We start from the raw sequence: 56,700 nt of genomic DNA, 5'->3' as shown, positions 1-56,700 counted from the left end.
TGATGAGCGAACCGTCGGACTCACCCTGAGTGACGTTGTCGTGGAGCGACAGCAGGTCCTCGATGGAACGGGAGTAGGTGTCGATGGCCGGCTGGGGCTGCAGCTGCGTGTCGACGACGGCGGCGCGCAGCGCCGAGATCTCCTTGATCCGGTCGGCGACGCGCTGGAACTCCTCGGCGGTGATCTGGTCGAGGTGGCCGCGGGTCAGCTCCAGGTTCGTCGTGGCCTCGGAGGAGGCCTTGTCGACCACGCCGTGCTGCTTGCGCAGGAGGGCGAGTCCTTCGCTGCTGCGCCCGCCCGCGATGAACCTCGCCGAGAGGTCGCGCTCGTAGGAGAGCTCGTGGGCCAGCGTGGCGAGGCGGCCGACCAGCATCGCCGCGTCGTTGAGCTGCCCGTAGTGGTCGGCACGCTGGAGGGAGGACATCACACTCCCCGCACCCAGCACGAGGCCGACGAGGGTGGGAATGAGGACCAGCGCGATCAGACGCGTTCGCACACGCCAGTTCTTCAGCGCCAGTCGGCGGCCGGCCTTGGGCGACTCGCCTTGATCGCCGGAATCCGCGGGCACAGCAGTGGCCTCGCGGTCATCCCGGGCTAATTCAGTGGTCACCGGCTTGGGCTACCTCTCACCGGACTCTGGGGGGCGTCACGCATGGGCTTGAGGCGCCATGTGTCGGCGCCTGTCAAGCGTGACCTATTTGAGCATAGCGATACCGATGTTGCGAATAAGACGAAAGTGACAAGCCATGCCAATCAAAAAGTGGCGAAAGGGGATGAATCATCACAAAGCTTCCTTTTTGTTCATACCGATCTATACGGTATGCAGGCCGCGTCTCTGGGCCTGCGATCACCCATCCGCTAGGCTGACGCGCCGTCATGCCGCACTCTCCGCACGCATGGGGCCTAACGCGAACGAGGTGCGGCTCCCCCCACCTAAGGAGACTCCATGAGGACCGGACGCACTGTCCGCAACACCCTCATCGGCCTTGTCGCGGCTCTCGCACTGGCCGCCTGCGGCAGCTCCGGCACCGACGCCGCCAAGTCCGGAAACGCGGCCGGCCTGGAGAAGACCGAGCTCAACATCGGTATCGTTCCCGTGCCCTCGACCGCCCCGCTCTTCATCGCGCAAGAGAGAGGCTTCTTCAAGGCCGAAGGTCTGACCATCAAGACCGAGACCATCCAGGCGCCGCAGGCCGTGATGCCGAAGATCATCAACGGCGGCATCGACGCGTTCCTGACCAGCTACATCTCGCTGATCACGATCAGCGACTCCGGTGCGACCAAGCTCAAGATGCTCGCGGAGTCGCAGCAGGGCGCCCCGGGCATCAGCGGGGTGATCGTCGTCAAGGACTCTCCGATCAAGGACCCGAAGGACCTCAAGGGTAAGACGATCGCGGTGAACGCGCTCAAGGGTCTCGGCGAGGTCACCCTCAGCGCCCAGCTAAAGGTCCACGGCCTGGCCCCGACCGACGTCAAGCTCGTGCCGGTGCCGTTCGCCGAGCAGCTCGCCCAGCTCAAGGCCGGCACCGTCGACGCGGCGTGGCTCACCGAGCCCTACATCTCCGCCGCGCAGAAGGACCTCGGCGGGCGCCTGCTCGTCGACACCCTGTCCGGTCCGACCGAGGGACTCCCCCTGGACGGCTGGGCGACCACCGCCGACTGGCTCACCAAGTATCCGAAGACCGCCGCCGCCTTCCAGCGCGCGATCGCCAAGGCCCAGCAGATCGCCGCGACCGACCGGCAGGCGCTCAACAAGGCCATCACCACCTACATCAAGATTCCCGCCGAGGTGGCCTCGACGATGGCGATGGGCACCTTCTCCACCTCTCTGAACCCGACCCGTATCCAGCGTGTCGCCGACCTGCTGAACGAGTTCCAGGTCGTCAAGAACAAGGTCGACGCCACCACTCTCGTGGCGGCTCCCCCGCAATGATCAATGGAAAGGCACTCCGCGGCGCCCTGGGCGTCGCGGGGTTTCTTCTCGTCATGGAGGTCCTGGGCAGGACGGGCGTCGTCGACCCCTACACGTTTCCGCTCGCCTCCTCCATCCTCACCAGCCTGGCCGGTCTTCTCACGGACGGGGAGTTCCTCTCCAGAGTCGGGGCGACCCTCTCCGCCTGGGCGATCGGGCTGCTGCTGGCCATCGTGGTAGCCGTGCCGTCGGGGCTGGTGATGGGCACCCTGCCCAAGGTCGAACGCGCCGTGCGGCCGCTGGTGGAGTTCCTGCGGCCGATCCCCTCGGTGGCCCTGCTTCCCCTGGCCATGTTCCTTTTCACGGCGAGCGAGCACGGGAAGATCGCGCTCATCGTCTACACATCCTGCTGGCCGCTGATCATCAACACGCTGTACGGCCTGCGTGACGTCGACCCGCTCGCCAAGGAGACGCTGCGAAGCTTCGGCTTCGGCCCCGTCGACGTCGTGCGTCTCGTGTCGCTGCCGAGCGCGGCGCCGTTCATCACCACGGGCGTGCGGATCGCGGCCTCGGTCGCGCTCATCGTCGCGGTGAGCGTGGAGCTCGTGGCCGGTGGCGAGGGCATCGGGACCTTCGTGACCGACGCCGCGGCCGGCAACCAGCGGGATCTGATGATCGCCGCCATGGTCTGGACCGGGATCATCGGCCTGCTGATCAACTCACTGCTGGCCGGGGCGGAGCGGCGGATCTTCCGCTGGCACCATGCCCAGGCCGGAGAGGAAACGGCATGAGAGGGGCCATCTCGCGGATCGCCCGGCTGTGGATCGTGCCCGTCGCCTTCCTCGCGTGGGAGCTGACCACGAGGCTGGCCGAGGCCGTCTACTTCCCGCCCCCCTCGACGATCCTGCTGCGCCTGTACGAGCTGTGGTTCTCCGGGCCGCTCATCCGGGCGTTCCTCACCGACGACGCGATCGATCACCTGCTGCCCAGCCTGGGCCGCCTGCTCCTGGGCTGGGCCGTCTCCTGCACGATCGCCATCGCCGTGGGAGTGGCGCTGGGCCGCTCGAAGACGTTGTCCGACTTCGTCAACCCGCTGATCCACTTCTTCCGTTCGGTTCCACCGCCGCTCCTCATCCCGATCTTCATGACCATGACCGGGGTGGGCACGCCGCTCCAGCTGGTGGCCATCGTCTTCGGCGTCTTATGGCCCGTCCTCATCAACTCACTGGACGGCGCCCGCTATGTGAACCCTCAGTACCTGGAGACGTGCAAGGTGTTCGGCGTGTCCAGAACGGAACAGCTGACCAGGGTGATCCTTCCCGCCGCGGCCCCCAAGATCTTCGCCGGACTGCGGCTCAGCGTCGCGCTGGCCCTGATCATGATGATCATCTCGGAGTACATCGGCAGCACCGAAGGGGTCGGCTACCGGATGCTGGTCGCCCAGAGCCAGGTGGACATCCCGTCCATGTGGACCGCCATCGTGCTTCTCGGGATCCTGGGGCTCATGCTCAACGCCGCGTTCCTCCGTGTCGAGCGGCACGTGCTCACCTGGCACCGCGGCGCCCGCAAGATCGACTGATGACAACGAAGAGGTAACCCAGAAATGCTGGAGATCAGCGACCTCACCCACTCCTACGGGGAGTACCGGGCGCTCGGCGGGGTGAACCTCACCGTCGCAGACGGCGAGTTGGTCTGCGTCGTGGGGCCTTCCGGATGCGGTAAGTCGACGCTCCTGCGGTCGATCGGCGGCCTGCTGCGCCCCACCGGAGGCCGCGTCCTCATCCAGGGACAGCCGGTCGAGTCGACCCCGGACGATCTGGCGATCGTCTTCCAGGACTACAGCCGCTCGCTGTTCCCCTGGATGACCGTGGTCGACAACGTGTCGCTCCCGCTGCGCCGCAAGGTCACGAATCGGAGCCGACGCACCGAGGCCGCGATGGAGGCGCTCGAACAGGTCGGGCTTCCCGGCGCGGCCAAGAAATATCCGTGGGAGCTGTCCGGGGGCATGCAGCAGCGCGTGGCCATCGCCCGCGCCCTTGCCTACAAGCCCTCTCTCATGCTGATGGACGAGCCCTTCGGCTCCGTCGACGCGCAGACCAGGGAGGATTTGGAGGATCTCGTGCTCCAGGTCCGCCAGTCCCACGGGATGACCATCATGTTGATCACCCACGACATCGACGAGAGCGTTTATGTGGGTGACCGCGTCGTGGTCCTGTCGAAGTCTCCCGCCACGGTCGTCGGCGATCTGCGGGTCGAACTTCCCGCTCCCCGCGATCAGATCGCCACCCGCGAGCACCCCGACTTCGTGCACCTGCGCGCCGAGGTCGGCCGTCTGGTCCGCGGCATGCAAAACCAGCCGACCGCCGCGTCGTAGCGAGCCCGGTGGCGGGCGGGATCGTGCGGCTCCTCGCCCGTGGAAAGGCGTGGAGCGCGAAGGCCGCGGTGTGGGGCTCACCAGTCGAGGGTGAGCCCCACACCTGTTTCAGACCCGGAGAGTGAGGACGTGCTCGACCAAGGTGATCAAGGTCGACTTCACGGCATCGCGAGACCGGGCGTCGGTCCGGACGATCGGAATGGTCGGGGAGATCGTCAGAGCTTCCCGCACCTCCTCCTCGCCGTGGATATGCGTGCCGCCGAAACCGTTCAGGGCCACGACGAAGGGCAGTCCGGCCTCCTCGAAGTAGTCGATCGCCGGGAAGCTGTCGGCCAGCCGCCGGGTGTCGACCAGCACGATCGCACCGATCGCGCCCTTCACGAGGTCGTCCCACATGAACCAGAACCGGTGCTGACCCGGCGTACCGAACAGGTACAGGATCAGGTCCCGGTCCAGCGAAACCCGGCCGAAGTCCATGGCCACCGTGGTGGTCCGCTTCGTCGGGATGTGCGAGAGGTCGTCGACCTCCGCACTGGCCTCTGTCATCACCGCTTCCGTGGTCAGCGGCATGATCTCGGAGACCGCGCCGACGAAGGTCGTCTTGCCTACACCGAATCCTCCGGCGACAACGATCTTCGTCGACGTCATTCCGGCGTCAGAGCCTGCGAAGCCCACTGAGCACCCTTTCAAGCAAGTTGAGATCCGGCTTTCCGGCATCCAGCGATGGCTGGTGGATCTGCACCAGGCCCTCGGCCGCCATGTCCGCGATCAGGACCCGGGTCACACCCAACGGCATGCGCAGTAGAGCCGAGAGCTCTGCCACCGAGCGCACCTGCTGGGACAGCGAGATGATCGCCTGATACTCCGTGGAGAGCGTGCTCGAATCCACGCTCACGAACGTCGCCGAGGAAACCAACGCCTCGAGTGCAAGCTGCATCCGAGGAGCGGTTCTTCCTCCGGTCACAGCGTACGGGCGAATCAGCCGGTTCCGCCCGCTCTTGGCCTGAGACGTGGGAGGAGATTCCTCTCCTGGTCCACGCCATCCTGGTGCGTCCATATCACCCCCCTATCGCTGAGCTGACTGCAGCTCGGCCCGAAGTGCAGGCGTGAGTGCCTGCCCGGCACGCTCCGCCAGCAGTGTCATCTGGTAGGCCACCAGACCCATGTCACAGTCCGGCGAAGCCAGTACGGCCAACGCGGAACCATCGCTGATCGCCATGGTGAGCAGGAGGCCGCGTTGCATCTCGATCACGGTCTGGACGACCGGACCACCCTCGAAGACCCGGGAGGCCCCCTGGGTCAGGCTGACCAGACCGGCTGTGATCGCGGCGAGCTGATCGGCGCGGTCCTTCGGAAAGCCCTGTGAGTAGGCCAGTGGAAGACCGTCCGCGGAGACGATCACCGCGTGAGCCACCCCAGGCATCTCTTTGACGAACTCGGTGATCAGCCAATTGAAGCCACGGGCGGCCTGACTGAGTTGGTTGTTCACTGGTTGTCTCCCTCGGCAGTGTTCAAGCGCTCGCTCATCTCAGCGCGGCCCTGCCGTATGCCTTGCTGGAAACTGGACAGACGACTGCGTACCCGCTCCGCCGAAAGAGGAGGAGCGGCTGAAGCCGGCGGCGGCGTCGTCGGCGCCGCGGGGGCGGATCCGGGAACGAGGTTCGCCTTGGGCACTCGCCTGGGCAGACCCGATCCGGTCAGGCCACCTTCGGCGGGCTTCTTGGCCGCCTCGGCGGCGGCCCACCCCTGGTCCGAAGGCGTGCTCCACGGCTGCCTCTCGACCTGCGGCGAAGCCTGCCGGGTCTCGTGAGCCTCCTGGAGCCTCTGCTCCATCGCCTCGGGCGTGTTCCCGGCCTCGGGCGCGGACTCGACGGAGGCGCTGCTGCGGAACCAGTCGGAACCCACCGCGGAGAAGATCGGCAGGAACTCCTCCGGCCGCGACTCCGTCACCGGCGTCTCGACCGCGGGCATGGCCTGGGTGTTCTCCACCACCTCCGGCTCCTGCGGAGCCCACGGGTCAAGCGGCGGGTTCTCCAACCATGACGGCGGGAACGGCGGCTCCGAGCCCGGAGACGACGGCTGCGAGGTCGGGAACGACGGGTGCGGATCCCGAAAGGGGGAACGCGGATCCGGGAAGGACGGCGGTGCGGTCGGCGTGAGAGGCGACGACCACAGGTCCTCCACCGCGGAGGCGGACACCATCGGCGTCGACCACAGGTCGGCCGTCGTCGGGGCGGGAGGCTGCGAGGCCGGTGTCCCCGACGCCGGGGGCTTCCGGGAGGGGAGTCTTCCCCCGGCCGTGCCGAACGGGTCCTGGCCAGGCCCGGCCCCGAACGGATCCTGGCCTGGCCCGGCACCGAACGAGTCGTGGCCCGGCCCGGCCCCGAACGGATCCTGGCTCAACCCGGCACCGAACGGGTCCGGCTTCGAAAGCCCGCCGAACATGTCCGAGCTCGACATGCTGCCGAACGACGTCTGGGACGGGCCCTGCCCGGCCATGGCCATCGCGGACTGGGCCACCACCTGCACGGGAAGCAGGACGACGGCGCTCAGGCCGCCCGCCTCCGGCCGGCGGAGCTGGACCCGGATGCCGTGGCGCATGGCCAGGCGGCCGACCACGAACAGACCCATCCGGCGAGAGACCGACAGGTCCACCGCGGGGGGCTCGGCCAGCCTCCGGTTCGCCTCGGCGATTTCCTCGTCGCTCATGCCGATGCCCAAGTCGGTGACCGCCAGGATGATGGCGCCCGTCTCGTTGCTGTTGCTGCTCACCGTGATCTTGGTGTCCTGCGGCGAGAAGAAGATGGCGTTCTCGACCAGCTCGGCGATCAGGTGGACGATGTCGTTGACGGCCGAACCGAGGATCAGGGTGCCCGCCTCGATCCGGAGGCTCACCCGCTCGTAGTTCTCGACCTCCGACAACGAGGCACGGACGACGTCGCTCAACGGAACCGGCTCACTCCACCGGCGGCTCTGCTCCTGGCCCGCGAGAACCAGCAGGTTCTCGGAGTTGCGGCGCATGCGGGTGGCCAGGTGGTCCAGCTTGAAGAGGCTGCCCAGCCGGGTCTCGTCCTGCTCGCCCTGCTCCAGGTCGTCGATGAGGTCGATCTGACGCTCCACGAGCGACTGGGTGCGCCGGGAGAGGTTGACGAACATCGCGTTGACGTTGTTCCGCAGCTTGGCCTCGTCGCCCGCCAGCCGGATGGCCTCGCGGTGGACCTCGTCGAAGGCTCGGGCCACTTCCCCGATCTCGTCGCGAGAGGCCACCCCGATGGAGGGCACCTCGACGTCCGGAGAGAGATCGGTGGACTCCCGCAGCACGCGAACGGTCTCGGGCAGCCGGGTGTCGGCCACTTCGAGCGCCTCGCTCCGCAGCTTGCGCAGCGGCCGGACCAGCGTGCCGGCCACCCAGGCGGTGATCAGCAGGATCAAGACCAGCAGAACCAGGATCGCGGCACCGGAGATCATGGCGCTGCGCCGTTCGGCGTCCTCCAGCTCCTGGCTGTGCTTCTCCACCGAGGCGGATATCTCGCGTTCGAGAGTTCGCATGCCGTTCACGATCGCGGTGGAAGAGTCGAACCAGGTGCGGACGCCGAAGTTGCCCAGGGGCCGGTTCTCGCGCACGCGGGACACGATCAGAGCGCGGATCGCGTCGGCGCGGTCCACCTTCGGGCCGCTGACCAGTTCCCGGAATCGCTTGACCTCGGCGGCGCTGGCGGACTGCCGGAAGGCGGCCTCCTCGCCCAGCTGGATCTTCCACGCGCCGAGAAGCTCGGCGTGGTCGTCGAAGTCGAAGCCGCGCTCGAGACCGGGGATGAGCAGGATGCCTCGCTGTTTGGCGATTTGTTCCTTCGCCCTGCTCAGCGCGCCCAGCGCCAACCCGTCGCTGACGAGGTGCTCGTCGCCGCTACCACGGCTCAGGTCGTCGTGGAGGGTGAGGAAGCTGGCGATCATCGGCGAGTACATGCCGAGGGCGGCACGGGGAAGCACGCCGGGGTCGGTGACTCGCCTGCGGAGGCCGGGGAGGCTGTCCAGCCAGCGGCGCGCCTGGGCGGTCTCGGCCTGGACGCTGGCCTCGTGCTCATTGGTGATGGCCTTGGCCGCGGCCAGGACGTCGGTGACGGCCTGGTCGACCGCCCCACGTTGCCGCTTGACGTTGGCGAGCCGCGCGGGACGGCGGTGGTCGGCGATGTACCAGGCGGTAAGATCGCGTTCTTCGGCCAGCTCGTGGGAGAGCGTGGCAAGCCGCCCGACGAGCGAGGCGACCTGGGACGTCCGGTGATACTCGTTCGCGGTGGACAGCGCGGTGGTGAGCTGAAGACCGCTCAGCAACACGGCCGCTGCGGTCGGAAGCAGAATCAGCGCGACCAGACGGGGGCGCACACGCCAGTTCGACGGCAGGAGTCGGCTGCCTACCCCTGACGCGCGGTGGCTCCGGCGGTCTTGTGTCTTCACTGGCCTACGTAACCCCTCGCCCGGCTCGGAATCGGGTAAGCAATTTGAGCACATCCTTTATGTCACATCGAATGGAGTAAGTGTCGACAAATCCCAGCAAATGGGACGTTTTGTTACATAGTTTCAAGCAGGCCGGAAGGACTCTTTCGTCTCCGGAGCCTGATGTTTGATCATCAGATGGCGGGTCACCGAGTACTCCTGGACCGCCTCCTGGCTCATATCCTTGCCGAAGCCGCTCCCCTTGACCCCGCCGTGCGGCGCCTCGGAGGCGATCGGCAGATGGTCGTTGACCCAGGTCACGCCCACATCGAGCCGATGCGACACGCGCAGCGCCCTGGCCACGTCCGAGGACCAGACCGAGGAGGCCAGGCCGTAGGGGGTGTCGTTGGCGAGCCGTACCGCCTCGTCCTCGCCGTCGAACGGCAGAGCCACCAGCACCGGCCCGAAGAGTTCACCCTGAACAATCTCGCTGTCCTGGCGGGCGTCGGTGATCAGCGTCGGCGGGTAGTAGAAGCCGGGGCCGTCGAGCGGGGCACCACCGCAGAGCACCGACGCGCCCGACCGCTCGACGAAGCCGTGCACGCGGGCCCGGTGCCCGGCGGAGATCAGCGGGCCGATATCAGTGGCAGGGTCCCAGGGGTCACCCACCTTGATCTGCGCCAACGTCGCGTGAAGCGCCTCGACGGCCTCGCCGTACACCTCGCGGGAGATGTAGACGCGGGTGGCGGCCGTGCAATCCTGCCCGGTGTTGTAGGTCGCGCCCATCGCCACGCCCCTGGCCATCTCGGCCAGGTCCGCGTCGCCGAAGACCAGAGCCGGGGCCTTGCCGCCGAGCTCCAGATGGACCCGCTTCAGTGAACCCGCGGCCCCCCGCATGACGGCGCGGCCGGTCTCGGTGGAGCCGGTGACGCTCACCATGTCCACGCCCGGGTCGGTGACCAGGGCCTCGCCCACCTCGGCGTCACCGAGGACGACCTGGAGCAGGCCCTCGGGAGCCCCGGCCCGCGCGAACAGCTCGGCCAGCCGGAGCGTGGTGCCGGGCGTCTGCGGCGCGGGCTTGATGACCACCGCGTTGCCCGCGGCGAGGGCGGGGCCGAGCTTCCAGATCGCCATCACGAGCGGAAAGTTCCACGGCGCGATCGACCCGACGACCCCGACCGGGCGCCGGACCAGCACCGAGGTGTATCCGGAGCTGAGCACTCCCGCCCCGGTGCCGTCCAGCGAGCGGGCGGCCCCGGCGAAGAACCGGAGGTTGTCGACCGCGAACGGCAGCTCGCCGTCACGGAACACCGCCGCCGGCTTGCCCGTCTCGGCGACCTCCAGCCGGGTGAGCTCCTCCGCGTCGGCCTCGACGAGGTCGGCGAAGCGCAGCATCACCTTGGCGCGCTCGGCCGGAGTGGCCCTGCTCCACTCCTCGAACGCCGCCCTGGCCCGCCGTACGGCGTTCGCCACCTCGCCAACCGGGGTGTCGGACACCTCCGACAGAAACTCGCCACTTGCCGGGTTGATCAACTTGCCCATGAAACTTTCCTCGTCGTGGTCGTGCGTCGAGCTCTCAGGCGCCGGCCTGCTCGATCAGGTCGGCGGCCTTGCGAAGGCCGTCGCGGCGGCGGATCTCCTCGCCGGCGGCGGCCAGGCGCTCACGGAGCTCGATGTCGCCGAGCAGCCTGTCCAGCGCGCCGGTCAGCTCCTCGTCGGCGAACGTGTAGGTGGACAGACGCACGCCGTAGCCGAGCTCGTGCATCCGCTGGGCGTTGTCGTACTGGTCCCAGAACAGGGGCAGCAGGATCATCGGCTTGCCGAAGTGCAGCGCCTCGGTGGTGGTGTTGTTGCCGCCGTGGGTGATCACCAGGTCCACCAGCGGAATGATCTTAGTCTGCGGAACGAACTCGGCGCCCCACATGTTGTCGGCGAGCTTGATCTCCTCGTGCAGCGGCCCCTTGGAGACGATGAAGCGGTACGGGGTGGTGCCCAGCACGTCGATGACCCGCTGCATCAGCGCGACGTCCGCCGAGCCCAGCGAGCCGAGCGAGAAGTAGACCAGCGCGCCGTCCCGGTCGGCCAGCGACGCGGGCAACTCGAAGCCGCCGTCGGTCTCACGGACCGAGGAGTCCAGGCGGTGCCAGGAGTCGCCCAGCGGCCGGGCGTCGGTGTAGTCCGCGATCTCCGGGAAGACGTAGAGGTTCAGGTCGCCCTCATGGACGAAGTTCAGGTCCGGCAGCGGCTCGGCACCCTGGGCGACGACCCACTCGTTGAAGGCGGTCCAGACCTCGCGGTGGGTCCGGTCGTACTCGGCGCGGAAGGCGTCCCACTCCGACCGGTCATCGGCGGGAAGACCCGAGAAGACCGGAGCGACACCCTCGCCGCGCACCTCCAGCGGGTTGCAGGAAACGATGCGGACGAACGGCTTGCCCGCCGTGAGCAACGCCGGGAAGGCGATGACATTGTCCTCGACGATTACGTCCGGCTGAACGCGCTCGATAATCGCCTTGAGCTGCGGCTCGCAGTACTTCGCGCCGTCGATGAGCGCATCCCAGATCGGCTTGACCACCGTCTCCAGCTGCGCCAGAGTCGGCTTTCGATATTCCGGCGCGGTGTCCCGGATGAAATCCTTCCAGAACTGTCCCGGGTCCTGCTCCTCTTCCGCCGGCGGCGCGAGATCGACCAGGTCCTCTTCGAATCCGAGAGCCTCCAATTTCCCCTTCCAGGAGGCCTCAGCTGCGAAAACGACCCGGTGACCACGCTTGCGGAGAATGTCACCGACACCGATGCAGTTGTTCGTCGGCCCGTAGGCGCTCTCCGGCATGAACAGGATCGTGAGAGACATCACGCCTCCATCTGTCTGGGGGTTTGTTGCTTTTGAATAATGCTTCAATTCATGAGCTGGCTAAAACGCCAAAAAGCGGCCACTATGGACCCCGGCGCAAAGCATGGCTTTCAATAACGAGCAGGGGATTATGACGCGTAAGAAACGGGCGGACCGACGTCTGGATCTCATCGCAGCCGCACACCGGGCGATCATCCGGCACGGCACCGAGGGGGTCCACCTCAACCACGTCGCCGAGGAGGCCGGCCTCACCTCCGGCGCCGTGCTCTACCACTACCCCGACCTCGGCGAGTTGCTGGTCGAGGCCCACCACGCCGGGATGGAGCGCTTCTACGAGCAGCGGCTCAAGCGGATCAGCGGCATGCGCGACCCCGCCGAGAAGCTCGTCGTGACCATCCGCTCGGGGCTGCCCCACGGGCCGGACGACCCGGACGTGCGACTGCTCAACGAGCTCGGCGGAGCCGCTCCCCGCAACAGGATGTACGCCCTGCTGCTCACCACGCTCTACGACCGCCAGGTGTCGATGTACCAGAGCATCCTGGAGACCGGGGCCGCCCTGGGGACCTTCACGCTGTCCGACGACTCCCTGGTCGTCGCGCGCAACCTCGTCGCGCTCGAAGATGCGTACGGTTATCGCATAACGGCCCGCCACCCGGTGATCGGCCCGGAGGAGGCGGCGGAACTGCTCCTGGCCTACGCCAGGAACGCCACGAACAACCCGCTCAAGACGCCTCATTGAGGAATCAGCACTCCGTCCTCGGCCTCCCATGAGAGAGCGACCGAGGACCCCACCTGGACCTGGGTGGCCCCTTGGGTGGCCACCAGGACGGGTATCGAGCGGCCGGTCACGAGGACCGAGACGTGCGAGACGCCGCCGTAGAAGCTGACATCGGCGACCTCGCCCCGCAACACCCCGGCGCCGTCACCCGCCGCACGTTCCGTGCCGTGCTCGGCCTCCGCCTCGTCCTCAGACTCCCCGGCCTCCTCAGACCCGGCGCCGCCTTCAGACTCTTCACCGGCCTCAGACTCAGCGTCGTCCTCAGAGTCCTCAGACTCGGCGTCCTCAGACTCCTCAGCGTCCTCGGACTCCCCTGCGTCCTCAGACCCGGCGTCCTCAGACTCCTCAGCGGCCTCAGCCTCGGCGTCGCCTTCAGGCTCCTCACCGGTCTCGCCGTCCTCGGCCTCCGTGCCGTCCTCAGGCTCCTCGGCCTCCGTGCCGTCCTCAGGCTCCTCGGCTTCGGGGTTCTCCCAGGCCACCATCCTGATCCGCTCGGGCCGTACGGCGAGCAGGGCGGAAGTCCCCTCCTCCAGATCGGACACGCCGGGCAGAACGCCGAGCTCGTCGCCGGACAGGCCGTCGGCGCACGCCTTCCCCTCGAAGAGGTTGTTGGCTCCCACGAAGCCGGCGACGAACGGCGTACGCGGCCGCTCGTACAGCGCCACCGGCGCGTCCACCTGTTCCACCTTGCCCGCGCTGAAGACCGCGATCCGGTCGGCCAGCGACATGGCCTCCTCCTGGTCGTGGGTGACCACGACGAAGGTGATGCCGACCTCGTTCTGGAGCCGCTTGAGCTCCAGCTGCATCTCGGCGCGCACCTTCTTGTCCAGGGCGGACAGCGGCTCGTCCAGCAGCAGCAGGCGCGGCCGCTTGACGATCGCACGGGCCAGCGCGACCCGCTGCCGCTGGCCGCCGGAGAGCTGCTGCGGCTTGCGCTTGGCCATCGCGGCCAGGCCGATCTTCTCCAGGACCTCCTCGACCCGCTCACGGATCTCGGCCTTGGGCAGCTTCTCCCGCTCCAGGCCGTAGGCGATGTTCTTGGCCACGGTCATGTGGGGAAACAGCGCGTAGGACTGGAACATGAGGTTGACCGGGCGGCGGTGCGCGGGCCGGCCGAGCAGATCCTCGCCGTCGAGCGTGACCGTGCCCGAGTCGGGAGACTCGAAGCCCGCCAGGATTCGCAGGAGGGTGGTCTTGCCGCAGCCGCTGGGGCCGAGCAGCGCGAAGAACTCGCCCTGCCGGATGTCCAGGGAGACCTCCGAGAGCGCCATGACGTCGCCGAACCGGCGGCTGACACCTGTGATCTGCAGCATTAGGACAGCGACTCCGTCAGTCGGGTCATCCGCTGGGCCACGATCACCACGGTGAAGCTCACCGCCAGCAACAGTGTCGCCAGCGCGTTGATCTCCGGGGTGACTCCGAAGCGGACCATTGAGTAAATGACGATGGGCAGGGTCGGCGAGGTCGGTGCCGCGGTGAAGAACGCGATGACGAACTCGTCGATGGAGAGCGTGAACGCCAGCAGGGCGCCCGCCGCGATGCCCGGCGCGAGCTGGGGCAGCGTGACGCGGACGAACGTGGTGAGCGGCGTCGCCCCCAGGTCCCTGGACGCCTCCTCCAGAGAGGTGTCGGTGTGAGTGAGCCGGGTGCGAACCACCGCGGTCACGAACGCCATGCCGAACACCGTGTGAGCCAGCAGCACGGAGTGCAGGCCGAGGGTCATCTTGACGGTGGCGTAGAACACCAGCAGGCCGATGGCCAGCACCAGATCAGGCAGTACGGCCGGCAGCACGCCGAGCGCGTCCAGCAGCCGTGACCTGCTGTAGCGGGCGAGTCCCACCGCCAGCAGGGTGCCGAGCACGGTGGCCAGCGCCGTGGACCCGGCCGCCACGATCAGCGTGTTGACCAGACCGGTGCGGATGTTGGCGTTCCCGGCGAGCGTGCCGTACCACTTCAGGCTGAGGCCCTCGAAGGAGTAGGGCGAGTCGCCGGAGTTGAACGACATCACAACAAGCACCACGATCGGCGTGTACAAAAACAAGTAGGTCACCCAGAAGGGGACGTACAGCAGACGCGGTCTACGCACGGCGAGCACTCCATGCCTGCACGAGCAGCAAGATGATCAGTACGGCGAGCAGCGCCAGCGCGAGGGTGGACCCGAACGGCCAGTCACGCGCCTTCAGGAACTGGTCCCTGACCAGGTTGCCGACCATGATCGAGCGCCCGCCGCCGAGCAGTTCGGGGATGACGAAGTTGCCGAAGCTCGGCACGAAGACGAACAGGCAGCCGGTGACCACACCCGGCAGAGTCAGCGGCAACGTCACCGACATGAACGTGCGGGCGGGCCTGGCGCCGAGGTTGGCCGAGGCCTCACGGAGCTGCGGGTCGAGCTTCTCGATCGCCGCGTACAGCGGGAGCACCATCAGCGGCAGGTAGGAGTAGATCAGGCCGGTGACGATCGTCCCCCGGTTGTAGAGGAATTCAAACGGCCCCAGGCCGAGCTTGCCCAGGGCCGTGTTGACCAGCCCCGGGCCGCTGAGTAGAACGATCCAGGCGTATATACGGATCAAGAAGTTCGTCCAGAAGGGCAGCACGATCGCCACCAGCGCGATCGTCTTCCACTTCCGCGGGAGCTGGGCGATCAGATACGCCGTCGGGTAGCCGACCAGCAGGGCGATCACCGTGGCGATCGTGGCCAGCTTCAGCGAGCCGAGCACCACGTCGAGGTAGAGCGGGTCGAGCAGCCGGGTGAAGTTCTCCCCGGTCACCTCGTAGATCACGCCACCGAAACGACCCCTGCGGAAAAGCGTGTAGCTGAGGACGAGCGCCAGCGGGATCAGCAGGAGAACGATCAGGTAGGCCAGGCCGGGCCCGAGGAAAACGAGCTGTCCCAGGGCACGCGAACGGCGCGACCGCGATTTCGCGGTCGCGCCGGAGACGTTGGAACGTGTCACTGCTTCGCCGCGACCTCGGTTGCGAGGCGGGTGAACTTGGTCGAGTCCTCTCCCAGGTCGATGATCGACTCACCTGCGAGCAGCTGGGACGGGGTCATCTGGAGCGGCGTGTTCTCGGCCTTGAGCTTGGCGTCGACGCGGTCCATGGCGGCCTTGTTCGGGACCTTGTAGAGGATGTTCGCCGCGGCCCAGCCGTGGATCTCCGGGTCGAGGATGTAGTTGATGAACGCGTGCGCGGCTTCCTTGTTCTTGGAGGACTTCAGCACGACCATCGTGTCCACCCAGAGGTCGCTGCCCTCCTTCGGCACCACGAACTTGATGTTCTTCTCGCTGGTCGGGCACCAGCCGTCCCACGCCACGACCATCGCGGCCTCGCCCTTCTTCAGGCGGTCGCCGAAGGTGGTGTCGTCGTAGGCGAGCACGTTCTGCTTGGCCGCGAGCAGCTTCTCCTTGACCTTGGCCAGATCGTCGTCGCTGTGGGTGTTGACCGACATTCCGAGCGCCTTGATGGCGGGCAGGGCCAGCCAGCGCTCGGTGGTCATCATGGTGACCTTCTTCTTGGCCTCGGCCGGCGGGTCGAGAATGTCGTTCCAGCTCGTCGGCGGCGTCTTCATCAGGTCGGTGCGGTAGCAGATGCCGGTGGTGCCCCAGGTGTAGGGAACCGAGAAGACGTTGCCCTTGTCGTAGGAGAGCTCCTTGGCCTCGGGGTAGAGGTTGGCCAGGTTGGGGATGAGCTCGGGGTGGATGGGTTCCAGCAGGCCGGCCGCGTTGAGGGCCTGGGCGTACTGGCCGGAGACGAAGGCCACGTCAAGACCGGTGTCCGCGCCCGCGGTCAGCTTCCCCATGATCTCTTCGTTGGTGGCGTGCAGCGTGACCTTGAGGTCGAACTTGAGCTTCTCCTTGACTTTCTGGGGAAGCTCCTTGGGCGTGTAGCCATCCCAGACCGAGATGGCGACGCTCTGCTTGGACAGGTCCGCGTTCGGGTTGAGCTGCTGGGAAGAAGCACTGGCCGCAGGGGCGGCAGCGGTGTCCGTGGACCCTCCGCCGCAGGCGGAAACGGCGAGCGCGAGTCCGGCGATCAGAGCGACAGCCGGAAGACGACGGGGGTACCGGGCACGGGACACGGGCCGCTACTCCTTCAGAATTCAGTGTTAGTGGGGTAGACCGGCCGTTACGGACACGGCAGACCAAAGCAGGAGTGTTGCAGCCAAGAATAACTTGGGCAAGACTTTGCCCGACATCGCCCCAATGGAAGTTTGATCTGTTTGCTAAATCCACGTTCAATCTGGAGTCGGCTCGACACCGCGCCACGCGCCGGCGACGGACGGAGCAGCGCGCTCGTCGCCGCGTTGAGCTGCGATGTTCCTGCCTCGTTCGCCGTCCGCCGCTTCCATCCGCTCGCCGGGACCGCCGCCACCAACTTTTCAATCGATATTCAATTGTCATCGGTTTCCGAGGCCCCGCCGGTTATCGAACGCGGATTCGACGTGGACCAGACCAACCACTCCGTGATCGTCGGCGAAAGCGTGGTCGTGAAGTGGCTCACCCCACCGGCGCCGCTCCCCCAGCCGACGCCGGATATGTTCGCCCATCTCACCTCGGTCGGTTTCACCGCCACCGCAACGCCGTACGCGGCCGTGTCCCATCACGGGGATGACGGCGAGTTGCTGCTCGCCCTGGTCACCGCCTACCTGCCGGACGCCGAGGACGGCTGGAAATGGTGTGTGGACGAGGCCGTCACCGGCGGCACGGACTTCGCCGCAGACCTGGGCGTCCTGGCCGCCGACCTGCACGCGGCGATGGCCACCCCCTCGACGACCTTCCCCGACCCCGTACGGCACGCGCCCGCTCCCCCGCGACCGGGACCGGCTCCGTGGTCCGCCCGTGCCGAGGAGGCCCTGAACGAGGCGCTCGCACTGACCGGCGGCGAGGACGGCGACTGGCTCTCGGCCCACGCCGACGCGCTCCGCGCCGAACTCGGTCCGTTGACGTCCGTGAGCGCCACCCCGCTGATACGCATCCATGGCGACCTGCACGTGGGTCAGATGCTCCGCTGGCGGGACGGCTACGCGGTGATCGACTTCGACGGCAACCCGACCGTCACCGGCGCCGACCCCTTCCAGCCCGCCGCCCGCGATCTCGCTCAGCTCACCACCAGCCTCGAACACGTCGGCCAGGTCGCCGTCAAACGCCGCGACGCCGACCCCCTGGTGATCGGCGAGTGGACCGCCGCCGCCCGCGCCGCGCTCCAGGCCGCCTACCTCGCCCGCCTGGCCGAGCGCGGCCACGCCGCCCTCCTGGACCGTTCCCTGCTGCGGCCGTTCGAGATCGAGCAGGAGTGCCGGGAGCTCATCTACGCGGCCCGGCACCTCCCCCGCTGGCGCTACGCCCCCATGGGCGTCCTGCGCTCCTGGTACCCCTGACCGGACCGGAACCACTCCCGCAACCGGGCCGGTCTCGGCACCGGCCGCACACCCCAGGCCCCGCCGCCAGCCGCACATCTCAAGGAGAAGAACGTGAACCCCGAGCTGTACCTCGCCGACCTGGAGGCCAAGCCGGCCGCGCTGGCCGACCTGGCGAGCGCCCTGGAGACCCGCGACCCGTTCGACGGGCTCCCCGCCGAGACCCGGCGGGTGCTCTTCCTCGGCATGGGCAGCTCCCGCTACGCCGCCGGGATCGCCGCGCAGCGCCTGCGGGCGGCGGGCGTGGACGCGGTGGCCGAATACGCCTCCGCCTCCGTCTCCTATCCGGCGACCCCGGACACCCTGGTGGTCGCGATCTCCGCCACCGGGGGGAGCCGGGAGACCCTTGACGCGGTCGCCCGCCATCGCGGGCGTTCCTTTGTGCTGGCGTTGACCAACAAGCCCGATTCCGCGATCACCGAGGGCGCCGACCTGGTGGTGCCGATGGTGGCGGGCGAGGAGCGGGGCGGCGTGTCCTGCCGGACCTTCCAGCACACCATCGCCCTGCTCCTGGCCCTGCGCAACCGCCTCACCGGTTCGGAGCTGGACGTGCCCGCCCTGCTTCGCCGTACGGCCGAGGCCACCGGCGACCTGCTGGAGCGCCGCGACCAGTGGCTGGAGCAGGCGATGACCCTGCTCGACGGCCCGAACGGCGTCTACACGATCGCTCCCGCCGAGCGCCTGTCCTCCGCCGAGCAGTCGGCCCTGATGTTCCGCGAGGGACCCCGCAGGGCCGCCGACGCCTGTGAGACCGGTGACTGGTCCCACGTCGACGTCTATCTCACCAAGACCCTCGACTACCGCGCCATCCTGTTCCCCGGCTCTCCTTACGACGACCAGGCCATGGACTGGATCCGCCAGCGTGGATCCACCGTCCTCACCGTCGGCGGCGAGCTCCCCGACGCCAAGGCCGCCGTCCGTTACCGCCATGACGACGACCCCGACGTCGCCCTCCTCACCGAGACCCTGGTGGCCGAGCTCATCGCCGCCCGGTGGTGGCTGGCTCAGTCTCGTCCGTAGTCCCGGCGCGAGGTGTTCGGAACACGACTGTGCGTCCCCTCTCAGTAGCGGTTCATCCTGCTGCCGTTGGCCGCACCGTTGGCGCTGCCGTCGCCATCGCGCTGGACGAAGGGAGCGGATGCGGTGGCGGTGGTCCCGGCCACGGTGTCGGCGCCGGCGGACTGGGCCACCACCGTCACAGGCGCGATGAGGACGGAGGCCACCATCGTTCCGGCCGCGAGAGCGTTCCTGAGCTTGATCATGACAGGTCACTCCTGTCGAATCGGTTGCACCCGGGGCGATCCCCGGGCTGACGGAACACCGGATCGGTGCCGCGGAGGACACCGGCACGGTGTCTGGATCTCACGCTAGGCAGGATGCCGTCGAGGAGGGTAGGAGTGTTACTCCCAGGCACGGATCCGGGGACCGGGGGATGATCGGGGAATACGGCACTCGACCAACCGGTTTCCGACACAAAAGAAGTTATCTCGGACATCTCGGACATTTGGTGACGAAATGGCCAGTAACAATATTCTGGGTGAGTTCCTCCGCGCTCGGCGCGAGGCCACCAACCCCATACAAGTGGGGCTGCTGTACTCCGGTCCTCGCCGGACCCCGGGACTGCGCCGGGAAGAGGTGGCGATGTTCGCCGGGGTCAGCACCGACTACTACATCCGCCTGGAACAGGGGCGCGAACGCCATCCATCCGAGCAGGTGCTCGGCGCCCTGGCACGGGCACTGGATCTCGAACCCGCCGCCGCGGCGCACCTGCACGAACTCGCCCACCCCAGGCCACCGCAGCTCAGAGCGGTCGAGCAGACGGAGAAGGTCAGCCCGGACCTGCTGCGACTGATACACGGCTGGCCGTTCACCCCGGCGCTGGTGATCAACCGGTGGATGGACGTGCTGGCCAGGAATCCGCTGGCCGCCGCGCTCTTCGACGGGCAGGAGCACGCGGACAACCTCGTCCGGATGGTCTTCCTGAACCCTGCCGTGCGCGAGATCCACCGTGATTTGGGCCGGGACTGGGAGCAGCTCGCCCACGCCAAGGTGGCCCACCTACGCGCCGCCGTGGGAACGGATCTCGACGATCCCCACCTGGCCGAACTGGTCGACGAGCTCTCCCTCAAAAACGCGGACTTCCACCGTTTGTGGGTGCGTCACGACGTATCACGCGTATCGCCCATAATCGCGCTCTTCCGCCACCGCGACGTCGGCGACCTGATCCTCACCTGCGAGGCGTTCACCGTCAACAGCGCCCCCGGCCAGCAACTGATCACCATTCACGCCGAACCCGCCAGCCCTTCCGAGCTCGCCCTGACCCTCCTCGGCAGCAGCGTCATGGGACATGACCATGAGAAGCATCTATACCGGCGCCTGAAGACGGCTTAGAGGACTTCCCAAGGCCCTCAGGCCGGATGGGCACGAGGCGGGCGCCGCGACGAACGCGCCTGTGACCGGGAACGAGACCGGCCACAGACACGCGGTCACAGACACCGGGTCACAGACGGTGCAGGCCGCTGAGGACGCGTTCGAGAAGCTTGAGCCCGGGACCGCCCGCGTCGATCTGGGGGTGGTGGACACGGACCAGGCCCTCGGCCTCCATGTCGGAGATCAGGACGCGAGCCACGCCGAGGGGGATGCCGAGGAGCGCGGAGATCTCCGCGACGGAGCGGATCTGCCGGCAGAGTTCGCTGATGGCGCGGTATTCACGGATGTAGGACAGGCCCAGCTGGGCCGAGGTCGCCGAGGAGACCAGGGCCTCCATGGCGAGCTGGGTACGCGGAGCGGTCCGGCCACCGGTGACGGTGTACATACGGACCAGGGAGCTCTCCTCCTCGGGAGGCTCGCCATACGAAGATCCGTAGGGCTCCTCATACGAGGAGCCGTAACCACCGGGTTCACCGTACGGCGAACCGTAACCGGCAGGCTCCTCATACGAGGAGCCGTAACCACCGGGCTCGCCGTGCGGCGAACCGTAACCGGGAGGTCCCTGGTAGGGCGAGCCGTATCCGGGAGGCTCACCTTGCGGGAAGCCATGCCCGGGAAACTCGTCGCGAAGGGGGCCGTATCCGTCTCTCGGCCCCTGCCCGTCATTCCTGTATCCGTCTTGCATGTCAGTTCTCCCGCTTCGGGAGCTCGTTACGAGCCTTACGGACACCCTGCTGGAAACTCGACATCCGGCTGCGCACCCGATCGGCCGACAGGGGAGCCGCAGGCGCCGGTGACGGGGGCGGGCTGGCCGCCGGGTTCACCGAGCCGGGCACCAGGTTGGCCTTGGGGGTGCGTTTCGGCAGACCGGATGTGGTCGTCCCGCCGAGCGTGGGGGCGCTCGCGGCCTGGGCGGCCTGCCAGCCGGTGTCGGCGGGAGACTCCCAGGAAACGGGCTCCAGCCGGGCGGGCGCGGGCTTTCCTGACTCGTCCGGCTCGTCGCCGGCAGCAGGGGTGGCAATGCGGAACCAGCCTGACTCCACCGAGGCGAAGATCGGCAGGAACTCCTCCTCCGCGCCTGGCGCGGAGGCTTCTGCCTTGGGCAGAGGTGTGGAGGTGTTCGCCGCCTCCGGCAGAGCCTTGGGAACGTCAGGTGACTTCCTGACGTCCTTGGGCGAGGGGTCGGAGGCGTCGATCTTGGGCAACGGCCCGGTGGCGTCCACCTCGGGCAAGCCGGGGTGGGAGTCGAGCGGGCCGAGCGGTGTCCGGGGGGAGCGATCGCCCTCCCGGGACGCGGGACGTGGGCGTTCCGTGACGGAGCCCCACACGTTTGGTGAGCTCACCGAGGGCGGTCCGGCCTGCGGCGGCACGGCTGCCCGCGCGCTGGGCGTCTGCCGCCGGGGAAGCGCGGGAGACGAGGTCCCGAGCGGGGCGGACGGGGCGCCGGGGGCGGGTGGGAACGACGACCCGGAAGCGGGTTCGCGCGTTCCGGGGAGCGAGCCGTTCGGCCTTCCCCCCGGCTGGAGGGCGCCGGCGGGCCGGGAAGGCCCGGCCTGCGGGGAGGCCATGACGGAGGAGAGGATCGCCTCGGGGAGGAGGACCATGGCGGTCAGACCGGGTTCCTGGGGGCGGAGCTGCACCCGGATGCCGTGTTTGAGCGCGAGACGGCCGACCACGAACAGGCCCATCCGGCGGGCGACCGAGGCGTCGGCGGCCTGGGGGTTCGCCAGGCGCCAGTTCGCCTGGGAGAGCTCCTCGGCGGTCATGCCGATGCCCTGGTCGGTCACCGAGACCATCACGCCGCCGCCGTCGATCCGGCTGCTGGACACCACGACCTTGCTCTCCTTGGGAGAGAACGCGATCGCGTTCTCCACCAGCTCGGCGAGCAGGTGGACCACGTCGCTCACCACGGGACCCGCCACGGCGACCTCGGTCTGGATCCGGCTCACCACTCGCTCGTAGTTCTCCACCTCCGACAGCGAGGCGCGGACCACGTCCATCAGCTCGACCGGCTTCCGCCAGCGCCGTGCCACCTCCTGGCCGGCGAGGACGAGCAGGTTCTCGCTGTTGCGGCGCATGCGGGTGGCGAGGTGGTCGAGCTTGAACAGGTCGGCCAGCCGCTGGTCGTCGCGTTCGCCGCGCTCCAGCCGTTCGACCAGGCTGAGCTGGCGCTCCACGAGCGTCTGGCTCCGGCGGGAGAGGTTGACGAACATCGCGTTGACCGTGTTGCGCAGCTTGGCCTCGTCGCCCGCCAGCCGTACCGCCTCGCGGTGGACCTCGTCGAACGCCCGGGCGACCTCACCGATCTCGTCTCGGGACATGACCCCGATCGGCTGCACGTCGGCGAGGATCTCGCCGTCGCGGGACTCGCGGACCTGCTGGACGTATGCGGGCAGCCGCTCCCCGGCGACCTCCAGCGCTTCCGTGCGCAGCCGCCGCAGCGGGCTGACCAGCGATCGCGCCACCCCGGTGGTGATCAGCAGCACGATCAGCAGCAGGCCGACGACCGATCCGGCGATCAGCAGGGCCCGGTTCTGCTCGGCGTCGCCGAGCTCCTGGCTACGGGCCACGATGTCCTGGGCGTGCCGCCGCTCGACTTCGCGCATCCGATCGATCGTGGTCGTCGTCGCCTCGTACCACTCCTTGGCGTCGTCCTTCTTCGCCAGGTCCAGCCCCTTCAGCGACGCCCCGGAGGCCGAACGGAGGAGGACCAGCTCCCGCAGGAACTCGGCCCGGTCGGCGGTCCTTCCGTTGACGGTCTCGTCGAAGAGGCGGCGCTCCTCGCTGCCGGCCTCGGCGGCGAAGGCGTTGCGCTCGTTGCGCTCGGCGGAGACGGCGCCGAGGAACTTCTCCAGCTGCTGCTGCTCGAATCGGCCGGAGACCAGCACCTCCGACAGCAGACCCCGCTGGAGCGAGAGGGCCTCCTTGGCGCGGGCGAGCGCGTCCAGGGTCAGCGCCTGCCCGAACAGCACGTCGTCGGCGCTGCCCTTGCCGAGCTCGTCATAGAGGGAGAGCAGGTCGGTGATCACCAGGGAGTAGGCGTCGATGGCCGCGTCGGGCAGCAGTGTCGACCCCAGCACCTGCCCACGGAGCGGCTTGAGGTCGTCCAGCCGGGTGAGCGCGGTCTCGACCTCGTCTTTGGTGCGGCCACCCACCTCGTTCTTGAGCAGGTTGCCGCTGTCGCGGACGCGCGCCACGGCGGTGTCCACCGCGTTCATCTGATCACGTACGGCCTGCACGTCGCGGTCCGGGCGGCCACGGGCGATGAACCAGGTCGTGCGGTCGCGTTCGGCGGCCAGTTCGTGGGTGAGCGCACCAATGTGATCCGAGAGCCTGGCCAGGTCGTTGACCTGCTGGTATTCAGCAGAAGCGCGCATGGACGCGAAGACCTGGATTCCGCCGAGCAACACCGCCGCGGCGGTGGGGACCAGGATGAGCGCGACCAGCCTGGAGCGCACCCGCCAGTTCCGCAGGCGGAAACTACTCCCCGCACCCTCGATCTTGTATGTACTCACCGAACACTGCCTCTCGGCGGATGAACCCGCTGGCCGAATTCCCTAGGTTCCCGGTAATTCGAGCACATCTCAACCTGTGGGGCCAATCGAACACAGCTCCACAAATAGCAACTCATGAGGCAGCAGGGATGGAACTGACACTTCAGTTCAAGTGTAGGGCCTAGATTTCGGGCACCCACACACCCCTATTAGGTATCCATCCTGCCTGGATAGCCCTTTGCATCGTTCCATGACTCTGAGTGAGCGATAACGCGGCAGAGGCGCAACGGTCTCTAGAAGATCACATCACTGTGATTCACGATATTTCCCCCATATCGTGACTCCCTGCGTCCGTAGCCTCGCTAGGGAGTGCTCTTGGATCTTTGCCCACGCTGCGGATCGGCCAGGTAGCGCCTCGCACGGCGGAGAGGAAGCCCCAGCGGCGCCATCCCCAGACCCGATCGCCGAGCTTTGGAGGAGACAACAGTGGCCCCATCCGACGGTGCCGCGATCGAGGTTCGAGAGTTATGGAAAATCTTCGGCCCGCGAGCGGAGCGCGTTCTCCGCGGCCCCGACGCGCAACTCGACCCGGTCGCACTTCGGGAGAAGACGGGTTGCGTCGCCGCCGTCAGGAACGTCGGCTTCACGGTACGGCCCGGCGAGGTGTTCGTCGTGATGGGCCTGTCCGGAAGCGGCAAGTCCACCCTGGTCCGCTGCCTGACCCGGCTGATCGAGCCGACCTCCGGGGAGATCTCGATCGCCGGCGAGGACGTGCGCGCCGCCTCCCCCGCCCAGCTCAGGGACCTGCGCCGGCACCGGGTCAGCATGGTCTTCCAGCACTTCGGCCTCCTGCCACACCGTAAGGTCATCGACAACGTCGCCTACGGGCTGGAGATCCAGGGCGTCCCGAAGGGCGAACGGCACGAGCGGGCAGGGGAGATCCTCTCCCTGGTCGGCCTGGACGGCTTCGCCGACGCCCGCCCCGACCAGCTCTCCGGCGGCATGCAGCAGCGGGTGGGCCTGGCCAGGGCACTGGCCGTGGATCCCGAGGTGCTGCTCTTCGACGAGCCGTTCAGCGCGCTGGACCCGATGATCCGCCGGGACATGCAGGCCGAGGTCATCCGCCTGCACCGCGAGGTGGGCAAGACCATGGTGTTCATCACCCACGACCTGTCCGAGGCGCTCAAGCTCGGTGAGCGCATCGCGATCATGCGGGCGGGCGAGATCGTCCAGCTCGGCACCGCAGAAGAGCTGGTCGGCGCCCCGGCCGACGACTATGTGGCCGACTTCGTCAGGGACGTGCCCAGGAGCGAGGTGCTCTCGCTGCGCTGGATCTGCCGTCCCCCGCTGGAGGACGACCATCTTGACGGTCCCGAGCTCCCCGCGCACACCGTGATCCGCGACGCGATCCCGGCCGTGATGCGATCCGCCCGGCCGATCCGGGTCATCCAGGACGGGGAGCTGGCCGGCGTGGTCGACCGCCTCGACATCCTCGCGGCGATGGCCGGGGACCTGGGAGAGAGCGGGGATCTGGGGCAGGCCGCCACCGGAGCCGGTGCATGACCTCTCCGTCGGCCGTACTCCCCCCGACGCCGGCGGCCCCACCCACCGCTCCCCGCTCCTGGACGCGCCTGCGGGCCTGGCTGGTTCCGTTCGCGGGAGTGGCCGTGACCGTGGCGGCCTACCTCGCCTTCCGGGACACCGCCACCCTCCCCCACGACGACGACGCCGCGCAGTTCCGGTTCGTCGACGACATACGGGACTGGGTGGACGCCAACCGCAACGAGAGCCCGATCTTCCTGTTCTTCGTGAACTACGTCCGGCTCCTCATCGGCGGCCTCTACGACTTCCTCCACGTGGTGCTGCAGGGCCTGGGCTGGATGGGGCTGACCGGGCTGGCGGGTGTGCTGGGCCGGCTGGCGGGCGGCTGGCGGATCGCCCTGGTCGCCGTGGCGGGGTTCGCCTCGTTCGGGGTGCTGGGAGTGTGGGAGGCGAGTGTCGACACGCTCGCGCTCGTGCTCGCGGCGGTCCTGCTCTCGCTGCTCGTCGGCCTGCCACTGGGCGTCTGGGCAGGCCGCTCGGTACGGCTGCGCCGCCTGCTCACCCCGGTCCTCGACGTCATGCAGATCATGCCGACCTTCGCCTACCTGGCGCCGATGGTGCTGTTCTTCCAGATCGGCCCCGCCTCGGCCACGGTCGCCACGATGATCTACTCGATCCCGCCCGCGATCCGGATCACCGCGCTGGCGATCGAGCAGGTCTCCCCCGCGGCCGTGGAGGCCTCCACGGCGCTCGGGGCGACCGGCTGGCAGACGCTGCGCAAGGTCCACATCCCGATGGCGCGCGCCACGATCGCGCTGGCGATCAACCAGACCGTCATGATGGCGCTGTCCATGGTGGTGATCGCGGCGTTGATCGCGGCCCCGGGCCTGGGCTCGAACATCATCTCCGGCCTGTCGCGGGCCAACGTGGGCATCATGGTCCCGGCGGGCATCGCCATCGTGGCCATGGCCGTCGTGCTGGACCGGATGACCATGTCCGCCGCCACCCGCACGCCCGCGTCACCCCGCGGCCTCTCCCCGTGGGATCGGCTCGGCATCGCGTCACTGATGCTCTTCTGCGTCGGGATCGCGGCCCGCTTTCTGCCCGGCGAGTTCCCCGAGGACTGGGTGCTCCGCTTCGCCGGGCCGGTGAACGAGGCCGTGAACTGGGCCAAGTTCTCCTGGTACGACGTCACCGAGGCGATCAGGAACGTCACCACCGAGGCTCTGCTCAACCCGTTGCAGACCCTGCTCACCACCGCCCCCTGGTGGCTGGTCTCCGCGGTCGTGCTCGCCGTCGCGTGGCGGACCGGCGGAGGCCGGCCCGCCGTGACCGCTGTGGCCTGCCTGCTCACCACCGCCCTGCTCGGGCTGTGGCAGCACACCATGGAGACGCTCACCACAGTGCTGGTCGGCGTGGTGCTGACCCTGGCGGTCGGGCTCGTGCTCGGCATCGTGGCGGCCCGCTCACCCCGGTTCGCCGCAGTGCAACGGCCGCTGCTCGACGCCGCGCAGACCCTGCCCGCGTTCATCTACCTGCTGCCCGCCCTGGCGCTGTTCGGCGCGACCCGGTTCACCGCGATCTTCGCCTCGGTGATCTACGCGGTGCCACCGGTCGTCCGGCTGGTGGAGGACGGGATCAGGAACGTGTCCCCGGTCGTCGTCGAGGCCGCCCGGTCGTGCGGTTCCACCGACCGGCAGGTGCTGTGGAAGGTGAAACTGCCGATGGCCCGCCGGGCGATCCTGCTCGCCGCCAACCAGGGCATCGTCATGACGCTCGCCATGGTCGTGGTCGGTGGCCTGGTCGGTGCGGGGGGCCTGGGCTACGACGTCGTCTCCGGGTTCTCCCAGCGCACCGACTTCGGCATGGGCTTCGCCGCCGGAGTGGCCACGGTGCTGATCGGAATCATGCTCGACCGCATCACGCAGGGCGCTGACCGGCGCCCCTCCCCCCGAAAGAAGAGGATCGCATGAGGATCGGACGCAAGGTCCGTCTGCTCGCCGGTGTTCTCACACTCGGATTGGCCGTCGCCGGCTGTGGCGGCGCGAAGGTGGAGACCGCCACCGGTTCGGCGCAGCCGTCCGCGCGCGGCATCGTGAAGATCGCTATCAACAAGTGGGCCGGTTACGAGGCCAGCGCCGGGGTGATCACCTACCTCCTCAAGAAGGAACTCGGCTACAACGTCGAGACGAAGGAGCTTGCCGAGCAGGTCTCCTGGGAGGGCTTCGAGAAGGGCGACGTCGACGTCATCGTCGAGAACTGGGGCCACGAGGACCTGAAGAAGACCTTCATCGAGGAGAAGAAGGTCGCCGTGGAAGCGGGTTCCACGGGCAACAAGGGCGTCATCGGCTGGTACGTCCCCAAGTGGATGGTGGACAAGTATCCCGACATCACCGACTACAAGAACCTGAACAAGTACGCGGAGCTGTTCAAGACCTCCGAGTCGGGCGACAAGGGGCAGATCCTCTTCGGCGACCCCTCGTACGTCAGCAACGAGGAAGCCCTCATCAAGAACCTGAAGCTCGACTACAAGGTGGTCGTGGGCGGCAGCGAGGCGGCGCTGATCGAGTCGGCCACCCAGGCCCAGCAGCAGAAGAAACCCCTGCTGTTCTACTTCTGGGACCCGCACTGGCTGTTCAGCCGGGTGGAGCTGGCCCGGGTCAACCTTCCCCCGTACACCAAGGACTGCGACGCCGACCCCAAGAAGGTCGCCTGCGACTACGCCGAGCTCGACCTCGACAAGATCGTGAGCAAGAAGTTCGCCGACACCGGCGGCAAGGCCTACGAGCTGGTCAAGAACTTCTCCTGGACCAACGAGGCGCAGAACTCGGTGGCCAACGACATCACCAACAACGGCATGTCCCCCGAGGATGCGGCCAAGAAGTGGGTCGAGGCCAACCCGACCGTCTGGGCCTCCTGGATCCCCAAGTAATCGATCGGCAGGCTCCATCATGTCCGGTGCGGGGAATGCCGGGTTTACCCCGGCGGTGGATCCCTACTACGGTTTCCCCGTTCGGAACGGTCAGGGCTTGGCCGCCGCCCACCTCAGCTGGGGAAGCGAGAAGCCGCTCTGTTCAGGGAGCGGAGGAATCATGAGAAAACAACTCGCCGGAGCCGTCGCGGCACTCCTCCTTCTCACCGCGTGCAGCGGTGAGAAGGAGAAGACAGCACCGACCGGTGGCACCGTGAAGATCGCCGTCAACGACTGGGCCGGCTACAAGGCCAGCGCCGCGGTCCTCAGCCAGCTCCTGGAAAAAGAGCTCGGCTACAAGGTGCAGAGGGTGGAGCTCAACGAGCCCCAGTCCTGGCAGGGACTGGAAAAGGGCACGGTGGACGTCATCGTGGAGAACTGGGGCCACGAGACGGAGAAGAAGAACTACATCGAGGAGAAGAAGGTCGCGGTCTCCGCCGGCCGGAACGGGAACAAGGGCGTCATCGGCTGGTACGTCCCCCAGTGGATGGCCGACCAGTACCCGGACATCACCGACTGGCGGCAGCTCAACAAGTACGCCCACCTGTTCAAGACCGAGAAGTCGGGAAACTTCGGCCAGCTCCTTGACGGAGACCCCTCCTACGTCACCAACGACGAGGCGCTGATCCGCAACCTTCACCTCAACTACAAGGTCGTCTACGCGGGCAGCGAGAAGTCCCTGATCACGGCGGCCAGGCTGGCCACCGAGCGGCGCACCCCGCTGCTGATGTACTTCTACGAACCGCAGTGGCTGTTCACCCAGGTCAAGCTGGCGAAGATCAACCTTCCGCCCTACGCGATCGGCTGCGACACCAAGACGAGGAAGATCGCGTGCGACTATCCTCCCTACCTGCTCGACAAGATCGTGAGCAAGAAGTTCGCCGACGCCGGGGGCAAGGCCTACGAGCTGGTGCGTAACTTCTCGTGGACCAACGACCAGCAGAACGCGGTGGCCAACGACATCGTCAACAACAAGATGAGCGCCGACGCCGCCGCCAAGAAGTGGATCGACGCGAACAAGATCGTCTGGAAGGACTGGGTGCCCCGCTGACGTACGGCGCCGCCCGCGGGCCGATGCCTCGCGGGCGGCCGCCTCTGCGGCGCGAGCCGTACGGGCCCAGAACGCCGTACGGAACCAAGAAGGCCGTACGGGAGCAGAACGCCGTACGAGAGTAGGACCTAGACCGACATGCCGTAGGCCGAGCGGACGCGAAGGACGTGCTCCACCAGCGTGATGAGCGTGCCCTTGACGGAGTCGCGGTTGCGGGCGTCGGTGCGCACGATGGGGACGTGCGGGGCGAGCGCCAGGGCCTCCCGCACCTCCTCCTCCGAGTGCAGGAACTGCCCGTCCCAGCCGTTGACCCCGACCACGAAGGGAAGCTTGGCCTCCTCGAAGTAGTCGATCGCCGGGAAGCCGTCGGCCAGCCGCCGGGTGTCGATCAGGACCACCGCGCCGATCGCGCCACGGACCAGGTCGTCCCACATGAACCAGAACCGGTGCTGGCCGGGGGTGCCGAACAGATACAGGATCAGGTCCTTGTCCAGCGAGAGGCGGCCGAAGTCCATCGCGACGGTGGTCGTCGCCTTGTTCGGGGTGAGACCGAGGTCGTCGATGCCGGCGCTGGCATCGGTCATCACCGCCTCCGTGGTCAGCGGCAGAATCTCCGACACGGCGCCCACGAACGTGGTCTTGCCGACGCCGAACCCGCCCGCGACGACGATCTTCGTCGACGACAGGCCACCATGGTTAGAGCCTGCGAAGTCCACTGAGAACCCTTTCGAGCATGTTGAGATCCGGTTGTCCCTGGTCCAGACGTGGCTGGTGGAGACGGACGAGGCCCTCGTCGGCCATATCCGCCACCAGGACGCGGGCCACACCGAGCGGGACCCTCAGCAGGGCCGAGATCTCGGCGACCGATCGGAACGAACGGCACAACCTGATGATGGCATCCTGCTCAGGGGTGAGCAGGGCCAGTTCCTCGTCCATGATGAACGAGGAGGAGACCAGCGTCTCCAGCGCCATGTGATAGCTCGGCTCGGCTCGGCCGCCGGTGACCGCGTATGGACGGAACAGGGGCTCCTCGTCCCCGGTTCCGTCAATGCCGAGCATGACCCTCTCCCGTGAAGAGCGCGGTCATTATCGGCCCCGGGAAGCCTGTAGCTCGGCCCGGAGGGCCGGGGTGAGCGCCTGGCCCGCCCGATCGACGAGCAAGGTCATCTGGTAGGCCACCAGTCCCATGTCGCACTCGGGAGAGGCGAGTACGGCGAGCACCGAGCCGTCGCTGACCGCCATGACCAGCAGCAGGCCCCGTTCCATCTCGACCACGGTCTGGGTGACGGCCCCGCCCTCGAACACGCGGGACGCGCCCACGGTCAGGCTGAGCAGGCCGGCCGAGACGGCGGCGAGCTGGTCGGCGCGGTCCTCCGGGAACCCGTCCGAACTGGCGATCCGCAGCCCGTCGGCCGAGACGCACACCGCGTGCGCGACACCGGGGGTGCCGCGGACGAACTCGGTGATCAGCCAGTCGAACCTACGTGCCTCATGGCTCAGGGTCGTCACGAGCCCTCCTCCTTGTCCGCCATGTTCCTGGCGGTGTCCTCGTGTAGTTCGGCGCGGCCGCGTCGCACTCCCTGCTGGAAGCTGGACAGGCGGTTGCGCACTCGTTCGGGTGAGATGGGCGGCATCGGGGTGGACGGCACGCTGGCCGCGGCACCTGGCACCAGGTTGGCCTTGGGGGTCCGCTTGGGCAGGCCCGCCGAGGTGATTCCGCCGAGGCTGGGGTCGCTCGCGGCCTGGGCCGCCCGCCATCCGGCGTCGGCCGGGGTCTGCCAGCCGTCCGGCCCGTGAACCGGAACCGGCTCCATGACCGGCGGGAGGGCCGGTTCGTGACCCGTCTCGCGAACCGGCATGTCGGCCGGGGGCACGGGCTGGTCAAACGACGCGGACTGCTCGAACGGCTCGGGCGCCGGGAAGTCCTCCGGGTGCCCGGGTTCCCCGGTGCCGGCTTCGGCGGCTCCACGCTCACCCATGTCGTCCACCCGGCGGAACCAGGCCGACTCGATGGAGGCGAAGATCGGCAGGAACTCCTCCTGCTCGGATTCGAGCGGGGAGAAGTCCACGCTCGGCATCGGCGCGGCCACCGGCTCCTCGCGCGAGGTCTGGCCCCATGCGGAGAATTCGCCGGTGTGGACGGCCCCGTTGGCTCCGTTGCCGTTCGCTCCCGGAACCTGACGCTTGGGCAGGGGGAACTCGCCGTTCGCCTGCGGCGCGCCGGTGAAGGCGTCGGGCACCGGTCCCTGCTGGACAGGGATCGAGCGGTCGCCCGGCAACGACGTGGAACCGAACGAGGAGACCGGCGGGACGGAGGTCTGCCCGAAGGAGGCCTGCGGGGCCGACGGCTCGGCGCCCCACGAAGGAGTGCGGCCGGCCGGCTGGGCCGCCTCGACGATGAGCTCCGGCGGGAAGAGGACCATGGCGACCAGACCGCCGCCCTCCTGCGGGCGGAGCTGGACGCGGACGCCGTGGCGCAGGGCCAGGCGGCCGACCACGAACAGGCCCATCCGCCGGGACACCGAGACGTCCACGACGGGCGGTTCGGCCAGGCGCCGGTTGGTCTCCACCAGCTCGTCGGTGGTCATGCCGATACCGGCGTCGCTGACCGCCAGCAGCGCGCCGCCGCCTTCGATCATGCTGCTGGAGACCACGACCTGGCTGGCCCGGGGAGAGAACTGGATGGCGTTCTCCACCAGCTCGGCGACCAGGTGGACGATGTCGTTGGTGGCGCTTCCCGCGACCGAGATCGTGCGGTGCACCTTGACCTGGACCCGCTCGTAGTCCTCGACCTCGGACAGCGAGGCCCGCACGATGTCGACGAGCTTGGCGGGCTGGTTACGCCTGCGGGCCGGTTCGTGGCCGGCGAGAACCAGGAGGTTCTCGGAGTTGCGGCGCATGCGGGTGGCGAGGTGGTCGAGCCTGAACAGGTCCGCCAGGCGGCCGCCGTCCTCCTCGCCCTTCTCCAGGCCGTCGATCAGCGAGATCTGCCGCTCCACGAGGGTCTGGGTACGGCGCGACAGGTTGACGAACATCGCGCTGATGTTGGAGCGGAGCTCGGATTCCTCGGCGGCCAGCCGTACGGCCTGCCGGTGGACCTCGTCGAAGGCCTTGGCGACTTCCCCGATCTCGTCCTTGGTGTCGACGGAGATGGGGGCGACGTCGGGTGCCTGCGTGTCCCCGGAGACCCGGAGGTTGCGCACGACCTCGGGAAGCCGGAAACCGGCGACGTCGAGCGCCTCGGCACGCAGGCGGCGCAGCGGCAGGACCATCGAACGGGCGATGAGGACGGTGAGGCCGAGGACCAGGAGCAGCAGGGCCAGGATGAGCCCGGAAGCGATGATCGCGTTGCGCTGCTCGGTGTCCTCCAGCTCCCGGGCACGGGTGATCACGTCACCGGCGACCTTGTTCTCGACCTTCTTCATGCGGTCGAGGACCGCGCTGTTGTCCGAGAACCACTGCTTGACCGCCTCGAAGTCGGACAGCAGGCGGCCGTGGTTGTGCGGGTCGCCGGCGAGCACGATCGCCCTGGACTTGGTCAGCTCGGCGCGGTGCACCTTCTCGTCGATCATGGCGTTGACGAGGAGCTGGGCGTTGCCCGGGGTCGTCTCGACGCCGAAGTCCGCCTTGTACTCCTCCATGCGCGAGCGGGAGACGATGAACTTCTCGATCTCCTGGGGGTTGATCATCGTGGGCGCGTAGTAGCCGGCCAGCAGGCGGGCGCGCTGCTTGGAGACCTCTTCCTTGGCGCTCGCCAGCGCGCTGAGCGCGCGCGTGTTGCCGACGATCTCCGAGTCATCGCTGACCAGCGTGAGCTCCTCGTGGAGCCGGAGCAGCGGGGAAATCATGAAACTGTATCGTTCCACCCGGTTCGTTCCGGGCATCTGGCGCAGTTCCTTCAGGCCCGCGAGCTGGTAGCTCACGTTCTTTGCCGCTTCGGCCGCTCGGGGACCGTAGGAGTCGTCGATCGCGCGCAGGTCGGCCAGGACCTGCTTGATCAGCGTGTCGACCGTGCTCTTCTGCGCTTCGGCGCTGTCCTTCAGCCCTTTGTTCGAGGGCTGGAAGGAGGCCCAGGCGCCCCGGTCACGTTCCAGGCCGAGAGCCTGGGCGAGCTCGCGCAGCCTGCCGGAGTATTCGGCCGCCGCCGCGGTCCGCTGGTAGCCGGACACGCTGTCGACGGAGGCGACCACACGCGTTCCCGCGAGCGCGACGCCCACCACGGTCGGGACCAGAATCAGGGCCGTGAGACGCGATCGCACGCGCCAGTTCCGCAGACCGAATCGAGCGGCAGGCCGCTTGCCGCGGTCGCCCGCCGAAGCACTCCCGCTCTCGGTAGTCGCCGTCGTCACGCTCTTGCTACCCCTCACCATCACGACACAGATGGCCAACATCAGACCACAAGGTCACGGGACGCAATCGACATAACCGACAAATCGGACGTAATTGTTACGAATGTGACAGTAGACGGATGGCCTACGGTTATCGCAAGGCGGCAAGCACCTGGTCCCGCACTTGTGCCTGCTGAGCCTCGTCGGTCAGCGGACGTCCAGCCCTGTCAACGACATAGAAGACGTCCACCGCCTCCGCGCCGAGAGTCTCCACACGCGCAGCGCGCACGTCAAGACCGCAATCCCCAAAAGCCCTACCAATTCGCCACAATAACCCCGGACGGTCGTGCGCGCGCACCTCCACGACGGTCGCCGTGTTGGACGCGTCGTCCACGAGCGTCACCCGCGGCGGCGCCACCGGCACCCGGGCCGGGCGCATCGACTGGGCCCTTCGCGCCAGCCGCTGCTCGATGTCGAGCCGACCGGCCAGAACCAGCCGCAGGTCGGCCTCCAGTGTCGCCGGGTCGGGCGGCGAGCCGTACTCGGGGACGACCGAGAATTCGATCACGGCGGTGGAGCCCGCCGAGGCCGCGGAGGCGGCACGGACCACCATCCGATGCGCGGCGAGCACTCCGGCCGCACGCCAGAGCAGCCCCATCCGGTCCGGCGCCACCACGGTGACCGCTCCCCCGTTGACCCGTACGGCACCGCCACCGTGCCGGGCCAGCGACGCCTGCTCCACCGAGAGCGAGGGCGCGGGCGGCGGCGGGGTGCCGGACAGCACCGAGCGGACCCGGCGGACGAGGTCGGCGACCAGGGACGCCTTCCAGGAGTTCCACGCGGCGGGTCCGGTGGCATGGCCGTCGGCCACGGCGAGGGCGGCCAGCAGTTCGAGCACTTCACGCGAGCCGACGGCCTCCGCCACCCGGGAGATCGTCACCGGGTCGTCGAGGTCGCGGCGGGTCGCCGTCTCGGGCAGCAGCAGGTGGTGACGGACCACGGTCTCCAGGACGTCCACGTCCGCGGGCGGCAGGCCTATCCGGGTGCCGATGTCGCGGGCCACGACCGCGCCGGTGGCCGAGTGGTCGCCGGGATATCCCTTGCCGATGTCGTGCAGGAGGGCGGAGATGAGCAGCAGGTCGGGCCGTGACACCTCCCGGGTGAAGGAGGCGGCTCCCGCCGCGGCCTCGATCAGGTGCCTGTCCACGGTGTAGCGATGCACCGGGTTGCGTTGCGGGCGGTGCCGCACGCGCTCCCAGTCGGGCAGCAGCTGGACCAGCACGCCGGCCTGGTCCAGTTCCTCCCAGACCGGCACCGCCGCGCGCCCGGCGCCGAGCAGGGCGACCAGCGCGTCCCGCGCCTCGTCCGGCCAGGGAACCGGAAGCGGCGCGGACTGGGTGGCCAGCGTGTTCACCGTGGCCGGCGCGAGCGGCAGCCCGGCCTCGGCGGCGGCCGCGGCGGCGCGGAGCACGAGCACGGGATCCCGGCGCGGGTTCGCCCCGCGGGCGAGCACGACCTCACCCGCGTGTTCGACGACGCCGTCGGCGATCGGGCGGCGTCCCCTGGGGGTGGGGCCCGACAGCAGCCGGTCAACGGTGCGCCAGGTGGCGTCGAACGCGTGCGCGATCGTCCGGCCCGCCTCGGCGAGCCTGCGCATCAGCGCCTCGGCGTCGAGCAGGCCCAGCGCTCCGGCGACCGCGTCCTGTTCCTGGAGCACCAGCCGGTCGGCGCCCCGGGCGGTCACCAGGTGCAGGCCGTGCCGGACGTCGAGCAGAAGCTCGTGGGCCTCGCGGACCCGGGGACCCGGAGCCGAGGCGACCCAGGCGGCGGCCACGGCCTGCATCGCCTGCACATCGCGGATTCCGCCGCGCGCGTCCTTGATATCGGGTTCGAGCAAGAACGCCAGCTCGCCACTCGCCTCGGCCCGCTTGTCCGTGGCCTCCCGCAACTCACCCAGGCGGCGCCTGGAGTCGGCGCGCCACTCGGCGAGCACGACCTCCCGCGCGGCCCGCGTCAGCTCGGGGTCTCCCGCCACGTGGCGGGCCTGGATCAGCCCGAGCACCGCCTTGAGGTCCTCCCGGGCGACCGTGGCGGCCTCCTCGACGGTCCGCACCGAGTGGTCGAGGCCGACGCCGGAGTCCCAGATCGGATACCAGATGCGGTCGGCGATGCGGGCCACGTCGTCACGGCCGTCGTGGAGCAGGACCAGATCCAGGTCACTGCCCGGGGCGAGCTCCGAGCGGCCCAGGCTTCCCACCGCGACGAGCGCGACACCGCTGAGGGCGCCGCGCTCGTCGGCGCTCCTCGAGTCGCCGTTCTTCCCGATGCGCCCGTACGGCGTGCCGCAGGCGGTCCTGACCAGGTCCGTCAGCCAGCGGTCGACGTCCGCGGCCCGCTCCCTGCGGGCCGCGGCGTACGAGCGAGCGTCGCCTCTCACCGGCTCAGAGCGCCTCAGGTCCGCGTTCCCCGGTGCGGACCCGGACGACCGTGTCCACCGGAACGGACCAGACCTTGCCGTCGCCGATCTTGCCGGTCTGCGCGGCCTTGACGATGACGTCGATGACGTCTTCGGCGTCGTCCTCCTCGGCGAGCACCTCAAGGCGGACCTTGGGCACCAGGTCCACCTGGTACTCGGCCCCCCGGTAGACCTCGGTGTGACCGCGCTGGCGGCCGTACCCGCTGGCCTCGCTGACCGTCATGCCCTTGATCCCGAACTGTTCCAGGGCCGCCTTCACATCGTCGAGCTTGAAGGGCTTGATGACAGCGGTGATAAGTCTCATGCGTCCACCTTCTTAGGCGCCGGGACGACGGCGGGGCCGTTGGGGGAGGCCACTCCGGAGGAGTGGACGGTGCCGAGGTCGTAACCGGTCTCGGCGTGGGAGGTGATGTCGATGCCGGCGATCTCTTCCTCGGCACCGATCCGGAAGCCCATCACCTTGTCGATTATCTTCGCGATGACCCAGGTGACGATGAAGGAGTAGCCGCCGATCACGACCGGGCCCAGAACCTGCAGGCCCAGCTGGATGACGCCGCCGCCGTAGAACAGGCCCTCGTGCTGCTGCTCCAGGAAGGGGTAGGCGGCGAGGAAGCCGAGGGAGACCGCGCCGATCACGCCGCCGACCAGGTGCACGCCCACCACGTCGAGCGAGTCGTCGTAGCCGAGCTTGTACTTCAGGCCCACGGCGTAGGCGCAGACCGCACCGGCGAGGACACCGATGAGCATGGCGGCCCAGGGGTCCACGAAACCGCAGGCCGGGGTGATGGCGACCAGACCCGCGACGGCGCCGGAGGCGACGCCGAGGCTGCTGGCGTGGCCGTCGCGGATCTTCTCGACCACGAGCCAGGCACCGGCGGCGACCGCGGCGGCGATCTGGGTGTTCATGAAGGCGAGGCCGGCGGTTCCGTCCACGGCGAGCTCGGAGCCCGCGTTGAAGCCGAACCAGCCGAACCAGAGCAGGCCCGCGCCGAGCAGGACCAGGGTCAGGTTGTGCGGTCGCATCGGGTCCTTGCGCCACCCGGCGCGCTTGCCGATCACGAGCGCGAGGGCGAGGGCCGCCGCTCCCGCGTTGATGTGGACCACGGTGCCGCCGGCGAAGTCCTCGATGCCGAGGTTGAACAGCCAGCCGTTGCCCCAGACCCAGTGGGCGACGGGGAAGTAGACGACGGTCGCCCAGACGAAGGTGAACAGCACCCAGGCGCCGAACTTCGCCCGGTCGGCGATGGCACCGCTGATCAGCGCGACGGTGATGATCGCGAAGGTCAGCTGGAATGCCGAGAACACCAGGCTCGGCATGCCGGTGCCGTCGTCCTTGGTGGCCGTCTCCACCAGACTCTGCAACCCGAGGGCGCCGAAGCCGCCGACGAACTTGTTGACGAGATCGCTGCCGTTGTCGGTGAAGGCCAGGGAGTGTCCGTAGAGAACCCACGCGACGGTGACGGTGATGATGCTGACGAACGACATCATCATCATGTTCAGAACGCTCTTGGCCCTGGTCATGCCCCCATAGAAGAACGCGAGCCCCGGAGTCATCAGCAATACCAGCGCGGTGGCTGTGATCATCCAGGCAGTGGTGCCGCTATCGATCTTCATTCGACGCGACCCTCCTTACAAATGGCGTATGGCCGGTTTCACTGTCGCAGTGATCGCTTCCTGGGCTCCGTTGACCGGCCGCGCACTGACGTTTGCGCCAAAGCGTGTTCTTCTGCCGTTTCAGGTCGCGACCCAGCGTGTTTCACGTCTGTGAAACTCGTCCACATGGTGTTTCGGGGAAGTTTCGGACAGGGATCTTCTTGACCTGGAGATGACCGTAACCGGCCTCAGGTACGCCTCATCCAAAGACACGAGGGGATTCGATGACGCGCCTCAGCCCTCATGCGCGTCATCCTCGACATCGGCAGGCTCGACACCATGGGGTCTCCCCCGCTTCACTCCAGGACCTCCCCGCCTCGTTCCGGTCGGCGCGGCACAGGCGGCCGAAAACCAGGCCTGACCGAAATACCCGGCGTCCGCACCGGACGCCGCCAAGCCGGCCGGCATCCTCCAGGCGCCCGGCCACACCAGGCTGCGGCGTTCCGGGCCTGCGGCTTCGCTCCGCATGGACACGCGCTTAGCAATAGTGCAAACTGCCATAAGGAAATCAGTATTACGGCGAGGTGAGTGATGGCACGGCGACGGACCGACCGCGACCTGGTAGGGCTCACCGTGCTCGCGCTGCTCTTCGTACGGCCCAGCCACCCCTACGAGTTGCACCGGCTCATCGTCGATACGCACAAGGACTACGTCACGGGCCTGCCCCGCAGCCTCTATCACGCGGTGGACCGGCTGGCGGAGGAAGAGCTGATCAGCCCTGTGGAGACGACACGGGAGGGTCGCCGGCCCGAGCGCACGGTGTACGAGATCACGGAAGAGGGCAGGGCGGAGCTCAGGAGCCGTCTCCGGCGCCTCCTGGAGGAGCCCGGCCCCGACACCCGCGCCTTCCTGGCGGCGATCTCCCTCATGGGCTGCCTGCCACCCGAGGAGGTCGATCGGTGCCTGCGAACGCGGGCCGCCACCCTGCGGGGCATGGTCGTGGCCTACGACGCTCACATCAGCGAGCTCGCGGCCACCGGCCTGCCCCCGATCCTCACGCTCGAAGCGGAGTGCGACCGCGCCCTCCGGGCAGCGGAGCTCGACTGGGTGCGCGGGGTCATCACGCGTCTCCAGTCGGGCGAACTCGGATGGCCCGCCTCTCTCAGAACCGGCCTCCTGGCCGGGTTGCTGGGCGAGGAGCCGCCACACGAGTGAGAAAGGCCGCCGGCCGGGTGCGCCAACACCCGGCCGGCGGATGCACCCGAACCGGATCCGCGAAGCGGCCGTCCAGGGCTGGCGATCTCCAAGGATAGGCGCCTCGCGGACCGGACCGGCGCCCGCACGGGCCCAATCCGAAGGAGATCCCATGACTGGACGGACTGCCGGGAACTCGACGAAGAGATCCCTCCTCTACGAGGTCACCGGCGTGATCGAGGCGCCCGTCGACCAGGTCGCGGAACTGCTGCTCACGGTACGGCCCGGCCCGATCGGCCCGCGCAACCTGTGGCTGCTGGACGGCTCGCACCAGGCCGTCCTGTCCGGCGGCCCGGAACGGTTCACGGCGCACTTCGGGGCTCACACGATGACCGTCGAGAGAGGCGGGGACTTCGTCGCGATGCAGGGCGGCTGGTGGTACCGGGGCGAATACTTCGTCACGCCCCACCCTCAGGGAACCCGGCTCGTCCACCGCGTCCTCAACGTGGCGCAGCGGGGCCGATGGAGCGTGCCGCTCGCCAACCGGTTCTTCATCGGGTTCGGGGCGAAGCTCCGGAAGAACATCCACGACCTCCTCGGCAGGATCGGCGACCAGCTCGGGTGCGCCGCCCGCCTGGAGTGAACCGCCGAACGCGGGTGAGGGCCGATCCGGTACGGCTCGCGCGAGCCGTACCGGATCGTCGGCCTGTCAGGCCGCCGTGGCCATCTTGCGGAGACGGGCCAGGGCGTCGCGCTCGATACGGCGGGCGCGGTCGCGGCCGATGCCGTAACGCTCGCCGACCTCGGTCAACGTGTGCTCGCGGCCGTCCATCAGGCCGTAACGCCAGCGGAGCATCTCGCGGGTTTGGCCCTCCAGGCCGGTCAGCCACTGCTCCAGGCGCTCGCGTTCCAGGATGTCCAGGGCCTGCTGCTCGGGGTCCGCCCACGTCTCGTCAGCGATCATGTCGCCGAGCTCGGTCTCGTCCTCGTCGCCGACGCCGAGCTGAAGGGAGACCGGGTCGGAGGCCCAGCGGCGGAGCTCGCGGACCCGCTCGATCGGCATCTCCAGCACCTCAGCCAGGTCGGCGTCCGTCGGCTCCTGGTCGAACTCGGCCAGCATGTCGCGCCGGACCCGCATCAGCCGGGTCATCTGCTCACCCGCGTGGGTCGGCAGCCGGACCGGCCGGGCCTGCTCGTGGATCGCGCGGCCCACGGACTGGCGGATCCACCAGGTGGCATATGTGGAGAACTTGTAGCCGCGCCGGTAGTCGAATTTCTCGACCGCCCGAACCAGGCCCAGATTTCCCTCCTGGACCAGATCGATCAACGGCATTCCGCGCCCGGAATATTTGCGCGCGACCGCCACCACAAGACGTAGATTGGCCTGGATGAATTCGTCTTTGGCCCGCTGTCCTGAAATAGCCAGCCGTTCAAGCTCCTCATCGGCGGCATCCCCGATCCGCGGCTCCGCCAGGCCGCTGTCCAGCAACTGTTCCGCGAAGAGACCCGCCTCGATCCGCTTGGCGAGCTCGACTTCCTCCTCCGCGGTGAGAAGGGGAACCCGTCCGATTTCAGCCAAATAGGTCCCTAGCAGGTCCCGGTCCGAGACATGCTGGTCCTGCGCCCGATTCCCCGTCGGCCTTGCCATCCGATGGCACCTCGCTCCGCCTGCTTATGACACGCCCGCACGCTCGTTCAAAGCCCCGCGCGAACTGACATGTCGCTTGCCTTATCAACGCTCGGACCAGAGCAAAGATTCCCTAAAGAAGTACGCCCGGAGAACGGTTTTAATTTCCTCCTTAAGGAGGATGCCTTCGCGCATGGCGTTCACAACGGTTGCGGCTTCCCGGCCGCGGGGGCCTCAAACCAGACGGTGCCGGCCTCCCGCTCCGGGGGCGCCGCTCACGCGTTCTCTCCCCGGGCCTGAGCGATCGCCTCGTTCAGCATCGCCCCCACGTCACCGAGGACGTGCCGGCCCCCGTCGACCACCCGGCGGCCGCCCGACACCACCGAGTGCACGTCGGCGGCCGTCGCGGCGAAGATGACCATCTCCGGCACGCTGCCCGGGGACGCACCCGCCGTACGGACCGAGTCCAGGCGCACCGACACCAGATCGGCCCACGCGCCCGGCACGAGCGTGCCCGCGTCGGGAAAGCCCAGGGAGGCATGCCCGACGGCGGTCGCGGCCTGGAGCAGTTCGGCGGCGGTCCAGTGCCCGCGCCGCTCGGTGACCAGCCGCTCGTCCAGCTCGACCGCACGGGCCTCCTCGAACAGGTCGATGACCGCGTGGCTGTCGGAGCCGAGCGTGAGCGGCGAACCCGCGTCGAACAGCGTTCTCGCCGGGCCGATGCCGTCGGCCAGGTCGCGTTCGGTCGTCGGGCACATGCAGATATAGGTGCTGGACTGGCTGAGAAGCGCGATGTCCACATCGGACACGTGTGTGGCGTGCACGGCGGTGGAGCGGGGACCGAGCACATCGTGCTCGGCCAGAACCTGAGCCGGGCTGGCGGCGTACACCTCCACGCAGGCGGCGTTCTCCGCACGCTGCTCGGACAGGTGGACATGCATCGGGACCGCGTGGTGGTGGGAGAACTTGCTGATCACCGGCATCTGCTCGGCGCGGATCGCGCGAACCGAGTGGATCGCCGCGCCGACCTCCACGTCGTCCACTCCCCGGTAGGCCTCCAGGAGAGCCTCGGCCCGGACGGCCCACCCCTCGGCGTCGCCGTCGCCGAACCGCAGCTGGGTCCCGGTCAGCGGGACACCGAACCCGCCGGTCAGGTAGCAGGTGTCCAGCAGCGCGATGCGCAGGCCCGCGTCCCGCGCGGCCTGGACGAGCGCGTGACCCATGGCGTTCGGGTCGTCGTACGGCTTGCCGCCCGGATTGTGGTGAAGGTAGTGGAACTCCCCCACGCAGGTGATCCCCGCCATCGCCATCTCGGCGAACGTGGCCCTGGCCAGCCTGAGGTAGGAGTCGGGGTTCAGCGTCCCGGCCACGCCGTACATCTGCTCGCGCCAGGTCCAGAAGCTGCCCTTCTCCCGCTCCGTCGCCCCGCGCAGGGCGCGGTGGAAGGCGTGGGAGTGAGTGTTGGCCATGCCGGGGATGGTCAGCCCGCCGAGCCGGACGGCCCCGGCGGGAGGCTCGGCCATCCCCGGGGTGATCTCGGCGATCTTGGACCCCTCGATCCTGACGAGCACTCCGTCGACGACCTCACCGGGTGGCAGCCAGGCCAGCTCGCACCAGTAGTTCAGCTCCGGCACAGCTCCTCCAAGGCGGTGGCGAGGGCGACGTTCCCGTGTGGCGGCCACGTCTCTCGGCGTGCTCGCCCGGAAATGTGAGATGCCCGCCAGACCACGGCCGGACACCGTCGCACCGGTCACTTCCGAGGTGGACGACAGCACCCCACGCCTCGTCGAATACCCCTTCTCCGCCAAATCTAGCGAGGGGGCCGCCGGATTTACCCGGCCGGGAACGCGCTCAGCCGGCCGGTCCGGCCGCCGGGCGGACGGTGATCTCGGTGACGTGCGCGTCGGGAGAGGCCTCCACGGCGGCCAGCACCGCGCGGGCCACCGAGTCCGGGGCCAGATATTTCTCCGGCTCGTAGGCCCCGCTCTCCTGGGCTCGCACCCCGCGCTGCATGTCGGTGTTCACCCGCCCCGGGTAGATCGTGGTCACCCGGAGGGCGGGCTCCTCCAGCCGGAGCCCGTCGGCGAAGGCGCGCAACGCGAACTTGCTGGCCGCGTAGGAAGCCCAGCCGGGGTTGACCCGCTGCCCCGCCCCCGAGTTGATCAGCACGACGTGCCCCTCGGCCGCGCGCAGCGCGGGCAGCAGCAGCCGAGTCAGCTCGGCCACCGCGATCACGTTGATCTCCAGCGTACGCCGCCAGACCTCGGCGGGAGTCTCCCCGATCCGTCCCAGGGACACCACGCCCGCGCTGTGCACCAGCACGTCGAGCCGGTCGATCCCGGCGACGTCGGCCTCGGTGACGGCGGTGAGCTCCACCGGCCAGGGACGCGCGCCCGGCAGCCCGGCGCCCACCTTGGCCAGCGCCTCCTCATCCCGGCCGCCGAGCAACAGGTCGTGGGCCGGCGCCAGGGCGCGCGCGATCGCGGCTCCGACTCCCCGGGAGGCTCCGGTGATCAGCGCGGTCGGTCGTACGGACATGCGAGACACCCTACTCCGGTCCGTTCCGGAGCCAGGGCCGTCCCTGACTCCGGTCCATCTCGGGCTCTGGGTTCACTCCGGCCGGAACGTCGCGGGCCCGGGGCGCTCCAGGGTCAGGGCGTAGACGTTGTGCGGGTAGCGATAGTCGGCCGGGCGGACCCTGACCTCCTCGGCGTTGGCCTCCAGGATCTCGCACCGGTACCACTCGCCGTCCTCCAGGAACTCCCAGCGGCGCATCAGCAACTCCAGCCCGGACCGGTGGACCTCCTCGAAGGCGTCCTCCTCCGAGCGCGGCTCCCCGAGCGGGTAGCCGAACACGGTCAGCGGCTCCCACCCGCCGTCCACCGGCCGGAGGAAGCCCAGCAACGCACCGTCGTCTTCACGTCTGATCTCTCGCATGGTTGACACCATATACAAATTTGAATACAAACTTGAATATGTCTTCCACTCGCGCCCTGCTCCTCGGCGTGCTGCTCGACGGCCCGCTGCACGGCTACGAGGTACGGCGCCGCCTCGAACTCATGGGCACCCACCACTGGGCCAACGTGGCCTACGGCTCGATCTACCACGGGCTGGGCAAGATGGCCGACGAGGGCCTGCTGGAGCGACTGGAAGAAGGCAAGGGCGGCAAGACCCTCTACTCGATCACCGAGACCGGCCGGCAGGAATTCATGCACAACCTGCTCAACCACTGGTGGGAGATCAAGCCGATCGTGGACCCGTTCCAGGTGGCGATCACCTTCATGGACCGGCTGACACCCGCCGAGCTGAACACGGCGATAGAGGCCAGAGCCGCCCAGCTCCAGTTCGCCATCGGGATGACCGAACGCGCGATCGGCGGCAAGGCGGCCTACGGCGCCCCCCGGCACATCGACGAATGCCTGCGGCTCAACATGCTCCAGCTCCAGGCCCAGCTGACCTGGCTCGGCGACGCCGCCGAGAAGATCAAAAACGGCGATCTCCCCTGAAAACCGGTTGAGTCTCCCCCTAGAGGAACGTTCACTCTCTCCTTCGGAGCACCCCCTCCTTCGGAGCGCCCCCGAACCCTCCGACCCCCGAAACGGAGAATCATGATCATCGAAGCGCACGGCCTGCGCAAGACCTTCACCGCCAAACGCGGGCGAGGCAAAACAGAGCAGGTCGAGGCCGTCCGAGGCATCGACCTGTCCGTCGCCGAAGGCGAGATCTTCGCCGCCCTCGGCCCGAACGGCGCGGGCAAGAGCACCACCGTTCGGATGCTCGCCACCTTCGTCGTCCCCACCGCCGGAACCGCCCGGGTGGCCGGGCACGACGTGGTGAAGGAGGCGGCCAAGGTCAGGGAGAAGATCGGCTACGTCAGCCAGGCCGGGGGCGTGGACGACAACGCCCCCGGCCGCGAGAGCCTGCTCCTGGCCGCGCGCCTCAACGGGCTGTCCCGCAAGCAGGCGGACGTCCGAGCCGGTGAACTGCTGGAGGCCTTCAGCCTGACCGAGATCGCCGACCGCCCGGTCAAGTCACTCTCCGGCGGCCAGCAGCGGCGGTTCGCGCTGGCCATCGGCCTGGTGAACCGGCCACCGCTGATCTTCCTGGACGAACCCACCACCGGTCTGGACCCGCAGAACCGCGCCAACCTGTGGGACGAGGTCCGCGCCCTGCGCGACCAGGGCACCAGCGTGCTGCTGACCACCCACTACCTGGACGAGGCCGACGCGCTGTGCGACCGGCTCGTCATCATCGACAACGGCCTGGTCGTCGCCGAGGGCACCCCCGAGGAGCTCAAGAAGGAGGTCGCCGGCGACGTGGTCACGCTCAGGCTCGACGACATGGATGCCGCACGCGGGCTCCTCGACGCCGAGCCGTACATCAAGGAGACCCAGACGGAGGGCGACGCGCTGCGCGCCTACCTCGACGACGGCGAGCACAACCTGCCCGCCCTGCTCCGCGCCCTGGAGGCGGGCGGCCTGCCCATCCGGTCCATCTCCCTTGACCGCGCCACGCTCGACGACGTCTTCCTGCGGCACACCGGCCGTTCCCTCCGCGACGCCGCCTGACCGGCCGCCCCCTTAAGGACACGCCATGATGTTTCGACACACCATGCTCTTCCTGGGCTACGAGCTCAGGAATCTCTTCCGCAACCCCTTCTGGCCGCTGTTCGGCATCCTCAACCCCGTCCTGTACCTGCTGCTGTTCGCCCCGCTGCTGACCGGCATCGCCCCCGGCGGCACGTCGGTCGACGCGCTGAGGCTTTTCACGCCCGGCGCGATGATGATGGTCGCCCTGTTCGGCTCGCTGTTCGCCGGCTTCTCCATGATCAACGAGACCCGCAACGGCGTGCTGGAGCGGATCGCGGTCAGCCAGGCGTGGCGGCCCGCGATCGTCCTCGGCCGGGTCGCCAAGGACATGATCGTTCTGGTCGTCCAGGCGCTGGCGGTCATCGGCGTGGCGGCACTGATGGGCCTGCGGATCGGCCTGCCCGAGCTGGGTCTCGTGCTGCTGCTCATGGCCGCGACCGGCCTGTTCGCCTCCACCCTCTCCTACGGCCTGGCGCTCGCGATCCGCGACGAGCAGGGCATGGGGCAGATCGTCCAGTTCTTCACCCTGCCCCTGATGCTGCTCGCCGGCATGATGGTGCCGATCGCCGAAGGGCCTGACTGGATCCAGACGGCGGCCAGGTTCGACCCGCTCTACTACGCGGTCGAAGCCGGCCGGTCCCTGTTCGCCGGGAACCTCTCCGACAGCACGATCCCGGTGGCCTTTGGGATCTTCCTCGGGCTCGGCGTGCTCACCTTGATCTGGTCGGTCCGCTCGCTGCGAAAGCTCGCGGGCTAGCCTTCCACCTGGTCAGTCGGTGAAGACCCCGGCCTGGTCGATCATCCGTTCATACTCCTCCAGCCGGGCCCGCGTCCGCAGCGGCGCCGCGTCCGCCATGGCCTCCACCAGCACCATGGCCAGGGCGAGCGGCGCCACGTGCAGGTCGCACACCGACCCCTCCCCGACCGGGGCGTCGAGGATCACATCGGCCTCGAACGGCACATCCCGCCTGTCGGTGATCACCGCGGTCCGCAGGCCCAGCTCACGAGCGCCCCTCAGGGCCTGTACGGCCTCGGCCGGATAACGGGGCAGGATCACCGCGACCAGCCAGTCCGCTCCCGCCCGGTGCGCGGCGTGCAGGCCGTCGGCCAGTTCGGAGCCTCCGTGGGTCAGCAGGCGGACGTCGGGGTGGATCCGGCGGGCGAAGTAGGCGAACGTGGTGGCCAGCCCGCTCGACACCCGCAGCCCGAGCACGGGCAGCGGCTCGCATCCGGCCAGCGCCGCGCCCAGTTCCGCGATGCTCGACGGGTCGGCCAGACCGGCCCGGACGTTCCGCAGGTTCTCGATCTCCGCGTCGATCGCGCTCTGCGGGCCGTTGGCTCGCGACGGGCTGCGCCCGCCCACGACGAACGGTCGCAGCGCCTGCCTGAGCTCGGGATATCCCGTGAAACCGAGCAACGCGGCGAACCTCGTCACCGACGGCTGGCTCACCCCCGCCCGGTCGGCCAGCTCCACACTGGACAGGAAGACGGCCTCGGCCAGGTGGTCGTCGAGGTAACGCGCGATCCGCCGCTGCACAGGCGACAGCCGCCGGCCCTCCAGAAGTCGATCGAGTCCGTCCCCCACGTCCCCTCCAACCGCTCGATCGTCCGCGGGCATTCCCGCTCCCGGCCCCGGTTTCGCTCACGGGCGGTGGCGGGCGAGACGGCGGCTCATCGGCGGGAAACCGGCCTGCGGACACGGGCGAACGGAGAAAAAGGCATCCCGGATGACACATCCGGGATGCCCTGTCTTTCAACTGCCGTTTCGGCCTTTGTCCTGACCCTCGTCCCGCACGGACTAGGCCGGAGACCGAACCCGGTGGGTGCCCGATGGGCACCCTTTCGCGAAGGAGAAGCTCCGCACAGGCCGGATGCCCGGTTTCCTGGATCGCCAACCGGTCAGCGAGATCGAAGTCCAAATTATCCGCTTATGCGCACCACAACTTTACGTATCCCTAGAGGAGAGGAAGCGCCTTCCCGGACGGGCGCGCCCGAACCGCGGCACGGGCTTGTCCCGGCGCCCGGCCGCCGCCCGAGGGGGAGAACCCTAGGTGGAGAGCAGGAACTGGGTGGCGGCGAGCTCACGGTAGAGGTCGTCGTCGGCGAGCAGCTCGCCGTGGGTGCCGACGGCCCGCACCCGGCCCGCCTCCATCACCACGATCCGGTCGGCGCCGGTCACCGTGGACAGGCGATGGGCGATCACCAGAACGGTCGTCTCCCTGGCCACTTCGGCGATCACCTCGCGAAGCCGCATCTCGTTGACCGCGTCGAGCTGGGAGGTGGCCTCGTCGAGCAGAAGCAGCCGGGGACGGCGCAGCAGGACGCGCGCGATGGCCACCCGCTGCCGCTCGCCGCCCGAGAGCATGACCCCGCGATGCCCCACCTTGGTCTCCATGCCCTCGGGGAGCCGGGCGACCAGATCCTCCAGCCGGGTCAGCGCGAGCACCCGCCGGATGTCGTCCTCACCCACGTTCGGCGCGGCGAAGACGAGGTTCTCCCTGAGCGAGCCGTCCAGCACCGGCGCGTCCTGCTCGACGTAGCCGAGACAGGCCCGGAGCTCGGCCAGCGGCCACTGCCTGATGTCGCGGCCGTCGACCCTGACCGTCCCGGCCTGTTGCTCGTAGAACCGTTCGAGCAGGGTGAAAACCGTGGACTTGCCCGCTCCCGAGGGGCCGACCAGGGCGGTCAGCCCTCCGGCCGGCACCTCGAAGGAGACGCCGTCGTGGACGATCGGCCGGTCGTCGCCATAGCTGAAGACCACGTCCTCGAAGCTCACTCCGGCGGGAGCGGTGCCGACTTCGTGGATCCCGCCTCCGGGCTCCTCGGCCGGGAGCTCCTCGACCTCCCTGATCCGCTTCACCGCGGCCAGGCCGTTCTGGATCTGGGTGAAGCCCTGGACCAGCTGGCCGATCGGGGCGACCAGGTAGAACAGATACAGCAGGAACGCGATCAGCGAGGACACCTCCAGCGCGCCCGAGGCGACCCGCGCCCCGCCCACACCCAGGACGGCCACGAAGGCGAGTTGCGCGGCGACCCATGCGGAGATGCCTGCGATTGAGGTCCACCAGGCGACCGCGACGCCCCGGTCACGCGCCTCGCGGGCCGAGTCGCCCACCGTGTCGATCTCGCGATCCTCGGCGCCGCTGGCCTTGACCGTGCGGAAAGCCTGCAGCACCCGGTCGAGCACCGCCCCCATCTCTCCCACCGCGACCTGGGCCTGGGTCGAGGCGTTCCGGATGCGCGGCATGACCAGCCCCAGGAGCGAGCCGACCAGGACCAGGACCGCCAGCGTGATGAGGAGCAGCAGCCCGTCCATGAGCGCCATCATCACTATGGCGCCCACGAGTATGAACACCGCGCCGACCGACTCGACGATGCCCTCGGTGAACACCGCCCGCAGCAGGGTGGTGTCCGACGTCACACGTGACAGCAGGTCTCCCGGCTTGAGCCGGTCCACCTCGGACACCCGCAGCCGCAGCATCCGGTCCACCAGCCTCTGGCGGGCGGAGAACACGATGCCCTCTCCCATGCGTTCCAGCACGTATCTGCCGACCGCGCCGATCGCCGCCCCCACGAGCACGGCGGCCGTCAGGCCGAGCACCGGCCCGGTCAGGGGACGCTGTGCGCCGAAGGCGTCGACGACCGTCTTCGCGAGGAGCGGCATCGCCAGACCGGCCAGCGAGCTGACGAAGCTGAGCAGCCCGCCGAGGAGCAAGGCTCTCCTGTGCGGGCGGATGTAGGCGGATAAGAGACGCCAAGAAGCGGCCTGAGGCAATTTTTTCTCCCCTGAACTGACATGACCGGCCACCGGGCTTCCTATCTACCGCGCATGCGCTCACCCCGAGCGCTTCGCCCGATTCCGTAGACCAAAGTCGATAGCGTCAACATAGGTTGACACAAAGAATATGTCAACCAAAGTTGACCTCAGGGACGATGGCCCCGCCCTCAGGGGTGCGAGCGGCCGACCGCTCCACCCGCGACCGCCGATCGGCTCGCCGTACGGCGGGACCTGGAGATCGTCGAGGTCGTGTCGCGGGGAGCCCTTCGCGGACCTTCGGCGTACGGCGGGCGGACGGCCCGGCGGCCTGTCCCCGAAGTCGAGCAGCGGTCGAGCATGGGTCGTGGTTCGCCGGGTTGCGCGGAGACCTCGTGAGGTCTCAGGAAACCGGTGACGGGGTCAGCACCAGGCAGGCGTTGCTGCCACCGAAGCCGAAGGAGTTGGACAGGGCCGGGGCGACGGGGATGGCGCGGGGTTCGCCGTGGACGATGTCGACGAGGTCCGTGACGGGACCGCCGGTGAAGTTGGCGGTCGGGGGAACCACGCCCTCGCGGGCGGACAGCAGCGCGATGACCGCCTCCAGCGCGCCGGCACCGCCGACCAGGTGGCCGGTCACGCCCTTGGTGGACGTCACCGGAGGCGTGCGGCCGCCGAAGCAGTCGTGCAGGGCGATCGCCTCGGCACTGTCGTTGTGCGGGGTGGAGGTGCCGTGCGCGTTGACATGGCCGATGCCCTGGGGGGTGAGTCCCGCGTCGAGCAGGGCCGCGCGCATGCAGTCGGCCGCGACGGAGCCGTCCTTGAGCGGCGCCACGATGTGGGCGGCGTCGCAGTTCGCCGCGTAACCGCTGACCTCGCCGTAGACGCGGGCGCCTCGGGCCTCGGCGAGGTCGGCGCGCTCCAGGACGAGGAAGGCGGCGCCCTCCCCCATGACGAAGCCGTCCCGGTCCTCATCGAAGGGCCGGGACGCCTCCGCGGGCGAGCCCGTCCGCTCCGACAGCGCGCCGACACGCGCGAAGGCGTACATGGCGAGCGGGGAGAGCAGCGCGTCCAGGCCTCCGGCCACGGCAGAGCCGACCACGCCCGACCGGATCGCGCGCAGCGCCTCACCGATCGCCGTGGCCCCGCTGGCGCAGGCCGTGTTGAAGGTGAGGCAGGGACCGCGGTAGCCGTACCGGATGGCGATGCGCGCGGCCGTCGAGCTCGACATCAGCGTCGGCACGGCGTGGACGGGCACCTTCTCCCGGCCGAGCGTGTGCCCCACGATCAGGCTCTCCATGGTGGCGAACCCGCCGGCGCCCGTGCCCACGTAGACGCCGCAGCCCTCGGCGGGCAGGCCGCCCGCGTCGGTGACGGCGTCGACCGCCGCGGCGATGCCGATCTGGCAGGTGCGGTCGAGGGTCCTGAGCTCGCGTCCGGTGAAGTAGTCCAGCGGCTCGAACGGGGCCAGCGGGCAGCCGATCGAGACTGGCGTCTCCTCCTCGGCGAGGCCGGGGATCACGGCCGCGAGAGACTTGCCCGCCAGCACCGTGGCGAAGGCCTCCTCGACCGTGTTGCCCGCCGGGCTTTTCACGCCGAGCCCGGTGACGACGACGCGTGTCACCGGGCCGCCAGCGCGGCGTGCAGGACACCGGCCATGTCGGCCACGGTCCGCGCACCGGCGAAGTCGCTGGGTTCGAGCTGGACGCCCAGCTTCTCCTCGATGATGACGGCGATCTCCACCCATTCCAGGCTGTCGATCTGGTGATCCGCGATGGTGGCGCTGGGCTTCACATGATCGCGGGGCACGCAGAGCACCTCGGCGATCGCGGCCTGGACTACGGATATGGCTGAATCGAGGCTTGCCATTCGCCCACCTTTAAAAGGATCGGTCCGCTCGCGCTCCCAAGTCCCCGGACTATAGCCAAATAGCCACATATTCCGTCTATGCGCTATCGGGCAAAGTTCCCGAAATTTCCACTCATTTCGCGATGGTTCAAGGCCCGGGAAGTCCGACCAATCCGGGGGCGGTCCAGCGGCGAATAGGGGGCGCGGGGAATCCGGCCGGATCCTTCCTCCCCGGCACCCACAGGGACATCCACAGGCCGGTCACACCCGTGATCGGCGGCCGAAAGGACCGACTGACATGCAGCTCCGGATCAACCGGCGCGCTCTGATCGGCATAGGCGTCGCGGGGGCCTTGACCGCCTCCTCCTTCGCCCTGCTCAGAGCCGAGACCGGTGCGGCGTCCTCCCACCGCGAGGCACCGATGATCGCGGGCGACCCCCGCAACGACAACACCGACGTGTACGCGTTCGTCAGCCCGGACAAGCCCGACACCGTCACACTGATGGCCAACTTCATCCCGTTCGAGGAGCCGAACGGCGGGCCGAACTTCTACCAGTTCGACACCAACTCGCGCTACAACATCAAGATCGACAGTGACGGCGACGCCAAGCCCGACACCGTCTACCAGTGGACGTTCCGCAACGAGGACAGGCGCGGCACGAACACCTTCCTCTACGACAACGGCGCCGTCACCTCTCTGGATGACGAGAACCTGCTGTTCAGGCAGCGCTACACGCTCCAGAAGATCACCCCCAGGGGAGTGCGGACCCTGGTCGCGAACGGCGTGGTGGCCCCGAGCAACACCGGGCCGGCCTCGATGCCCGACTACGCCTCGCTGCGGGCGCAGTCGATCAAGACCCTTCCGGGTGGCGGCAGGGCCTTCGCCGGCCAGTCGGACGAGGCGTTCTTCGCCGACCTGCGGGTCTTCGACCTGCTCTACGGCGGCAACCTGTCCGAGGTCGGCCAGGACACGCTCAAGGGCTACAACGTGCACACCCTCGCCCTGCAGGTGCCCAAGGACGAGGTCGCGCTGAGGGGCGACGCCAAGCGCAACCCGGTCATCGGCGTGTGGTCCACCGTGGACAAGTGGAGCCCGAGGGGCTACGTCCAGGTCTCCCGCCTGGGCCAGCCGCTGGTCAACGAGGTCGTGGTCCCGGCCGGGCTGAAGGACGCCTTCAACTCGCTGAGCCCCCAGAAGGACGCCGACCTCCCGGCCGTGGTCAAGCGCGTCACCAACCCGGAGGTGCCCCGGCTCATCGAGGCCATCTACGGTCTCAAGGCGCCGAAGACTCCCCGGGCGGACCTGGTCGAGATCTTCCTGACCGGCGTCGCCAAGGCCAACGGCCCGATCAAGGCCGATCTCAACTCGCAGAGCCTCAACAAGGACGCCGGAAAGCTGCGCCCGTCGGAGATGTTGCGGCTGAACATGGCGATCGCGCCCGCCGCGAACCCGAACCGGCTCGGCGTGCTCGCCGGTGACCTGCAGGGCTTCCCGAACGGCCGCCGTCTCGGGGACGACGTGATCGACATCGCCCTCCAGGCGATGGCCGGCGCCGCCCAGACCGGCAAGCTCGTCGACGCGCTGGCCGCCGGCGACAAGGTGGACCAGAACGACAAGCCGTTCGGCACCCGGTTCCCCTATATCCCGCTGCCCGGCAACACGTCGGTCAACGCGGGCTGACCCGGAAGGCGCGGGGCCCGGGTGACCGGCCCCGCGCCCGATCCAGAGGGGACCACCTTGAAGACTTCCGCGAAAACCAGGATCGCCACCGGTGCGCTGGGGGCGGCGGTGGCGCTCACCCTGGGGGCCGCGCTGATCCCCGGCGAGCGGACGCCACCGGCCGCCACCGGCCAGGTCAGGCTCGCCGAGATCCCGGTCTCGGCCACCTCGCTCAAGGACGCGATCCACGCGCTGACCGTCCGGCTCCAGCGTCTGCCCGAGGACCACCAGGCCTGGGCCCAGCTCGGCTCCGCGTACGTCCAGCAGGCACGCGTCACCGCCGACCCGTCCTTCTACCCCCGGGCCGAGCGGGCGCTGGCCAGGTCCGCCGCGCTGAGCCCCGGCAACTTCGCCGCGCTGACCGGCCAGGCCGCCCTCGCCGCCGGCCGCCACGACTTCGCCGAGGCCGTACGGCTGGCCCGCCTGTCGCAGGCCGCCAACCCCTACGGCCAGGGCGCCCAGGCGGTGCTGGCCGACGCCTACACCCAGCTCGGCCGGTACGCCGAGGCCACCCGGGCGATCGGCAGGATGATGGAGCTGCGCCCCGGCGTCGCGTCCTTCACCCGGGCCTCCTACGACGCCGAGCTCAAGGGCGACCGCGCCGAGGCCCGCCGCATGCTGGAGCACGCCCTCGACGACGCCTTCTCCCCCACCGACATCGCCTACTGCCGCCACTACCTCGGCGAGCTCGCCCTGCACGCCGGTGACCTGCGTGGTGCCGCCGAGCAGTACCGTCTCGCGCTGAACGCCGCCCCCGACTTCACCCCGGCCCTCGCCGGAACCGCCCGGGCCGCCGCGCTCGACGGTCGGCTGGCCGACGCGATCGACCTCTACGGCACCGTGGTCGGGCGGCTTCCCCTGGCCCAGTATGTGATCGAGTACGCCGAGGTGCTGGTCAAGGCCGGCAAAGACCCCTCCCAGCAGTGGGCGCTGCTGCGGGCGCAGCGGGACCTGATGCGGGAGACCGGGGTCAGGGACGACCTGACCTGGGCCGAATTCGAAGCCGATCACGGTTCCGCGGCGCGGGCCGTCGAACACGCCGAAGCCGAATACGCCCGCAACCCCAACGTCGTCGCCGCCGACGCCCTGGCCTGGGCCCTGCATCGCGACGGCCGCGACCGCGAGGCCCTGCCGTACGCGAAGAAAGCCACCGCCACCGGCTGGCGCAACGCCCTGCTCCACCACCATCGTGCCGAGATCGAACGCTCGCTGGGCCTGGCCGAGGAGGCCGCGCGCTCCGCCGCCCGCGTCCGCGACGCCAACCCCGCCTTCTCACCCGATCTTCCCGCCCTCGCGAGGTTCTCATGATGCTCGGAAAGGTTCTCCCGCCCGCGCCCGGCAAGGTTCTCCGACCGGCGGCCTCGGTTCTCCTCTGCCTCGCGGCCACGCTCTGCGCGGCGCTCGTCCTGCCGGCCGCCCCCGCCCGCGCCGAGGTCATGCACCCGCTGGGCAACTTCACCGTCAACCACTACAACGGCCTGCGGATCACCCCGGACAGGGTGGAGAACCTGGCCGTCGTGGACAGCGCCGAACTTCCCACTCTCCAGGAACGGCCCTCGGTGGACGCCGACAGGTCGGGGACGGTCTCCTCGGCCGAGCGGTCGGCGTACGGCACCGCCCGGTGCGCCGCGCTCATGACCGCGCAGCGGCTGACGGTGAACGGAGCAGCGGTGACGTGGCAGATCACCGAAGCCGGTTTCGCCTACGGGCCCGGCCAGGGCGGGCTGGAGACCGGCCGTCTGACATGCCTGCTCTCCGCGGCGGTGGCGGCGCCGAAGACGGTCGGGTTCAGCGACGGCTTCCTCGCCGACCGGCTGGGCTGGCGGGAGATCACCGCAGTGTCCTCGGGAGGGGTGCGGCTGGCGCGCTCGTCCGTTCCCGGCGCGAGTGTCAGCCGGGAACTGCGCGCCTACCCGGACGACCTGCTGGCCAGCCCTCTCGACCAGCGTACGGCGGAGCTGAGCGTCACCCCGGGGACCGGATCGGCGTCGATCGCACCGCCGCTGGTTTCCGGCGGACCGGTCGGGGACGCGCTGGCGGCGCTGGACCGCACGTTCACCGGGCTGATCGGCACCGAGTCCCTGACCATGCCGCTGGGCCTGCTGGCGGTGTCGCTGGCGGTGGTCCTCGGCGCCGGTCACGCTCTCATCCCCGGCCACGGCAAGACCATCATGGCCGCGTACCTGGCCGGGAGGAGGGGCCGTCCCCGCGACGCGCTGATCGTCGGCGCCACCGTGACCGCCACCCACACGCTGGGCGTTCTCGTGGTCGGCCTGCTGCTGAGCGCCTTCTCCGCCCTCACCGGAGAATCCGTGCTCGCCTGGCTCGGCCTGGTCAGCGGCCTCCTGATCACCGCCGTCGGCGCCGGCCTCCTACGCTCCGCCTGGCACACCCACCGCACCGGCGAACCCCTTCCCCACGACCACGACCACGGGCACGGACACGGACACAACCACGGCCACTTCGGACATGGTCACGAGCACGGGCACGAGCACGGGCACCTTGATCACGGACATGACCACTCCGAACATGGGTCTTCCGGACGGGACCACCCGGCCCGGGAGGGTGCCCGAATAGCGCTCTTGGAGCGGGAAAGCCCCAATCGGCCGGAGCAAGAAGGCCCCGACCAGCCAGGGCGAGAAAGCCCCGAACGGCCGGAGCAAGAAGGCCCCGACCGACCAGGGCGGGAAGGCTCCGAGCGGGGCGAGGGGGCTGTGCGCTCGCGGCGCGGGCTGGTGGGTCTCGGGGTGGCCGGGGGTCTCGTGCCCAGTCCTTCGGCACTCGTCGTCCTGCTGGGAGCGATCGCGCTCGGCCGCACCTGGTTCGGGATCTCGCTCGTCCTCGCCTACGGCATCGGGATGGCGGGCACGCTCACCGCCACCGGCCTGCTCCTCGTCAGGTTCGCGGGACGGCTCGACCGCCTGGCGGCGAGGGGGCACGGCACGGCCGCCCGCCTGTCGGCCCTCGCCCCGATCGGCACCGCGACCGTCGTCGTCCTGCTCGGCCTGGGCCTGGCCGTACGGAGCCTCACGGGAGCCATCTGAGGAGAGACGAACAGCCCACCCGGATGGTTATACCGAGTTATACTCTTACTGTGAAGACAGCGATATCCGTTCCCGACGAAATCTACTCGCGAGCCGAGAGATGCGCGGCGACGTTAGGTGTGAGCAGGTCCGAGTTCTACACCACCGCCGCACAGCGCTACATGAACCACCTGGAGTCCCAAAATCTGGTCGACCAGATCAACACAGCGGTTGAACTGGCCGCCGACGACGACTCCGCCGAAGTCGCGGTCTCCGCGGGCCGCCGGACACTGGCCCTCGAAGAGGACGATTGGTGATCCGCAGAGGTGAGATCTACTGGGCCGACCTCGGCGAGGCGACCGGCAGTCGTCCGGCGAAGCGACGCCCTGTCCTCGTCGTGCAGGCCGAGCCGTACAACGCCAGTCGCCTGGCGACCGTGCTGGTAGCAGTGATCACTTCCAACACCGGTCTCGCCGCGATGCCCGGCAACGTGTTCCTGCCCGCGATCGCGACCGGCCTCAAACGCGACTCCGTGGCCAATGTGACGGCGCTGGTCACACTGAACAAGAACGAACTCGACGGCCCCGTGGGCTCGGCGCCGGACGCGCTGATGAGCGCGGTCGACGACGGACTCCGTCGCGTCCTCGGGCTGTGACCGTTACCTGAAGTGTGATCACATGTGAGCACAGGTCAGGCAGCCGTGGCCTTGTGGCCACGGCGTTCCCCGGTTTCCCGGGGTTCCCGCTTCACTGCCGACAGCCCACCCGGGTGGGTCTTACACCGGCTCCACGGGCGTTTTCCGTCTCCCCGCAACTCTGGGCGACGTCGTGCTCATACCGGGCCGCGAGCGCGGCCAGGTTGCGTGCGGCGTTGACATCCCGGTCCAGGACCAGACCGCAGGCGGTGCATGCGTAGGTGCGTTCCGCCAGGGCGAGCTTGGCTTTCACCGCGCCACATGCCGAGCACGTCTTGCTGGAGGGGAACCAGCGGTCGGCCACTACCAGCCGCCCGCCCCTCCAGGTGGTCTTGTAGGTCAGCTGGCGGCGCACCTCGGCCATGCCGGCATCGGCGACGGCGCGGGCCAGGCGGCGGTTGGCCAGCATCCGGCCACGTGGAGGTCTTCGACCACGACCGTGCCGTAGGCGGCGGCCAGCCGGCTGGTGAGCTGGTGCAGGCCGTCGCGCCGCCGGCCGGCCACCCGCGCGTGCGCCTTACCGAGTGCCGCCTTGGTCGTGCGCCAGCGGGCCGACGCCTCGCGCCGGCCCCCGCCCGGGGTGCGGGGGCCCTGGCGGCGGGCC

53 protein-coding genes (2 of these 53 cut by a window edge) are annotated in these 56,700 nt (G+C 69.0%); 22 read left to right on the top strand and 31 right to left on the bottom strand.

Annotation, left to right across the window (positions count from 1 at the left end):
• Positions 1-496: the start of a nitrate- and nitrite sensing domain-containing protein gene (locus ACFY2X_RS28005; RefSeq protein WP_389943417.1), read on the bottom strand. 2,432 nt of this gene lie to the left of the window's left edge; the window shows 496 of its 2,928 coding nt (coding positions 1-496); it begins with the start codon at positions 494-496; the stop codon falls past the left edge of the window.
• A 450-nt stretch (positions 497-946) separates the two neighbouring features.
• Here ACFY2X_RS28005 and ACFY2X_RS28000 point away from each other — a divergent pair, with 450 nt between their 5' ends.
• From ACFY2X_RS28000 to ACFY2X_RS27985, 4 genes are read left to right on the top strand one after another with little or no spacing between them, the layout of a single operon-like run.
• Positions 947-1,933, top strand: coding sequence for an ABC transporter substrate-binding protein (locus tag ACFY2X_RS28000; RefSeq protein WP_389943414.1), 987 nt, complete (start codon positions 947-949; stop codon positions 1,931-1,933).
• Entirely contained in the window at positions 1,930-2,703 is a 774-nt protein-coding gene (locus tag ACFY2X_RS27995; RefSeq protein ID WP_389943411.1) for an ABC transporter permease, read from the top strand. Before ACFY2X_RS28000 ends, ACFY2X_RS27995 begins: the two co-directional genes overlap by 4 nt.
• The gene (locus ACFY2X_RS27990) at positions 2,700-3,491 is read left to right on the top strand and encodes an ABC transporter permease (protein ID WP_389943408.1); all 792 of its coding nucleotides are present in this window, start codon (positions 2,700-2,702) and stop codon (positions 3,489-3,491) included. The genes ACFY2X_RS27995 and ACFY2X_RS27990 overlap by 4 nt, the downstream gene beginning before the upstream one ends.
• A gap of 24 nt (positions 3,492-3,515) precedes the next feature.
• A complete protein-coding gene (locus ACFY2X_RS27985; RefSeq protein ID WP_389943405.1) occupies positions 3,516-4,286 on the top strand; it encodes an ABC transporter ATP-binding protein in 771 nt (256 codons plus the stop codon).
• Positions 4,287-4,394: 108 nt separating this feature from the next.
• Here ACFY2X_RS27985 and ACFY2X_RS27980 read toward each other — a convergent pair whose 3' ends face one another.
• The 6 genes from ACFY2X_RS27980 to ACFY2X_RS27955 all read right to left on the bottom strand — a co-directional run bounded on the left by ACFY2X_RS27980 (position 4,395) and on the right by ACFY2X_RS27955 (position 11,568).
• Positions 4,395-4,934: an ATP/GTP-binding protein gene (locus ACFY2X_RS27980; RefSeq protein WP_389943402.1), complete on the bottom strand. Its 540-nt coding sequence runs from the start codon at positions 4,932-4,934 to the stop codon at positions 4,395-4,397.
• 7 nt (positions 4,935-4,941) lie between these two features.
• On the bottom strand, positions 4,942-5,343 hold the full coding sequence (locus tag ACFY2X_RS27975) for a DUF742 domain-containing protein (protein WP_389943399.1): 402 nt from the start codon (positions 5,341-5,343) through the stop codon (positions 4,942-4,944).
• 9 nt (positions 5,344-5,352) lie between these two features.
• Positions 5,353-5,775 (bottom strand): roadblock/LC7 domain-containing protein, encoded by a 423-nt coding sequence (locus ACFY2X_RS27970; RefSeq protein WP_389943396.1) that lies wholly within the window; start codon positions 5,773-5,775, stop codon positions 5,353-5,355.
• A complete protein-coding gene (locus ACFY2X_RS27965; RefSeq protein ID WP_389943393.1) occupies positions 5,772-8,669 on the bottom strand; it encodes a nitrate- and nitrite sensing domain-containing protein in 2,898 nt (965 codons plus the stop codon). Before ACFY2X_RS27965 ends, ACFY2X_RS27970 begins: the two co-directional genes overlap by 4 nt.
• 195 nt (positions 8,670-8,864) lie before the next feature.
• Positions 8,865-10,262 carry an aminobutyraldehyde dehydrogenase gene (locus ACFY2X_RS27960; RefSeq protein ID WP_389943390.1) on the bottom strand — a complete coding sequence of 466 codons (1,398 nt, stop codon included), beginning with the start codon at positions 10,260-10,262 and terminating at the stop codon, positions 8,865-8,867.
• A gap of 34 nt (positions 10,263-10,296) precedes the next feature.
• Positions 10,297-11,568, bottom strand: a complete 1,272-nt coding sequence (locus tag ACFY2X_RS27955) for a glycosyltransferase (protein WP_389943387.1) — start codon at positions 11,566-11,568, stop codon at positions 10,297-10,299.
• A gap of 130 nt (positions 11,569-11,698) precedes the next feature.
• On the opposite strand from ACFY2X_RS27955, the gene ACFY2X_RS27950 reads away from it, so the two are divergent.
• Positions 11,699-12,307, top strand: coding sequence for a TetR/AcrR family transcriptional regulator (locus ACFY2X_RS27950; RefSeq protein ID WP_389943384.1), 609 nt, complete (start codon positions 11,699-11,701; stop codon positions 12,305-12,307).
• On the opposite strand, the gene ACFY2X_RS27945 is transcribed toward ACFY2X_RS27950, so the two are convergent.
• From ACFY2X_RS27945 to ACFY2X_RS27930, 4 genes are read right to left on the bottom strand one after another with little or no spacing between them, the layout of a single operon-like run.
• Positions 12,301-13,659: an ATP-binding cassette domain-containing protein gene (locus ACFY2X_RS27945; RefSeq protein ID WP_389943381.1), complete on the bottom strand. Its 1,359-nt coding sequence runs from the start codon at positions 13,657-13,659 to the stop codon at positions 12,301-12,303. The two genes, ACFY2X_RS27950 and ACFY2X_RS27945, sit on opposite strands and share 7 nt — an antisense overlap.
• Positions 13,659-14,432 (bottom strand): ABC transporter permease, encoded by a 774-nt coding sequence (locus ACFY2X_RS27940; RefSeq protein WP_389943378.1) that lies wholly within the window; start codon positions 14,430-14,432, stop codon positions 13,659-13,661. The genes ACFY2X_RS27945 and ACFY2X_RS27940 overlap by 1 nt, the downstream gene beginning before the upstream one ends.
• On the bottom strand, positions 14,425-15,300 hold the full coding sequence (locus ACFY2X_RS27935; RefSeq protein WP_389943375.1) for an ABC transporter permease: 876 nt from the start codon (positions 15,298-15,300) through the stop codon (positions 14,425-14,427). Before ACFY2X_RS27935 ends, ACFY2X_RS27940 begins: the two co-directional genes overlap by 8 nt.
• The gene (locus ACFY2X_RS27930) at positions 15,297-16,424 is read right to left on the bottom strand and encodes a spermidine/putrescine ABC transporter substrate-binding protein (protein ID WP_389943372.1); all 1,128 of its coding nucleotides are present in this window, start codon (positions 16,422-16,424) and stop codon (positions 15,297-15,299) included. The genes ACFY2X_RS27935 and ACFY2X_RS27930 overlap by 4 nt, the downstream gene beginning before the upstream one ends.
• A 363-nt stretch (positions 16,425-16,787) precedes the next feature.
• Between ACFY2X_RS27930 and ACFY2X_RS27925 the strand changes: the two genes are divergently transcribed.
• Complete coding sequence (locus ACFY2X_RS27925; protein WP_389943370.1) at positions 16,788-17,723, top strand: hypothetical protein; 936 nt, start codon at positions 16,788-16,790, stop codon at positions 17,721-17,723.
• 93 nt (positions 17,724-17,816) lie between these two features.
• Positions 17,817-18,782, top strand: a complete 966-nt coding sequence (locus tag ACFY2X_RS27920; protein ID WP_389943367.1) for an SIS domain-containing protein — start codon at positions 17,817-17,819, stop codon at positions 18,780-18,782.
• A 41-nt stretch (positions 18,783-18,823) separates the two neighbouring features.
• Here the strand turns inward: ACFY2X_RS27920 and ACFY2X_RS27915 are convergent, their stop codons facing one another.
• On the bottom strand, positions 18,824-19,024 hold the full coding sequence (locus ACFY2X_RS27915) for a hypothetical protein (RefSeq protein WP_389943364.1): 201 nt from the start codon (positions 19,022-19,024) through the stop codon (positions 18,824-18,826).
• Positions 19,025-19,277: 253 nt separating this feature from the next.
• On the opposite strand from ACFY2X_RS27915, the gene ACFY2X_RS27910 reads away from it, so the two are divergent.
• Complete coding sequence (locus ACFY2X_RS27910; RefSeq protein ID WP_389943361.1) at positions 19,278-20,153, top strand: helix-turn-helix transcriptional regulator; 876 nt, start codon at positions 19,278-19,280, stop codon at positions 20,151-20,153.
• A gap of 109 nt (positions 20,154-20,262) precedes the next feature.
• Here the strand turns inward: ACFY2X_RS27910 and ACFY2X_RS27905 are convergent, their stop codons facing one another.
• Positions 20,263-20,586 (bottom strand): DUF742 domain-containing protein, encoded by a 324-nt coding sequence (locus tag ACFY2X_RS27905; protein WP_389943561.1) that lies wholly within the window; start codon positions 20,584-20,586, stop codon positions 20,263-20,265.
• Between the two features lie 292 nt (positions 20,587-20,878).
• Positions 20,879-23,707, bottom strand: coding sequence for a nitrate- and nitrite sensing domain-containing protein (locus ACFY2X_RS27900; protein ID WP_389943358.1), 2,829 nt, complete (start codon positions 23,705-23,707; stop codon positions 20,879-20,881).
• Positions 23,708-24,172: 465 nt separating this feature from the next.
• On the opposite strand from ACFY2X_RS27900, the gene ACFY2X_RS27895 reads away from it, so the two are divergent.
• From ACFY2X_RS27895 to ACFY2X_RS27880, 4 genes are all read left to right on the top strand, one after another.
• Entirely contained in the window at positions 24,173-25,249 is a 1,077-nt protein-coding gene (locus ACFY2X_RS27895) for a glycine betaine/L-proline ABC transporter ATP-binding protein (protein WP_389943355.1), read from the top strand.
• Positions 25,246-27,201: an ABC transporter permease gene (locus ACFY2X_RS27890; RefSeq protein ID WP_389943352.1), complete on the top strand. Its 1,956-nt coding sequence runs from the start codon at positions 25,246-25,248 to the stop codon at positions 27,199-27,201. The genes ACFY2X_RS27895 and ACFY2X_RS27890 overlap by 4 nt, the downstream gene beginning before the upstream one ends.
• Positions 27,198-28,160 (top strand): ABC transporter substrate-binding protein, encoded by a 963-nt coding sequence (locus ACFY2X_RS27885; protein ID WP_389943349.1) that lies wholly within the window; start codon positions 27,198-27,200, stop codon positions 28,158-28,160. Before ACFY2X_RS27890 ends, ACFY2X_RS27885 begins: the two co-directional genes overlap by 4 nt.
• A gap of 160 nt (positions 28,161-28,320) precedes the next feature.
• Positions 28,321-29,250 carry an ABC transporter substrate-binding protein gene (locus tag ACFY2X_RS27880; RefSeq protein ID WP_389943346.1) on the top strand — a complete coding sequence of 310 codons (930 nt, stop codon included), beginning with the start codon at positions 28,321-28,323 and terminating at the stop codon, positions 29,248-29,250.
• Between the two features lie 128 nt (positions 29,251-29,378).
• Here the strand turns inward: ACFY2X_RS27880 and ACFY2X_RS27875 are convergent, their stop codons facing one another.
• The 7 genes from ACFY2X_RS27875 to ACFY2X_RS27845 form a co-directional block, all read right to left on the bottom strand.
• On the bottom strand, positions 29,379-29,966 hold the full coding sequence (locus ACFY2X_RS27875) for an ATP/GTP-binding protein (protein WP_389943343.1): 588 nt from the start codon (positions 29,964-29,966) through the stop codon (positions 29,379-29,381).
• Entirely contained in the window at positions 29,947-30,309 is a 363-nt protein-coding gene (locus ACFY2X_RS27870) for a DUF742 domain-containing protein (protein WP_389943340.1), read from the bottom strand. The genes ACFY2X_RS27875 and ACFY2X_RS27870 overlap by 20 nt, the downstream gene beginning before the upstream one ends.
• 27 nt (positions 30,310-30,336) lie before the next feature.
• A complete protein-coding gene (locus ACFY2X_RS27865; RefSeq protein WP_389943337.1) occupies positions 30,337-30,759 on the bottom strand; it encodes a roadblock/LC7 domain-containing protein in 423 nt (140 codons plus the stop codon).
• Complete coding sequence (locus ACFY2X_RS27860) at positions 30,756-33,509, bottom strand: nitrate- and nitrite sensing domain-containing protein (protein ID WP_389943334.1); 2,754 nt, start codon at positions 33,507-33,509, stop codon at positions 30,756-30,758. The genes ACFY2X_RS27865 and ACFY2X_RS27860 overlap by 4 nt, the downstream gene beginning before the upstream one ends.
• 220 nt (positions 33,510-33,729) lie before the next feature.
• Complete coding sequence (locus tag ACFY2X_RS27855; protein ID WP_389943331.1) at positions 33,730-36,015, bottom strand: [protein-PII] uridylyltransferase; 2,286 nt, start codon at positions 36,013-36,015, stop codon at positions 33,730-33,732.
• 4 nt (positions 36,016-36,019) lie between these two features.
• Positions 36,020-36,358, bottom strand: coding sequence for a P-II family nitrogen regulator (locus tag ACFY2X_RS27850; protein ID WP_093259464.1), 339 nt, complete (start codon positions 36,356-36,358; stop codon positions 36,020-36,022).
• A complete protein-coding gene (locus ACFY2X_RS27845) occupies positions 36,355-37,668 on the bottom strand; it encodes an ammonium transporter (protein WP_389943327.1) in 1,314 nt (437 codons plus the stop codon). The genes ACFY2X_RS27850 and ACFY2X_RS27845 overlap by 4 nt, the downstream gene beginning before the upstream one ends.
• 570 nt (positions 37,669-38,238) lie before the next feature.
• On the opposite strand from ACFY2X_RS27845, the gene ACFY2X_RS27840 reads away from it, so the two are divergent.
• Both ACFY2X_RS27840 and ACFY2X_RS27835 read left to right on the top strand, forming a co-directional pair.
• Complete coding sequence (locus tag ACFY2X_RS27840; protein ID WP_389943324.1) at positions 38,239-38,862, top strand: PadR family transcriptional regulator; 624 nt, start codon at positions 38,239-38,241, stop codon at positions 38,860-38,862.
• 151 nt (positions 38,863-39,013) lie between these two features.
• On the top strand, positions 39,014-39,484 hold the full coding sequence (locus ACFY2X_RS27835) for a hypothetical protein (protein WP_389943321.1): 471 nt from the start codon (positions 39,014-39,016) through the stop codon (positions 39,482-39,484).
• A gap of 66 nt (positions 39,485-39,550) precedes the next feature.
• Here ACFY2X_RS27835 and ACFY2X_RS27830 read toward each other — a convergent pair whose 3' ends face one another.
• The 4 genes from ACFY2X_RS27830 to ACFY2X_RS27815 all read right to left on the bottom strand — a co-directional run bounded on the left by ACFY2X_RS27830 (position 39,551) and on the right by ACFY2X_RS27815 (position 43,405).
• A complete protein-coding gene (locus ACFY2X_RS27830; protein WP_389943318.1) occupies positions 39,551-40,489 on the bottom strand; it encodes an RNA polymerase sigma factor RpoD/SigA in 939 nt (312 codons plus the stop codon).
• Positions 40,490-40,743: 254 nt separating this feature from the next.
• A complete protein-coding gene (locus tag ACFY2X_RS27825; protein WP_389943315.1) occupies positions 40,744-42,102 on the bottom strand; it encodes a formimidoylglutamate deiminase in 1,359 nt (452 codons plus the stop codon).
• 217 nt (positions 42,103-42,319) lie between these two features.
• Positions 42,320-43,006 (bottom strand): SDR family oxidoreductase, encoded by a 687-nt coding sequence (locus tag ACFY2X_RS27820; protein ID WP_389943312.1) that lies wholly within the window; start codon positions 43,004-43,006, stop codon positions 42,320-42,322.
• A 72-nt stretch (positions 43,007-43,078) separates the two neighbouring features.
• Positions 43,079-43,405 carry a hypothetical protein gene (locus ACFY2X_RS27815; RefSeq protein WP_389943309.1) on the bottom strand — a complete coding sequence of 109 codons (327 nt, stop codon included), beginning with the start codon at positions 43,403-43,405 and terminating at the stop codon, positions 43,079-43,081.
• A 38-nt stretch (positions 43,406-43,443) separates the two neighbouring features.
• Here ACFY2X_RS27815 and ACFY2X_RS27810 point away from each other — a divergent pair, with 38 nt between their 5' ends.
• The 3 genes from ACFY2X_RS27810 to ACFY2X_RS27800 all read left to right on the top strand — a co-directional run bounded on the left by ACFY2X_RS27810 (position 43,444) and on the right by ACFY2X_RS27800 (position 45,814).
• On the top strand, positions 43,444-43,974 hold the full coding sequence (locus ACFY2X_RS27810) for a PadR family transcriptional regulator (protein ID WP_389943306.1): 531 nt from the start codon (positions 43,444-43,446) through the stop codon (positions 43,972-43,974).
• A gap of 102 nt (positions 43,975-44,076) precedes the next feature.
• Positions 44,077-45,036 (top strand): ATP-binding cassette domain-containing protein, encoded by a 960-nt coding sequence (locus ACFY2X_RS27805; protein WP_389943303.1) that lies wholly within the window; start codon positions 44,077-44,079, stop codon positions 45,034-45,036.
• A gap of 25 nt (positions 45,037-45,061) precedes the next feature.
• A complete protein-coding gene (locus tag ACFY2X_RS27800; protein WP_389943300.1) occupies positions 45,062-45,814 on the top strand; it encodes an ABC transporter permease in 753 nt (250 codons plus the stop codon).
• 12 nt (positions 45,815-45,826) lie between these two features.
• On the opposite strand, the gene ACFY2X_RS27795 is transcribed toward ACFY2X_RS27800, so the two are convergent.
• From ACFY2X_RS27795 to ACFY2X_RS27780, 4 genes are all read right to left on the bottom strand, one after another.
• Positions 45,827-46,642, bottom strand: coding sequence for a MurR/RpiR family transcriptional regulator (locus tag ACFY2X_RS27795; protein WP_389943297.1), 816 nt, complete (start codon positions 46,640-46,642; stop codon positions 45,827-45,829).
• Between the two features lie 462 nt (positions 46,643-47,104).
• Positions 47,105-48,772, bottom strand: coding sequence for an ABC transporter ATP-binding protein (locus ACFY2X_RS27790; protein ID WP_389943294.1), 1,668 nt, complete (start codon positions 48,770-48,772; stop codon positions 47,105-47,107).
• A 442-nt stretch (positions 48,773-49,214) separates the two neighbouring features.
• Positions 49,215-50,435, bottom strand: coding sequence for a beta-ketoacyl-[acyl-carrier-protein] synthase family protein (locus tag ACFY2X_RS27785; protein WP_389943291.1), 1,221 nt, complete (start codon positions 50,433-50,435; stop codon positions 49,215-49,217).
• Positions 50,432-50,680, bottom strand: a complete 249-nt coding sequence (locus tag ACFY2X_RS27780; protein ID WP_389943289.1) for an acyl carrier protein — start codon at positions 50,678-50,680, stop codon at positions 50,432-50,434. The genes ACFY2X_RS27785 and ACFY2X_RS27780 overlap by 4 nt, the downstream gene beginning before the upstream one ends.
• A 277-nt stretch (positions 50,681-50,957) precedes the next feature.
• Between ACFY2X_RS27780 and ACFY2X_RS27775 the strand changes: the two genes are divergently transcribed.
• From ACFY2X_RS27775 to ACFY2X_RS27755, 5 genes are read left to right on the top strand one after another with little or no spacing between them, the layout of a single operon-like run.
• Positions 50,958-52,340 (top strand): DUF4331 domain-containing protein, encoded by a 1,383-nt coding sequence (locus tag ACFY2X_RS27775; protein WP_389943286.1) that lies wholly within the window; start codon positions 50,958-50,960, stop codon positions 52,338-52,340.
• Between the two features lie 57 nt (positions 52,341-52,397).
• Positions 52,398-53,687 carry a tetratricopeptide repeat protein gene (locus ACFY2X_RS27770; protein WP_389943284.1) on the top strand — a complete coding sequence of 430 codons (1,290 nt, stop codon included), beginning with the start codon at positions 52,398-52,400 and terminating at the stop codon, positions 53,685-53,687.
• Positions 53,687-55,423, top strand: a complete 1,737-nt coding sequence (locus tag ACFY2X_RS27765) for a High-affinity nickel-transporter (protein WP_389943281.1) — start codon at positions 53,687-53,689, stop codon at positions 55,421-55,423. Before ACFY2X_RS27770 ends, ACFY2X_RS27765 begins: the two co-directional genes overlap by 1 nt.
• Positions 55,424-55,473: 50 nt before the next feature.
• Complete coding sequence (locus ACFY2X_RS27760) at positions 55,474-55,719, top strand: hypothetical protein (RefSeq protein WP_389943278.1); 246 nt, start codon at positions 55,474-55,476, stop codon at positions 55,717-55,719.
• Entirely contained in the window at positions 55,716-56,057 is a 342-nt protein-coding gene (locus tag ACFY2X_RS27755; protein ID WP_389943275.1) for a type II toxin-antitoxin system PemK/MazF family toxin, read from the top strand. Before ACFY2X_RS27760 ends, ACFY2X_RS27755 begins: the two co-directional genes overlap by 4 nt.
• Positions 56,058-56,148: 91 nt before the next feature.
• On the opposite strand, the gene ACFY2X_RS27750 is transcribed toward ACFY2X_RS27755, so the two are convergent.
• Together ACFY2X_RS27750 and tnpB are read right to left on the bottom strand one after the other, a co-directional pair.
• On the bottom strand, positions 56,149-56,460 hold the full coding sequence (locus ACFY2X_RS27750) for a zinc ribbon domain-containing protein (RefSeq protein ID WP_389943272.1): 312 nt from the start codon (positions 56,458-56,460) through the stop codon (positions 56,149-56,151).
• Positions 56,436-56,700, bottom strand: the final stretch of a protein-coding gene (gene tnpB, locus ACFY2X_RS27745; protein WP_389943269.1) for an IS607 family element RNA-guided endonuclease TnpB. 749 nt of this gene lie beyond the right edge of the window; 265 of the gene's 1,014 nt are visible here — the last part of the coding sequence; its start codon lies beyond the right edge, outside the window; its stop codon occupies positions 56,436-56,438. Before tnpB ends, ACFY2X_RS27750 begins: the two co-directional genes overlap by 25 nt.

Origin of the sequence: Streptosporangium sp. NPDC000396 (assembly GCF_042898655.1) — a bacterium.
In the GTDB taxonomy this organism is placed as follows: Bacteria; Actinomycetota; Actinomycetes; order Streptosporangiales; family Streptosporangiaceae; genus Streptosporangium.
The sequence above is the reverse complement of the archived record's forward strand: the minus strand, read 5'-3'. Positions and strand labels throughout refer to the sequence as shown.

What these genes read in the sequence shown, in the direction of transcription:
- ACFY2X_RS27985 (WP_389943405.1), top strand. Translation starts at nt 3,516, where the DNA reads ATGCTGGAGATCAGCGACCTCACCCACTCCTACGGGGAGTACCGGGCG.
- ACFY2X_RS27975 (WP_389943399.1), bottom strand. Translation starts at nt 5,343, where the DNA reads ATGGACGCACCAGGATGGCGTGGACCAGGAGAGGAATCTCCTCCCACG.
- ACFY2X_RS27805 (WP_389943303.1), top strand. Translation starts at nt 44,077, where the DNA reads ATGATCATCGAAGCGCACGGCCTGCGCAAGACCTTCACCGCCAAACGC.
- ACFY2X_RS27995 (WP_389943411.1), top strand. Translation starts at nt 1,930, where the DNA reads ATGATCAATGGAAAGGCACTCCGCGGCGCCCTGGGCGTCGCGGGGTTT.
- ACFY2X_RS27850 (WP_093259464.1), bottom strand. Translation starts at nt 36,358, where the DNA reads ATGAGACTTATCACCGCTGTCATCAAGCCCTTCAAGCTCGACGATGTG.
- ACFY2X_RS27820 (WP_389943312.1), bottom strand. Translation starts at nt 43,006, where the DNA reads ATGTCCGTACGACCGACCGCGCTGATCACCGGAGCCTCCCGGGGAGTC.
- ACFY2X_RS27990 (WP_389943408.1), top strand. Translation starts at nt 2,700, where the DNA reads ATGAGAGGGGCCATCTCGCGGATCGCCCGGCTGTGGATCGTGCCCGTC.
- ACFY2X_RS27950 (WP_389943384.1), top strand. Translation starts at nt 11,699, where the DNA reads ATGACGCGTAAGAAACGGGCGGACCGACGTCTGGATCTCATCGCAGCC.
- ACFY2X_RS27830 (WP_389943318.1), bottom strand. Translation starts at nt 40,489, where the DNA reads ATGGCAAGGCCGACGGGGAATCGGGCGCAGGACCAGCATGTCTCGGAC.
- ACFY2X_RS27960 (WP_389943390.1), bottom strand. Translation starts at nt 10,262, where the DNA reads ATGGGCAAGTTGATCAACCCGGCAAGTGGCGAGTTTCTGTCGGAGGTG.
- ACFY2X_RS27890 (WP_389943352.1), top strand. Translation starts at nt 25,246, where the DNA reads ATGACCTCTCCGTCGGCCGTACTCCCCCCGACGCCGGCGGCCCCACCC.
- ACFY2X_RS27810 (WP_389943306.1), top strand. Translation starts at nt 43,444, where the DNA reads ATGTCTTCCACTCGCGCCCTGCTCCTCGGCGTGCTGCTCGACGGCCCG.
- ACFY2X_RS27870 (WP_389943340.1), bottom strand. Translation starts at nt 30,309, where the DNA reads ATGCTCGGCATTGACGGAACCGGGGACGAGGAGCCCCTGTTCCGTCCA.
- ACFY2X_RS27880 (WP_389943346.1), top strand. Translation starts at nt 28,321, where the DNA reads ATGAGAAAACAACTCGCCGGAGCCGTCGCGGCACTCCTCCTTCTCACC.
- ACFY2X_RS27775 (WP_389943286.1), top strand. Translation starts at nt 50,958, where the DNA reads ATGCAGCTCCGGATCAACCGGCGCGCTCTGATCGGCATAGGCGTCGCG.
- ACFY2X_RS27845 (WP_389943327.1), bottom strand. Translation starts at nt 37,668, where the DNA reads ATGAAGATCGATAGCGGCACCACTGCCTGGATGATCACAGCCACCGCG.
- ACFY2X_RS27910 (WP_389943361.1), top strand. Translation starts at nt 19,278, where the DNA reads ATGGCCAGTAACAATATTCTGGGTGAGTTCCTCCGCGCTCGGCGCGAG.
- ACFY2X_RS27945 (WP_389943381.1), bottom strand. Translation starts at nt 13,659, where the DNA reads ATGCTGCAGATCACAGGTGTCAGCCGCCGGTTCGGCGACGTCATGGCG.
- ACFY2X_RS27835 (WP_389943321.1), top strand. Translation starts at nt 39,014, where the DNA reads ATGACTGGACGGACTGCCGGGAACTCGACGAAGAGATCCCTCCTCTAC.
- ACFY2X_RS27915 (WP_389943364.1), bottom strand. Translation starts at nt 19,024, where the DNA reads ATGATCAAGCTCAGGAACGCTCTCGCGGCCGGAACGATGGTGGCCTCC.
- ACFY2X_RS27840 (WP_389943324.1), top strand. Translation starts at nt 38,239, where the DNA reads ATGGCACGGCGACGGACCGACCGCGACCTGGTAGGGCTCACCGTGCTC.
- ACFY2X_RS28000 (WP_389943414.1), top strand. Translation starts at nt 947, where the DNA reads ATGAGGACCGGACGCACTGTCCGCAACACCCTCATCGGCCTTGTCGCG.
- ACFY2X_RS27765 (WP_389943281.1), top strand. Translation starts at nt 53,687, where the DNA reads ATGCTCGGAAAGGTTCTCCCGCCCGCGCCCGGCAAGGTTCTCCGACCG.
- ACFY2X_RS27885 (WP_389943349.1), top strand. Translation starts at nt 27,198, where the DNA reads ATGAGGATCGGACGCAAGGTCCGTCTGCTCGCCGGTGTTCTCACACTC.
- ACFY2X_RS27800 (WP_389943300.1), top strand. Translation starts at nt 45,062, where the DNA reads ATGATGTTTCGACACACCATGCTCTTCCTGGGCTACGAGCTCAGGAAT.
- ACFY2X_RS27980 (WP_389943402.1), bottom strand. Translation starts at nt 4,934, where the DNA reads ATGACGTCGACGAAGATCGTTGTCGCCGGAGGATTCGGTGTAGGCAAG.
- ACFY2X_RS27780 (WP_389943289.1), bottom strand. Translation starts at nt 50,680, where the DNA reads ATGGCAAGCCTCGATTCAGCCATATCCGTAGTCCAGGCCGCGATCGCC.
- ACFY2X_RS27815 (WP_389943309.1), bottom strand. Translation starts at nt 43,405, where the DNA reads ATGCGAGAGATCAGACGTGAAGACGACGGTGCGTTGCTGGGCTTCCTC.
- ACFY2X_RS27955 (WP_389943387.1), bottom strand. Translation starts at nt 11,568, where the DNA reads ATGTCTCTCACGATCCTGTTCATGCCGGAGAGCGCCTACGGGCCGACG.
- ACFY2X_RS27750 (WP_389943272.1), bottom strand. Translation starts at nt 56,460, where the DNA reads ATGGCCGAGGTGCGCCGCCAGCTGACCTACAAGACCACCTGGAGGGGC.